Origin of the sequence: Pantoea eucrina (assembly GCF_002095385.1) — a bacterium.
Taxonomy (GTDB): domain Bacteria; phylum Pseudomonadota; class Gammaproteobacteria; order Enterobacterales; family Enterobacteriaceae; genus Pantoea; species Pantoea eucrina.
On record NZ_MIPP01000003.1, the window covers coordinates 115,344 to 173,014 of the forward strand.

Annotated in this window: 51 protein-coding genes and 4 pseudogenes (1 of these 55 only partly in view); 25 read left to right on the forward strand and 30 right to left on the reverse strand. The window is 54.6% G+C overall.

Annotation, left to right across the window (positions count from 1 at the left end):
- From HA43_RS03000 to pdeR, 4 genes and pseudogenes are all read left to right on the forward strand, one after another.
- A protein-coding gene (locus tag HA43_RS03000; protein ID WP_094110938.1) for an exoribonuclease II crosses the window boundary here: on the forward strand, window positions 1-1,045 show its 3' portion. Its footprint begins 890 nt before the window's first position; the window shows 1,045 of its 1,935 coding nt (coding positions 891-1,935); the start codon falls outside the window, past its left edge; its stop codon occupies window positions 1,043-1,045.
- A gap of 180 nt (window positions 1,046-1,225) precedes the next feature.
- On the forward strand, window positions 1,226-3,292 hold the full coding sequence (locus HA43_RS03005; protein WP_094110939.1) for a carbon starvation CstA family protein: 2,067 nt from the start codon (window positions 1,226-1,228) through the stop codon (window positions 3,290-3,292).
- Window positions 3,285-3,581, forward strand: coding sequence for a YbdD/YjiX family protein (locus HA43_RS03010; RefSeq protein ID WP_039384547.1), 297 nt, complete (start codon window positions 3,285-3,287; stop codon window positions 3,579-3,581). The genes HA43_RS03005 and HA43_RS03010 overlap by 8 nt, the downstream gene beginning before the upstream one ends.
- A 153-nt stretch (window positions 3,582-3,734) precedes the next feature.
- Window positions 3,735-5,716 (forward strand): annotated as a pseudogene (pdeR, locus tag HA43_RS03015) (cyclic di-GMP phosphodiesterase).
- A gap of 15 nt (window positions 5,717-5,731) precedes the next feature.
- Here the strand turns inward: pdeR and HA43_RS03020 are convergent.
- Window positions 5,732-6,598: a crotonase/enoyl-CoA hydratase family protein gene (locus HA43_RS03020; RefSeq protein WP_039384553.1), complete on the reverse strand. Its 867-nt coding sequence runs from the start codon at window positions 6,596-6,598 to the stop codon at window positions 5,732-5,734.
- A 313-nt stretch (window positions 6,599-6,911) separates the two neighbouring features.
- On the reverse strand, window positions 6,912-7,607 hold the full coding sequence (gene araD / locus HA43_RS03025) for an L-ribulose-5-phosphate 4-epimerase (RefSeq protein WP_094110959.1): 696 nt from the start codon (window positions 7,605-7,607) through the stop codon (window positions 6,912-6,914).
- A gap of 316 nt (window positions 7,608-7,923) precedes the next feature.
- On the opposite strand from araD, the gene osmB reads away from it, so the two are divergent.
- The gene (osmB, locus tag HA43_RS03030; protein WP_039384556.1) at window positions 7,924-8,142 is read left to right on the forward strand and encodes an osmotically-inducible lipoprotein OsmB; all 219 of its coding nucleotides are present in this window, start codon (window positions 7,924-7,926) and stop codon (window positions 8,140-8,142) included.
- Window positions 8,143-8,204: 62 nt separating this feature from the next.
- On the opposite strand, the gene yciH is transcribed toward osmB, so the two are convergent.
- The 5 genes and pseudogenes from yciH to pgpB all read right to left on the reverse strand — a co-directional run bounded on the left by yciH (window position 8,205) and on the right by pgpB (window position 11,792).
- A complete protein-coding gene (gene yciH, locus HA43_RS03035; protein ID WP_094110940.1) occupies window positions 8,205-8,528 on the reverse strand; it encodes a stress response translation initiation inhibitor YciH in 324 nt (107 codons plus the stop codon).
- On the reverse strand, window positions 8,528-9,235 hold the full coding sequence (pyrF, locus tag HA43_RS03040; protein WP_039384561.1) for an orotidine-5'-phosphate decarboxylase: 708 nt from the start codon (window positions 9,233-9,235) through the stop codon (window positions 8,528-8,530). Before pyrF ends, yciH begins: the two co-directional genes overlap by 1 nt.
- A gap of 187 nt (window positions 9,236-9,422) precedes the next feature.
- Window positions 9,423-10,591, reverse strand: a pseudogene (gene lapB, locus HA43_RS03045) (lipopolysaccharide assembly protein LapB).
- Between the two features lie 6 nt (window positions 10,592-10,597).
- Complete coding sequence (locus tag HA43_RS03050; protein WP_039384565.1) at window positions 10,598-10,903, reverse strand: LapA family protein; 306 nt, start codon at window positions 10,901-10,903, stop codon at window positions 10,598-10,600.
- Between the two features lie 124 nt (window positions 10,904-11,027).
- Window positions 11,028-11,792, reverse strand: coding sequence for a phosphatidylglycerophosphatase B (gene pgpB, locus HA43_RS03055; RefSeq protein WP_094110941.1), 765 nt, complete (start codon window positions 11,790-11,792; stop codon window positions 11,028-11,030).
- A gap of 225 nt (window positions 11,793-12,017) precedes the next feature.
- Between pgpB and ribA the strand changes: the two genes are divergently transcribed.
- A complete protein-coding gene (gene ribA / locus HA43_RS03060) occupies window positions 12,018-12,611 on the forward strand; it encodes a GTP cyclohydrolase II (RefSeq protein ID WP_039384570.1) in 594 nt (197 codons plus the stop codon).
- Between the two features lie 32 nt (window positions 12,612-12,643).
- Here the strand turns inward: ribA and acnA are convergent, their stop codons facing one another.
- The 6 genes from acnA to sohB form a co-directional block, all read right to left on the reverse strand.
- The gene (acnA, locus tag HA43_RS03065; RefSeq protein ID WP_094110942.1) at window positions 12,644-15,325 is read right to left on the reverse strand and encodes an aconitate hydratase AcnA; all 2,682 of its coding nucleotides are present in this window, start codon (window positions 15,323-15,325) and stop codon (window positions 12,644-12,646) included.
- A gap of 423 nt (window positions 15,326-15,748) precedes the next feature.
- The gene (locus HA43_RS03070; protein ID WP_039384574.1) at window positions 15,749-15,928 is read right to left on the reverse strand and encodes a hypothetical protein; all 180 of its coding nucleotides are present in this window, start codon (window positions 15,926-15,928) and stop codon (window positions 15,749-15,751) included.
- Between the two features lie 3 nt (window positions 15,929-15,931).
- Window positions 15,932-16,090 (reverse strand): YmiA family putative membrane protein, encoded by a 159-nt coding sequence (locus HA43_RS03075; protein ID WP_071668859.1) that lies wholly within the window; start codon window positions 16,088-16,090, stop codon window positions 15,932-15,934.
- A gap of 492 nt (window positions 16,091-16,582) precedes the next feature.
- Window positions 16,583-17,557, reverse strand: coding sequence for an HTH-type transcriptional regulator CysB (gene cysB / locus HA43_RS03080; RefSeq protein WP_094110943.1), 975 nt, complete (start codon window positions 17,555-17,557; stop codon window positions 16,583-16,585).
- Window positions 17,558-17,741: 184 nt separating this feature from the next.
- A complete protein-coding gene (gene topA / locus HA43_RS03085; RefSeq protein WP_094110944.1) occupies window positions 17,742-20,339 on the reverse strand; it encodes a type I DNA topoisomerase in 2,598 nt (865 codons plus the stop codon).
- Window positions 20,340-20,802: 463 nt separating this feature from the next.
- Window positions 20,803-21,849 carry a protease SohB gene (gene sohB, locus HA43_RS03090; protein WP_039384581.1) on the reverse strand — a complete coding sequence of 349 codons (1,047 nt, stop codon included), beginning with the start codon at window positions 21,847-21,849 and terminating at the stop codon, window positions 20,803-20,805.
- A 175-nt stretch (window positions 21,850-22,024) separates the two neighbouring features.
- On the opposite strand from sohB, the gene HA43_RS03095 reads away from it, so the two are divergent.
- Window positions 22,025-22,789 carry a YciK family oxidoreductase gene (locus HA43_RS03095; protein WP_094110945.1) on the forward strand — a complete coding sequence of 255 codons (765 nt, stop codon included), beginning with the start codon at window positions 22,025-22,027 and terminating at the stop codon, window positions 22,787-22,789.
- Entirely contained in the window at window positions 22,786-23,373 is a 588-nt protein-coding gene (cobO, locus tag HA43_RS03100) for a cob(I)yrinic acid a,c-diamide adenosyltransferase (RefSeq protein ID WP_094110946.1), read from the forward strand. Before HA43_RS03095 ends, cobO begins: the two co-directional genes overlap by 4 nt.
- Window positions 23,374-23,401: 28 nt before the next feature.
- On the opposite strand, the gene rluB is transcribed toward cobO, so the two are convergent.
- Window positions 23,402-24,277: a 23S rRNA pseudouridine(2605) synthase RluB gene (gene rluB / locus HA43_RS03105; protein ID WP_071668861.1), complete on the reverse strand. Its 876-nt coding sequence runs from the start codon at window positions 24,275-24,277 to the stop codon at window positions 23,402-23,404.
- A 777-nt stretch (window positions 24,278-25,054) separates the two neighbouring features.
- Here rluB and HA43_RS03110 point away from each other — a divergent pair.
- Window positions 25,055-25,696: a hypothetical protein gene (locus HA43_RS03110; RefSeq protein WP_039384588.1), complete on the forward strand. Its 642-nt coding sequence runs from the start codon at window positions 25,055-25,057 to the stop codon at window positions 25,694-25,696.
- 23 nt (window positions 25,697-25,719) lie between these two features.
- Here the strand turns inward: HA43_RS03110 and HA43_RS03115 are convergent, their stop codons facing one another.
- Together HA43_RS03115 and rnm are read right to left on the reverse strand one after the other, a co-directional pair.
- A complete protein-coding gene (locus HA43_RS03115) occupies window positions 25,720-26,340 on the reverse strand; it encodes an L-threonylcarbamoyladenylate synthase (RefSeq protein WP_039384591.1) in 621 nt (206 codons plus the stop codon).
- A gap of 21 nt (window positions 26,341-26,361) precedes the next feature.
- Window positions 26,362-27,237 carry an RNase RNM gene (gene rnm / locus HA43_RS03120; RefSeq protein ID WP_039384594.1) on the reverse strand — a complete coding sequence of 292 codons (876 nt, stop codon included), beginning with the start codon at window positions 27,235-27,237 and terminating at the stop codon, window positions 26,362-26,364.
- Window positions 27,238-27,517: 280 nt separating this feature from the next.
- Here rnm and HA43_RS03125 point away from each other — a divergent pair, with 280 nt between their 5' ends.
- From HA43_RS03125 to HA43_RS03155, 6 genes and pseudogenes are all read left to right on the forward strand, one after another.
- The gene (locus HA43_RS03125) at window positions 27,518-29,080 is read left to right on the forward strand and encodes an anthranilate synthase component 1 (RefSeq protein ID WP_094110947.1); all 1,563 of its coding nucleotides are present in this window, start codon (window positions 27,518-27,520) and stop codon (window positions 29,078-29,080) included.
- Window positions 29,080-30,673: pseudogene (gene trpD / locus HA43_RS19125) on the forward strand (bifunctional anthranilate synthase glutamate amidotransferase component TrpG/anthranilate phosphoribosyltransferase TrpD). Before HA43_RS03125 ends, trpD begins: the two are co-directional and overlap by 1 nt.
- 7 nt (window positions 30,674-30,680) lie before the next feature.
- Window positions 30,681-32,042, forward strand: a complete 1,362-nt coding sequence (gene trpCF / locus HA43_RS03140; protein WP_211279572.1) for a bifunctional indole-3-glycerol-phosphate synthase TrpC/phosphoribosylanthranilate isomerase TrpF — start codon at window positions 30,681-30,683, stop codon at window positions 32,040-32,042.
- 43 nt (window positions 32,043-32,085) lie between these two features.
- Window positions 32,086-33,279: a tryptophan synthase subunit beta gene (trpB, locus tag HA43_RS03145; RefSeq protein ID WP_094110949.1), complete on the forward strand. Its 1,194-nt coding sequence runs from the start codon at window positions 32,086-32,088 to the stop codon at window positions 33,277-33,279.
- On the forward strand, window positions 33,279-34,082 hold the full coding sequence (trpA, locus tag HA43_RS03150) for a tryptophan synthase subunit alpha (RefSeq protein ID WP_039384612.1): 804 nt from the start codon (window positions 33,279-33,281) through the stop codon (window positions 34,080-34,082). Before trpB ends, trpA begins: the two co-directional genes overlap by 1 nt.
- A 186-nt stretch (window positions 34,083-34,268) precedes the next feature.
- Window positions 34,269-34,583 carry a BON domain-containing protein gene (locus HA43_RS03155; RefSeq protein ID WP_039384615.1) on the forward strand — a complete coding sequence of 105 codons (315 nt, stop codon included), beginning with the start codon at window positions 34,269-34,271 and terminating at the stop codon, window positions 34,581-34,583.
- Between the two features lie 38 nt (window positions 34,584-34,621).
- Here the strand turns inward: HA43_RS03155 and ompW are convergent, their stop codons facing one another.
- A complete protein-coding gene (gene ompW / locus HA43_RS03160; protein ID WP_094110950.1) occupies window positions 34,622-35,254 on the reverse strand; it encodes an outer membrane protein OmpW in 633 nt (210 codons plus the stop codon).
- A 232-nt stretch (window positions 35,255-35,486) separates the two neighbouring features.
- On the opposite strand from ompW, the gene HA43_RS03165 reads away from it, so the two are divergent.
- The 4 genes from HA43_RS03165 to yciA are packed head-to-tail and all read left to right on the forward strand — an operon-like array spanning window position 35,487 to window position 37,736.
- Complete coding sequence (locus HA43_RS03165; RefSeq protein WP_094110951.1) at window positions 35,487-35,882, forward strand: YkgJ family cysteine cluster protein; 396 nt, start codon at window positions 35,487-35,489, stop codon at window positions 35,880-35,882.
- Window positions 35,883-35,931: 49 nt separating this feature from the next.
- Window positions 35,932-36,666, forward strand: coding sequence for a YciC family protein (locus tag HA43_RS03170; protein WP_094110952.1), 735 nt, complete (start codon window positions 35,932-35,934; stop codon window positions 36,664-36,666).
- Window positions 36,667-36,725: 59 nt separating this feature from the next.
- Window positions 36,726-37,265 carry a septation protein A gene (locus tag HA43_RS03175; protein ID WP_039384629.1) on the forward strand — a complete coding sequence of 180 codons (540 nt, stop codon included), beginning with the start codon at window positions 36,726-36,728 and terminating at the stop codon, window positions 37,263-37,265.
- Window positions 37,266-37,319: 54 nt separating this feature from the next.
- The gene (gene yciA, locus HA43_RS03180; RefSeq protein WP_039384631.1) at window positions 37,320-37,736 is read left to right on the forward strand and encodes an acyl-CoA thioester hydrolase YciA; all 417 of its coding nucleotides are present in this window, start codon (window positions 37,320-37,322) and stop codon (window positions 37,734-37,736) included.
- 45 nt (window positions 37,737-37,781) lie between these two features.
- On the opposite strand, the gene HA43_RS03185 is transcribed toward yciA, so the two are convergent.
- Window positions 37,782-38,519, reverse strand: coding sequence for an energy transducer TonB (locus HA43_RS03185; protein ID WP_128083771.1), 738 nt, complete (start codon window positions 38,517-38,519; stop codon window positions 37,782-37,784).
- A gap of 204 nt (window positions 38,520-38,723) precedes the next feature.
- On the opposite strand from HA43_RS03185, the gene HA43_RS03190 reads away from it, so the two are divergent.
- On the forward strand, window positions 38,724-39,020 hold the full coding sequence (locus HA43_RS03190) for a YciI family protein (RefSeq protein WP_039384635.1): 297 nt from the start codon (window positions 38,724-38,726) through the stop codon (window positions 39,018-39,020).
- A 3-nt stretch (window positions 39,021-39,023) separates the two neighbouring features.
- A complete protein-coding gene (locus tag HA43_RS18810) occupies window positions 39,024-39,194 on the forward strand; it encodes a hypothetical protein (protein ID WP_158086426.1) in 171 nt (56 codons plus the stop codon).
- A 20-nt stretch (window positions 39,195-39,214) separates the two neighbouring features.
- Here the strand turns inward: HA43_RS18810 and HA43_RS18620 are convergent, their stop codons facing one another.
- Window positions 39,215-39,388, reverse strand: a complete 174-nt coding sequence (locus HA43_RS18620; RefSeq protein WP_128083772.1) for a YciY family protein — start codon at window positions 39,386-39,388, stop codon at window positions 39,215-39,217.
- Between the two features lie 163 nt (window positions 39,389-39,551).
- Here HA43_RS18620 and cls point away from each other — a divergent pair, with 163 nt between their 5' ends.
- Window positions 39,552-41,012 (forward strand): cardiolipin synthase, encoded by a 1,461-nt coding sequence (gene cls, locus HA43_RS03195; protein ID WP_039384637.1) that lies wholly within the window; start codon window positions 39,552-39,554, stop codon window positions 41,010-41,012.
- Between the two features lie 35 nt (window positions 41,013-41,047).
- A complete protein-coding gene (locus HA43_RS03200; RefSeq protein WP_199181676.1) occupies window positions 41,048-41,377 on the forward strand; it encodes an HI1450 family dsDNA-mimic protein in 330 nt (109 codons plus the stop codon).
- A 63-nt stretch (window positions 41,378-41,440) separates the two neighbouring features.
- Here the strand turns inward: HA43_RS03200 and oppF are convergent, their stop codons facing one another.
- From oppF to HA43_RS03230, 6 genes are all read right to left on the reverse strand, one after another.
- Window positions 41,441-42,445 carry a murein tripeptide/oligopeptide ABC transporter ATP binding protein OppF gene (gene oppF / locus HA43_RS03205; RefSeq protein WP_039384638.1) on the reverse strand — a complete coding sequence of 335 codons (1,005 nt, stop codon included), beginning with the start codon at window positions 42,443-42,445 and terminating at the stop codon, window positions 41,441-41,443.
- A complete protein-coding gene (oppD, locus tag HA43_RS03210; protein WP_039384639.1) occupies window positions 42,442-43,458 on the reverse strand; it encodes an ABC transporter ATP-binding protein in 1,017 nt (338 codons plus the stop codon). Before oppD ends, oppF begins: the two co-directional genes overlap by 4 nt.
- 11 nt (window positions 43,459-43,469) lie before the next feature.
- Entirely contained in the window at window positions 43,470-44,378 is a 909-nt protein-coding gene (gene oppC, locus HA43_RS03215) for an oligopeptide ABC transporter permease OppC (RefSeq protein ID WP_039384641.1), read from the reverse strand.
- Window positions 44,379-44,393: 15 nt separating this feature from the next.
- The gene (gene oppB / locus HA43_RS03220; RefSeq protein WP_039384644.1) at window positions 44,394-45,314 is read right to left on the reverse strand and encodes an oligopeptide ABC transporter permease OppB; all 921 of its coding nucleotides are present in this window, start codon (window positions 45,312-45,314) and stop codon (window positions 44,394-44,396) included.
- 81 nt (window positions 45,315-45,395) lie between these two features.
- Window positions 45,396-47,036, reverse strand: coding sequence for an oligopeptide ABC transporter substrate-binding protein OppA (gene oppA / locus HA43_RS03225; RefSeq protein ID WP_039384646.1), 1,641 nt, complete (start codon window positions 47,034-47,036; stop codon window positions 45,396-45,398).
- A gap of 772 nt (window positions 47,037-47,808) precedes the next feature.
- On the reverse strand, window positions 47,809-48,456 hold the full coding sequence (locus HA43_RS03230; protein WP_039384649.1) for a YchE family NAAT transporter: 648 nt from the start codon (window positions 48,454-48,456) through the stop codon (window positions 47,809-47,811).
- 386 nt (window positions 48,457-48,842) lie between these two features.
- On the opposite strand from HA43_RS03230, the gene adhE reads away from it, so the two are divergent.
- A complete protein-coding gene (adhE, locus tag HA43_RS03235; protein ID WP_039384652.1) occupies window positions 48,843-51,521 on the forward strand; it encodes a bifunctional acetaldehyde-CoA/alcohol dehydrogenase in 2,679 nt (892 codons plus the stop codon).
- A gap of 51 nt (window positions 51,522-51,572) precedes the next feature.
- On the opposite strand, the gene tdk is transcribed toward adhE, so the two are convergent.
- Window positions 51,573-52,193: a thymidine kinase gene (tdk, locus tag HA43_RS03240; protein WP_039384655.1), complete on the reverse strand. Its 621-nt coding sequence runs from the start codon at window positions 52,191-52,193 to the stop codon at window positions 51,573-51,575.
- 373 nt (window positions 52,194-52,566) lie between these two features.
- Here tdk and hns point away from each other — a divergent pair, with 373 nt between their 5' ends.
- Entirely contained in the window at window positions 52,567-52,974 is a 408-nt protein-coding gene (gene hns / locus HA43_RS03245) for a histone-like nucleoid-structuring protein H-NS (RefSeq protein ID WP_039384658.1), read from the forward strand.
- Window positions 52,975-53,069: 95 nt separating this feature from the next.
- Here the strand turns inward: hns and HA43_RS03250 are convergent, their stop codons facing one another.
- From HA43_RS03250 to rssB, 4 genes and pseudogenes are all read right to left on the reverse strand, one after another.
- The gene (locus HA43_RS03250; RefSeq protein WP_094110954.1) at window positions 53,070-54,077 is read right to left on the reverse strand and encodes an NAD-dependent epimerase; all 1,008 of its coding nucleotides are present in this window, start codon (window positions 54,075-54,077) and stop codon (window positions 53,070-53,072) included.
- Window positions 54,078-54,091: 14 nt separating this feature from the next.
- The gene (locus tag HA43_RS03255) at window positions 54,092-55,432 is read right to left on the reverse strand and encodes a UDP-glucose dehydrogenase family protein (RefSeq protein WP_039384663.1); all 1,341 of its coding nucleotides are present in this window, start codon (window positions 55,430-55,432) and stop codon (window positions 54,092-54,094) included.
- A gap of 23 nt (window positions 55,433-55,455) precedes the next feature.
- Window positions 55,456-56,364, reverse strand: coding sequence for a UTP--glucose-1-phosphate uridylyltransferase GalU (gene galU, locus HA43_RS03260; protein ID WP_039384664.1), 909 nt, complete (start codon window positions 56,362-56,364; stop codon window positions 55,456-55,458).
- 193 nt (window positions 56,365-56,557) lie between these two features.
- Window positions 56,558-57,573: pseudogene (gene rssB, locus HA43_RS03265) on the reverse strand (two-component system response regulator RssB).
- Between the last annotated feature and the right edge of the window lie 98 nt (window positions 57,574-57,671).

A 57,671-nucleotide genomic window follows, 5' to 3' on the forward strand; every position in this document is an offset into this window, starting at 1 on the left:
CGTGCATTTCTTTGCAGCCTGGATTGAATCCAAAGCCAAACTGGTTTACGACAACGTCTCAGACTGGCTGGAAAACAGCGGCAGCTGGCAGCCGGAAAATGAGGCGATTGCTGAGCAGATCCGTCTGCTGCATCGTCTCTGCCTGGCGCGCAGTGAATGGCGTCAGACCCATGCGCTGGTATTCAAAGATCGCCCCGATTTCCGCTTCCTTCTGGGAGAGAAAGGCGAAGTGCTGGATATTATCGCTGAACATCGTCGTATCGCTAACCGCATGGTTGAAGAGGCGATGATTCTGGCCAACATCTGCGCGGCGAACGTGCTGCAGAAAAAACTGGGTTTTGGCATCTACAACCTGCACACCGGCTTCGATCTGGCCAACGCTGAACAGGTAGCCGGCGTGCTGGCTGGTCACGGCATTACCGTCGATCCGCAGGCCATTACGACACTGGAAGGGTTCCGTCAGATGCGTCGCGAACTCGACGCGCAGCCGACTCAGTATCTCGACAGCCGCATTCGCCGTTTCCAGAGCTTTGCTGAGATTGGCACCGAACCCGGCCCGCACTTTGGTCTGGGTCTGGATGCCTATGCGACGTGGACCTCACCGATCCGTAAATTTGGCGATATGATCAACCATCGCCTGCTGAAAGCTATTGTGCGCGGTGAGAGCATTGCCCGTCCGCAGAGTGACGTTACGGTTATCATGGGTGAGCGTCGCCGCCTTAACCGGATGGCTGAGCGCGATGTGGGTGACTGGCTTTATGCGCGTTTCCTGACGCCTTTCGCCGGCAGCGAGCGCAAATTCAGCGCCGAGATCATTGATGTATCGCGCGGCGGTATGCGCGTACGCCTGCAGGAGAACGGTGCGGTGGCCTTTATTCCGGCGCCGTTTATTCATGCGGTACGCGATGAGCTGGTCTGCTCGCAGGAGAGCGGCACGGTGCAGGTTAAAGGTGAAGTGGTGTATCGCGTCACCGATATTATTGATGTCACCATCGCCGAAGTGCGCATGGAGACCCGCAGCGTGGTTGCCCGCCCGGCAGCCTGACGGCGCTCATAGTGCGGGATAACAGATGTTATCCCGCCTCTTCTTTTCTGCTCTGCTTTAAAATTTGTATCGCGCTTCACACTTCTGCTTTTACTACCTTTCGTTAACATTTTTTTACCTTACTTTTAACTCGTTGTATTTCGCTTGCCTGTTTTTCCGGCCTCTACAAGGAGTTAACTCATGAACAACGTCAAAACCGGCATCGTCTGGTTAGCAGTGGCGTTAATCGGTGCTGGCGCATTTGCCATGCTTGCGCTCAGCCGCGGCGAACATGTCAATGCGGTCTGGCTGGTTATTGCATCGGTCGCCTGCTACAGCATCGCTTACCGTTTCTATAGCCTGTTTATCGCCCGCCGCATCTTCGAACTTGACGACCGCCGCCGTACGCCGGCAGAGCGCCTCAGCGATGGTCTGGATTATGTTCCGACCAACAAATGGGTGCTGTTTGGTCATCACTTTGCCGCCATTGCCGGTGCAGGACCGCTGGTCGGACCGATTCTGGCCGCACAGATGGGCTTTCTGCCGGGCACTATCTGGATCCTGGTAGGGGTGATGCTCGCCGGCGCGGTGCAGGACTTCCTGATCCTGTTTATCTCTACCCGCCGTGACGGGCGCTCGCTGGGTGAAATGGCGCGCCAGGAGCTGGGCTCTTTTGCCGGCGTGGTGACGATGCTCGGTGCGCTGGGCGTGATGATCATTATTCTCTCTGCGCTGGCGCTGGTGGTGGTTAAAGCACTCGCTAACAGCCCGTGGGGACTCTTCACCATCGCAGCTACCATTCCCATTGCGCTGTTTATGGGCGTCTATATGCGCTTTCTGCGTCCGGGAAAAATTGCTGAGGTTTCCCTTATCGGTTTTGTACTGATGATGGCAGCGATTATCTATGGAGGCGATGTGGCCGCCGATCCTTACTGGGGCCCCTTCTTTACCCTTAAAGGCACAGAGCTGACGTGGGTGCTGGTGATCTACGGTTTCGTCGCCTCTTCGCTGCCGGTCTGGCTGCTGCTGGCACCGCGCGACTACCTCTCCACCTTCCTGAAGATTGGCGTTATTGTCGGGCTGGCAATAGGAATTCTGTTTGCTATGCCGGAGCTGAAAATGCCGGCGGTCACAAAATTCATTGATGGCACCGGCCCGGTGTTCTCCGGTGCGCTCTTCCCGTTTTTGTTTATCACTATTGCCTGCGGGGCTATCTCCGGGTTTCATGCGCTGGTCTCCAGCGGCACCACGCCTAAACTGGTAGAGCGCGAAAGCCATATCCGGTTTATCGGTTACGGCGCCATGCTGATGGAGTCGTTCGTGGCTATTATGGCGCTGATCTGCGCCTCGGTACTGGACCCGGGCGTCTACTTCGCCATGAACTCCCCGGCTGCGCTGATTGGAACCACCGTCGAGAACGCGTCGCAGGTGATTAATGGCTGGGGCTTTGTTGTCACGCCGGAGATGCTGAGCGGCATTGCACGTGACGTCGGTGAAAGTACGGTGCTCTCACGCGCCGGTGGCGCACCCACCTTCGCCGTGGGTATGGCACACATCATCACCGAGGTATTCAACAGTCGCGCGATGATGGCGTTCTGGTATCACTTTGCCATTCTGTTTGAGGCCTTATTTATCCTGACCGCCGTGGATGCCGGCACCCGCGCCTGCCGTTTTATGGTGCAGGACTTAGTGGGTACCGTGGTTCCGGCAATGGGCAGCAACCGCTCCTGGCTGGGGAATATGGCCGGCACCACCGTTGCCGTTGCCGGCTGGGGCTTTTTTGTCTATCAGGGGGTGGTCGATCCGCTGGGCGGGATCAATACGCTGTGGCCGCTGTTCGGCATTGGTAACCAGATGCTCGCCTCAATGGCGCTGATCCTCGGGACAGTGGTGCTGTTTAAGATGAAAAAACAGCGCTACGCGTGGGTCACTATTCTCCCTACCGCATGGTTATTTATCACCTCGATGACCGCGGGCTGGCAGAAGATTTTTCATGAAAAACCCGCCATCGGCTTTCTGGCTCAGGCGCGCAAATTTCAGCAGGGCATCGACAATGGCATCGTGATCGCCCCGGCCAAAAGCGTGGCGGATATGCAGACCATTATCTTCAGCAATCAGATCAACGCGGCGCTGTGCGGCTTCTTTATGCTGGTTGCAGTCACCATGCTGGTTGCCGCCTTCTTTGTTATTCGTCGTGCGCTCCGCAGCACGTCACCGACCGTGCGCGAAGCAGAGGTTTCACTGCGTAAGGAGGTACGCCATGTCTGAGTCCATCTATCGCTGGACGCCTCCCGGCGCAGGCTGGCAGATAAAGCGTTGCTTACTGATAGTGAGTGCCGCTGATACCCCGCCGCTCTCCCGCTGGCAGCAAATCTGGCGCGGATTGCAGCAGAGCTTTCGTTTAATGGTTGGCGTGCACGATTATCAAACTTATCTGAAGCATATGCGCCTCCATCATCCTGAAACGCCGCCCATGGATGAGCGCACTTTTCACCGGCACTGTCTCAATGCCCGCTTTCCGAGCCAGGCTGGAAACCCCGGCAGATGTCCCTGCTGATGATTATAAGCCCCGTTTTCGGGGCTTTTTCGTGCCATTCTTTAATAAAAACAAAAATATATTCGGTTTGCATCTTGTGCTTACGCAGGAGGTTGAATACTGTTGCTAAAATAATGAGATAGAGTCTTAGAGACATGGCCGGAGGAAGTTTAAATGACCGATGAACAGGGGCAAACCTTGCTGTATGCCTTGTTTGGCACCACCAGCCCCCATTGGCGGTTAACCTCTGACAGTGACGCACTGCATTTTGCCGAAGATGAAAATGCCAATACCAATCTGGCCGTTTCGCTTACTCCGGCGCAGGCCAGTCTGTTACGGGCGATGACGGTGATCACCTCCAGCATTAATCTTACTCTGCCGCTGCACGGAACCCCGGTGCCAATGCACTTTGTCGGACGTAAAGTGAACCAGTCTACCTGGGCCGGCACCGCCTCTGCATGGGGTGATACGTCGTCGGTTGCCCGCGATCTCACCCAGGGACTCTCTTTCGCCGAACAGGTGGTATCTGAAGCTAACTCGGTTATCGTTATCCTCGACCAGCGCGGTAACATTCAGCGCTTTAATCGTTTGAGTGAAGAGTATACCGGCCTGAAAGAGCAGGAAGTTATCGGTCGTAACGTCTTTCAGCTATTTATGACCCGGCAGGAGGCGCAGGCTTCACGCCGTAATATCACCGGTTTTTTCCGCGACGGAAATTCGTATGAAGTTGAGCGCTGGGTCAAAACCAAAAAGGGTCAGCGACTGTTTCTGTTCCGTAATAAGTTCGTTCACAGCGGCAGCGGGAAAAATGAAATTTTCCTCATCTGTTCCGGTACGGATATCACCGAAGAGCGACGGGCACAGGAGCGGCTTCGGGTGCTGGCAAATACCGATACGGTCACGGGTTTGCCTAATCGTAACGCTATTCACCAGCAAATTAGCCTGGCACTGGAGCTGGCGAACGGTTCTCAGACCGGCGTGGTCTACCTCGATCTCGACAATTTTAAAAAGGTAAATGACGCTTACGGTCATATGTTCGGCGATCAGCTGCTGCAGGCGGTATCGCTGGCTATCCTCAGCTGCCTGGGCAAAGATCAGACGCTGGCACGTCTTGGCGGCGATGAATTTGTGGTGCTGGCTGAGCATACCAGTCAGGCGGCGCTGGAGGCGATGTCGTCGCGTATCCTTGAGCGGCTGCGGCAGCCCTTTCGCATCGGGCTTATTGAGGTTTACAGCGGCTGTTCTATCGGAATCTCACTGGCTCCCCTGCATGGCGAAGATCGTGAAAGCCTGATCCGCAATGCGGATACGGCCATGTATCATGCCAAAGAGAATGGCCGCGGCAAGTTCTGCATCTTCACCAGCGAAATGAACAAGCGGGTCTTTGAATACCTCTGGCTCGATACCAATCTGCGTAAAGCGCTGGAGCAGGATCACCTGGTGGTCTATTACCAGCCTAAGGTCGATCGCGACGGCGAGGTGCGCAGCGCCGAAGCGCTGGTACGCTGGAACTCTCCGGAACGCGGCATGGTCTCGCCCGGCGACTTTATCCCCTATGCCGAAGAGTCCGGTCTGATTGTCCCGCTGGGCCGCTGGGTCATGCTTAATGTGCTGCAGCAGATTATAAAGTGGCGCAGTGAAGGCATTTTTCTGCGCGTTGCCGTCAACGTCTCCGCGAAACAGCTTATCGATCAGAGCATCTACAGCGATCTGAAAAATGCGCTGGGCGAAGCGGGGCTGACGGAATCCCCGATCGATATTGAATTAACTGAAAGCTGCCTGATTGAGAATGAAGCGGGTGCGCTTAAGCTCATGAAACAGTTTCAGGAGCTTGGGGCGCAGGTACATCTTGATGACTTCGGCACCGGCTACTCTTCCCTTTCTCAGCTGGCACGGGTACCCATTGATGCCATTAAGCTGGATCAGAGTTTTGTCCGGGATATCAACAAACAACCGGTTTCGCAATCTTTAGTGCGCGCGATTGTGGCGGTTGCCAAAGCCCTTGAGCTGCAGGTGATTGCAGAGGGTATTGAAACCAAAGCGGAAGAGAAATTTGTTCTCACTAACGGTGTGGATGGGCGCCAGGCTATTTTTACGCCAAACCAATGCCCGCAGAACAGCTCGGGCATTGGCTGAAGCATCCTGCCCGTGTTTAACGCTGCGCGGAAGTGTTATCCGGCTTTACGTAATGAAGCACTGTGGCGATTTTGTAACTGCACCAGGCGCTCCATATAGGCGATATCCTTGGGTTCAAGCGTAAAGGCATAATCTACCCAGTCCTCCGTAATATCCATCAGTTCAGCACGTGACAGCTGCAGTACGCGCTGGCGCGCTTTCAGCATGGCACGCACGCCATTCAGCTTCGGCCGTAAGGTATCGATAAAGGTGCGCGTCGCGCGGTACGCTTCACCCGGCTGGAACACTTTATCGACCAGGCCGCGCGTCTCATACCACTCCGCACTGTGCGACTCCCCTTCACAGATCAGCTCTTCTGCCAGCTTCATACCGGAACGACGCGCGACCAGCGAATAGCCACCCATTCCCGGGAACAGATTAAACGCAATCTCCGGGAAACCGAGACGCGCGCTGTTCTGTGCCAGAATGAAATGGTGCGCCAGCGCGGCCTCAAAGCCTCCGCCCAGAGCGCTGCCTTCAATCATCGCCAGCGTTACCGCGCCAGTATCAAACCCGCGAGCCGCCGAGTGAATGCAGTCGACGCAGGCCCGGGCATAGGCACGCAGCGCTTCGCGACGGTTGTTGCGAATGCACTCAACAAAAAAGCGCAGATCGCCACCGGCGTTGAACATCTGTGGGACTAAAGAGCCGGTTACCCAGAAATCGATCGGCAGTCCGGAGCGCTGAGCCGTATAGCTCAGGTTCATGATCTCCTCGATTAATTCATGGTTGAAGCTTGGGCGTGGCTGAGCCCGCAACATCATCCACATGGTGCGACGCCCTTCCTCGTAGTAAGCAACAAGTTGGGTGGTCTGTCCCGCTTCGGTAAACAGGCGGCAGGTTGGTTGGTTAATAACGGTCATAGTCTCATCCTCTAATATTTATGTGATGCGTTTAACGCCACATCAGCGTAATGCAGAGTGAGGCCAGACCAAATGAGAGATTGATTTATAAAGCAAAATCCAGAAGTATCCCTGAACAGGGGGGTGAAAAATCATTAGCGCCATTTCAGGATAGAGCAGAGCGAAAGCCAGAGTACATGAGATCGCCTAACGCGTTGTGAATAAAGACGATTTAGCACACTGCACGCGCGTGAATCACGCATCGTTAGCCAGGAATTTACTGATGCAGCGATAAAAAAAGCGCCCGCAGGCGCCTGAGGCTGTAAGAACAGCCTTATTGTCCATACCACGCATTTTTACCGTGTTTGCGCAGGTAGTGCAGATCCAGCAGATTTTGCGAGATAGGCGGGAGTTCAGCTCGCAGCTGTTCGGTATGCAGCGCCATATAGGCGACCTCCTCCAGGACCACCGCACTGTGTACTGCCGCCGCCGCATCGCTGCCCCATGCGAAAGGCCCGTGAGAGTTAACCAGCGCTGCGGGAATTGCGGTGGGCTGAATATTACGATGGGCAAAAGTTTCGATGATGACCTGTCCGGTATTCCACTCATACTCCTGCTCGATCTCCATGCGCAGCATGGCGCGGGTGCAGGGGATCGTGCCGTAGAAATCATCCGCGTGGGTCGTGCCCCAGGCGGGTATGTCGCGTCCTGCCTGTGCCCAGATGGTTGCATGCCGCGAGTGCGTATGAACAATACCGCCAATATCGGGCCACGCCTGATAAAGCGCACGATGCGTGGCCGTGTCCGATGAGGGTCGTAGCGCGCCTTCGATCACCGCACCACTCTCCAGATCTACCACTACCATGTCATCCCGCTGCATCTTTTCATATCGCACCCCTGAAGGCTTGATCACCAGTACACCCTGCTCTCTGTCAATGGCGCTGACGTTGCCCCAGGTGAACGTGACCAGGTTGTAGCGCGGTAAATCGAGATTCGCTTCCAGTACCTGCTGCTTTAGCGCTTCCAGCATCATTGTTCTCCACCAGTCTGTGATAGAGAGATTGTGCGCAGAGAGGGGATCGGATGTTATGGAAAGAATGGCTGAATGCTCAGTGGAAAGTCGCTGTCTCGTCATAAATGCGGCGCAGATTCAGCGTTTTCTGTCTGCCGACTGCGCCGCAGCGTTTAAAATTAAACAGGACCATTCGGTTTCAGGATATTTACGCTGGCAGACAGCATAAACCCGGCGGCCTGGCCCAACTTTTCCATCCGGGAATAAAGAACTTTGCCGTCGGGCATCTATACTTATTGCTGTTGCCTCTGAGCCAATCATCAAGGAGATATCTATGACTACAACAGTGAAACGTGTATCCGTTGCCGTGCTGGCAGCAACATTAGTTGTTGCGCTGAGCGGCTGTTCAAACTGGTCTAAACGCGATCGCAACACGGCAATTGGTGCCGGTGCCGGTGCTATTGGTGGTTCAGTCCTGACCAACGGCAGTGGCCTGGGTACCGTGGGCGGCGCGGCGGTGGGCGGTATTATCGGCCATCAAATCGACCGTTAATTTTTTGCAGGCTACACAGCAGACACCCTTTTGTCCGGGCCACAATGCGTGGCCCGCTTTCATTAACCGCCCGCCAGCTTAACCTTCATGCCTTTGGCTTCGAGCAGCGTTTTGAGCAGATCACGTTTATCCCCCTGAATCTCAATCACGCCCTCTTTTACCGCCCCCCCGCAGCCGCACTTTTTCTTCAGTTCTGCGGCAAGAGTAGCCAGCGCGCTGTCGTCCAGGTTGATACCGGTGATCAGACAGACGCCCTTGCCTTTACGTCCGCTGGTCTGACGCTGAATGCGTACAATACCGTCGCCGCGCGGTCGCTGTAGCTTCTCCTCTGCCGGCACAATACGCCCGCTGTCGGTGGAGTAAACCAGTGGATTGTCCTGCGCCATTACGCCTCCTGTAACGATGTAATAATCTGCTGCAGCGTGGCAGCCGGATCGGCTGACTGCGTAACCGGACGGCCGATAACCATATAATCAACCCCGGCCTGCTTCGCCTGCAGAGGCGTCATAATACGGCGCTGATCGCCAGCGTCGCTGCCTGCCGGTCGGATACCGGGCGTGACCAGCGCAAATTCGCTGCCGAACGCCTGTTTGAATGCAGCCGCTTCATGGGCTGAGCAGACGACACCATCCAGGCCACACTGTTGCGTGAGGCGCGCCAGCCGCTCTGCCTGTTGCGCCGGTGACAGGGTGATGCCCAGTCCGCGCAGATCCTCTTCATCCATGCTGGTCAGCACGGTTACAGCAATCAGCAGCGGTGCATCTTTTCCAAAAGGCAGCAGCGCCTCGCGTGCAGCCTGCATCATGCGTGCTCCCCCGCTGGCGTGCACGTTCACCATCCAGACGCCCAGCTCTGCGGCAGCGGCTACGGCATGTGCGGTGGTGTTGGGGATATCGTGAAATTTCAGATCGAGAAAGAGATCGAATCCGCGTGCCTGCAATGTCCGGACCACTGACGGACCAAACAGCGTGAACATCTCTTTGCCTACTTTGAGGCGACACTGAGCAGGATCAATACGGTCCACAAATCGCAGTGCGTCATCCAGATTACTGTAGTCGAGCGCCACCAGAATGGGTGAAGGGGTTACAGACATAACGTTTCCTCATAAGCAGGCACAGGGGCAACAAACGGCCTGCATTCTACCTGCCATGCTGCGGCAGAACAATCTTACGCCCGGGATACGTGACCTGTTGAGCCATATGCCGGTGTCTGATGCGCGATAATGCGATTATTAAAAATTACGTTGTAACTATTGTGCCTGTTTTTTTTTAAAATAGCTGTTACTGCCCGTCAAGTCCTCTGATCGGTTTTATTGAAGACCATGCCCGGCAGGATGGGCAGTGCCAGTAAAGTGCGTAGGCGGTAAAACCGCATTTATGGCAACGATAGCGCGGTTTGGTGCGGATCTGTTCACCAACCATATCGCGCAGAACCATCAGACTCTCTTTTGCCCGGCCATCTTCCGCTTCATGCAGGTGAAAGTCCATTAGCCGGTGGAAGACGCGCATGGTCGGATGACGCTGCAGCTGGCGATTAATATAGAGCTGTGCCGCTTCCGGCCCCTGCTGCTGCTCCAGAATATCTGACAGATAGAGCTCAGCGGCGGCACCGGTATTCTCTTCGGTACAGCGCTGCAGATAACCGGCCCACACCTCTGGCTGCGCCAGCCGCTGATAGCAGGTTTCCAGCATCGGCAGCGTTTCGCTGACCAGTTCTTTATCCTGATCCAGCACCCGCTGCAGACGCTGTGCTGCTTTCGCATACTCCCCCTGCTCCATCAGGATGCGTCCCATCATGATGGAAACGCGCGCGCTCTGATGATCGGCCGATTCACCTTTTTCAGCAGTGACATTGCGCGATCGAGATCGTCACTGCTCATCGCCTGCAGCGCCAGCTCACAATAGAAGTGCGCAATCTCGCCTTTTTGCTTCTCTTTTCCCAGTCTTACCAGCTTCTCAGCAACGTCGATCGCTTTCTGCCAGTCGCTGGTTGCCTGATGAATCAGCAGCAGCTGCTGCAGAGCGGCAATGCGAAAATCGGTTTCATCCGTTAGCTGACTGAACATATCTTCTGCGCGATCGTAGAGGCCCGCCGCCATATAGTCGCGGCCAAGCTGCTGAATCGCCAGCAGTCGCTGGTCGTAGGTAAGCGAGGCGCTTTCCATCAGCGACTGGTGAATACGTATAGCGCGATCTACCTCGCCGCGTGAGCGAAACAGATTACCGAGCGTCAGGTGCGCCTCAACCGTACCACTATCTTCTTTCAGCATGTCGAGGAATAGATCGACGGCTTTATCCTGCTGATTTGAAAGCAGAAAGTTTACCCCGGCCACATACTCTCGTGACAGGCGGTTCGCTTCCTGTTGCTTATTCTGGTACGCGCTGCGTCGTCCCATATACCAGCCGTAGGCCGCTGCGACCGGGAGAAGCAGAAACAGCAATTCATGCATTGAACATTAATCCCGACGACCTGTAGTCGATACGGTGGTGGCTGCCGAAGCGTGTTCGTTTTGCGCCTGCATACGCTTCAGTTTACGCTGAGCATGTGCCAGTGAAACGCGGATGCGTAACCAGAATAGTCCGCAGATTGCCCAGCCCAGTAAAAAACCGGCGCCAAACAGCACCGCAAGCAGCGTGGAGATACGAAATTCACCCTGCGCCAGCAGATAGTTGAAGGTCACCACCTGATCATTGTGAGCACCCAGCGTCACTGAAATGATAAAAATGACCAGTACCACCAGAAAAATCAGCAAATATTTCACAATGCGTCCTGTCGTAGAGTTTCCAATAGAGTATGCCAAAAAAGCGCGTACCATGCTGCTTTCACGTTATCAGTTAGCTGGCTTTGCGCAAGCGTAATCAGCTATATGGGGGCAGTTCGGCTGATTACAATCCGTCGTCGCGCGCTTTGACTTCGCGCTGCTCATCAGGCGGAAGCGTAAGCGGACCGCAAAAGCGCTGCGCCAGCCAGGTCGCGACGGTCACCAGCAGCCAGGAGATAAGGGTTGCGACAATCAGGTCGCGCGGCCAGTGCATACCCAGCACCAGCCGGCTGCCCATCACCATAATGGCCCAGCTGAACAGCACCACCAGCGTCACCACCCGGCGACGCGGCCAGAGCAGGCCCATTGCCAGCAGCGCCCAGCTGGCAGCAAACATAGTATGGCCGGAAGGAAAAGCAAATCCTGTTTCAAATGCCCAGTGCTGCTTTAACCAGCGGGGAATTTGCGTATCGCTGGCCAGCAGCGCATTAACCATCTCGCCCCGCTGTTGCCGTTTCAGCTGATAAAATTCATCGTTGCTGATGCCATGCTGCTGCTCCAGCCAGACCACATAGGGTCGCGGCTCCTGCACCTGCTCTTTAATCCATGACTTCGTGTACTGCCCGGCGAGAATCGCGCCATTCATGATAATCAGCAGCAGGATAGCAGGCTTAAGGCGGAAGCGCAGACACCAAAGCATCCAGGCGCTCAGCACGCTGCTGGTGATAATCCCCCACGGGCTGGTGACGGTTTCCGTCATCCAGAACAAAAAGCGCAGCACTCCCCCGCTTTCACCCGGCTGCCATTGCCAGCCCGACAGCCAGACGCAGAGTGGCATCGCAATTAATAAGAAGGCACCCAGAGTCGTGCGCTGCACTATTTTCAACATACTTTGGCTTTTCCTGCGGGTTATAATGCGTTTGCTGAATAACTTTAGCTGAAAAAAGAATAACATACCTAAAGCGGCTTGGATAATCGTGCTTTATCACTACAATCTTTCTGACTGATTAGCGGGCCTGCTTGTGGATATGGCACAATAGACACAATTTTCGGGTCAGTCGGCCCGTGCGTTATCAAGATGATAGCGCATCCTCTGAAGGTTCTGGAGAATCACATGCAGCTTAAACGGGTAGCAGAAGCTAAACTGCCCACGCCATGGGGAGATTTCCTGATGGTAGGTTTTGAAGAACTGGCAACCGGCCACGATCATGTGGCGCTGGTTTACGGTGATATCAGCGATCATACGCCGGTGCTGGCGCGTGTCCACTCTGAGTGTCTGACCGGTGATGCGCTGTTCAGTCTGCGCTGCGACTGCGGCTTTCAGCTTGAAGCGGCGTTAACAGCGATTGCTGAAGAGGGGCGCGGGGTGCTGCTGTATCACCGTCAGGAAGGCCGTAATATCGGTTTACTGAACAAAATCCGCGCCTATGCGCTGCAGGATAAAGGCTATGACACCGTCGAGGCGAACCATCAGTTGGGCTTTGCCGCTGATGAGCGTGATTTCACCCTGTGCGCTGATATGTTCAAATTACTGGGTATCGATGAAGTGCGCCTGCTGACAAATAATCCGCGCAAGGTTGAGATCCTCAGCGAAGCGGGCATTAATATTGTTGAGCGCGTGCCGCTGATCGTCGGGCGCAATCCAAAAAATGCCCACTATCTCGATACCAAAGCGGAAAAGATGGGGCATCTGCTGCCGAAATCCTGAGAGAAAAGAAGCCGGGCAAGCCCGGCTTTTTTTTAGTTCAGCATATTGCGGATAACATAGTGCAGTATGCCGTCATTGCGGTAGTAAGTCAGTTCCGTTGCCGTATCGATACGGCAGCGTGCGGCCACCTGCTCCTCACTGCCGTCTGCGCGGGTCAGAGTAACATTGACCGTGCAGCCCGGCGTCAGCTGCGCCAGGTCAGCAATATCTATCCGCTCCTCACCGGTTAACTGCAGCGTCTTACGGGTAACGCCCGCCGGGAACTCCAGCGGCAGGATCCCCATACCAATCAGGTTTGAACGGTGAATACGCTCAAAAGACTCAGCGATCACGACGCGTACTCCCTGCAGGCGCGGTCCTTTAGCAGCCCAGTCGCGGCTGGAACCTGAACCGTACTCTTTCCCGGCCACCACGGCGAGCGGCACGCCCTCTTCTTTATATTTCATTGCGGCATCATAAATAGCCAGCGTTTCATTACCCGGAAAATGCCGGGTGTAGCCGCCTTCCGTACCGGGCACCATTTCATTGCGGATACGAATATTGGCAAAGGTACCGCGCATCATTACTTCATGGTTACCACGGCGCGACCCGTAGGAGTTAAAGTCGTTACGCTCTATGCCTTTCGCCAGCAGATAGCGTCCCGCCGGACTCTCAGCCTTAATACTCCCCGCAGGCGAAATGTGGTCAGTGGTGACTGAGTCACCCAGCATCGCCAGAATACGGGCGCCGCGAATATCCTCAAGCGGCTTTGGCGTTTTCTCCATGTCATCAAAGAAAGGTGAAAGGCGGATATAGGTCGATCCTTCATCCCAGTCGTAGGTTGCCGCTTCACTCACGGAGATTTGCTGCCAGTCCGGCGTCCCGTCAAACACTTCCGCATACTCTTTGCGGAACATGCTGCTGTTAACCAGCTGCACCGAGGCGGCGATCTCTTCCGGTGATGGCCAGATATCTTTGAGATAAACATCCTTGCCGGTCTGATCCTGACCGATAGGCTCGCTCTGCAGATTGATGTTCATATTGCCGGCCAGCGCATAGGCCACCACCAGCGGGGGTGAAGCCAGCCAGTTAGTTTTAATCAGCGGATGTATACGGCCTTCAAAATTACGGTTCCCGGAGAGCACGGCGCCAACGGTCAGATCGCCCTCTTTTATAACGCTTTCGATCTCATCCGGCAGTGGCCCTGAGTTACCAATACAGGTTGTACAGCCATACCCCACCAGGTTGAAACCGAGTTTGTCCAGGTAAGGCGTGAGACGGGCTGTGGCCAGATAGTCAGATACCACTTTTGATCCGGGGGCCAGGGAAGCTTTTACCCACGGCTGGCGCTTCAGCCCGCGCTCAACCGCTTTTTTTGCCAGCAGGCCGGCGGCCATCAGCACGCTGGGGTTTGACGTATTGGTACAGGAAGTAATCGCGGCAATAACTACCGCACCATCATCAAGCTGATGCGACTGGCGGGTTTCACTGTCGCGATAACTGACCGCTTTATGCGGCTTTTGTGCGTGGTTGATCTCCAGCTCATTACTGGCGGCAAACGCGGCGGGCACATCGCCCAGCGCCACCCGATCCTGCGGGCGCTTAGGTCCTGCGATACTCGATTCGACGTCAGCCATATCCAGCGCCAGCGTGCTGGTAAAGATCGGCTCGTCGCCCGCATTTCGCCACAGGCCCTGCTGCTTCGCATACGCTTCCGTCAATTTAACCTGCTGCTCATCGCGCCCGGTCAGCGTCATATAGCTCAGGGTGACGTCATCAATCGGGAAGAAACCGCAGGTGGCACCATATTCGGGTGCCATGTTAGCGATCGTTGCGCGATCGGCCAGCGGCAGATCGGCCAGCCCGTCACCGTAGAATTCGACAAACTTGCCGACAACGCCATGCTTACGCAGCATCTGGGTAACGGTCAGCACCAGATCGGTCGCGGTAATGCCCGGACGCAGTTTGCCAGTCAGCTTAAAGCCAACCACATCGGGAATAAGCATTGAAACCGGCTGACCCAGCATAGCCGCTTCCGCTTCGATGCCGCCAACGCCCCAGCCCAGCACGCCCAGCGCATTGATCATCGTGGTATGCGAGTCGGTACCCACCAGCGTATCAGGCCAGGCAACGTTTTTGCCCTCCAGCTCTTCATGCCAGACGGATTTACCCAGATATTCCAGATTAACCTGATGACAGATGCCGGTACCCGGCGGCACCACGCGGAACCGGTTGAACGCTTTCTGTCCCCAGCGCAGGAAAACGTAGCGCTCGTGATTACGTTCCATCTCCAGCCTGACGTTTTCGCCAAAGGCGTCATCGTTACCGAAGCGATCGACGGTTACGGAGTGGTCAATAACCAGATCCACCGGGGACAAAGGGTTAACTTTTGCCACATCTCCGCCCAGTCGTGCGACTGCTTCGCGCATAGCGGCAAGATCGACCACGGCGGGTACGCCGGTAAAATCCTGCATCAGCACGCGTGCCGGACGATATGCAATCTCCCGGTCAGCGTGGGCGGTTTGCTGCCAGTCTGCCAGCGCCTGAATATCTTCAAGGGTAACGGACTCGCCATCCTGCCAGCGCAGCAGGTTTTCCAGCAGCACTTTCATCGATTTCGGTAAGCGATCAATATTGCCGGTATGCTGTGCAGCTTTAGCCAGACTGTAATAATGATAGGTGTGTGCCCCGACCGCCAGCGTATCCTGACTTTGCTCGCGTAATGTTAACGACATGTCTCCTCCTTTAATTCCTTAGGCTAAACCTCAGAGAGTGCAAGGTTTAGCTTAAAGATAGACCACATTTTCGTTAACGTTTTGATAACAACCCGAAAGGGCACTGGGTGCTACAAACAAAAATGCCCCGACCTGAGTCGGGGCATTTCCATAAATTCGGTGATAAGAAGCGTCGGTTACATAAGAGCCCAGGCTGCCGCTGCCCAGAAGGCAAATGAGAAAGCATAAACGCTAAGCCATGAAAAAGTGGTTGTATTCATTCGTCACTCCTTCCCGGTTCTCGGGCTAAATTTTCTTTAATCTTCAGTAATCTACTGTCGACGCTTATTTGCAGTGTAAGGTCATGGGCTTTTTGCTGGCCCGCCGGAATAACCGGAAAAAAATCAAAGCAACATCAGATGCTAAAAATAAGTGCAACAACAATTATTTGAGTTTTGGATCCATAAAAGATTCGATAAAGCTGCGCTGCTTGTCACTCAGATCCCAGGAAGCAGGAATCGCTACAGACTGCTCAGCAGCAGGAGCTTCTTTTGCTTTGCACGCAGGTGTATTTGGCTGCCGTGCAGTGACCGGATATTTACGACTGAGTGAGTTTGCCCACATGGCTTAGCCCCATAAACGCCAAATCATTAATGCCACCACTACCCAGAACAGCGCTGAAGCAGCGAAGACAGCCAACCAGGCTTTGCGACGGGTGTTACCGGTACGCTGAACCTTGGTGCTCTTAGCCCGGAAGTCGGGTTGTACAGTTATTCTCGTAGCCATAGTTTTTGATAATCACTCTCAACAAAACGATTGATAACAACGATTAAGATTTAGGATGAATCCTAAACTTCTTAAGTCCAAAAATCCAGTTATTTTTATTGAGCACAACGATTAACGCTATTAATCAAAGCTTCGAAAACTGATTAGCCTTATTGAAACACAGACCTCAGAACTATTAAAAAAACGGCGACCGCAATTTGGGTTAAACAACAATTAGTACCACTTTAAATTTGAGTTAAATAAGAAACCTCAGCAATAAAGCCCTTCTTCATCAGGTGTTAACTGGAGTATGGGAATAATCCTGGCAGTGTGCAAAGAAGCGAACCGAAAAATGTGTACTGTTTCTCAATTAATTAATAACAATGAAAAAACCTGTGATGCATGTTTTATTTACAGAAAAATGTCAGCTTTTGTTGAACTACTGATGGCGCTAAGCGAGGGGAAACCTGAAGGTGCCCACTGGACACCCCGGTAAATTCATGATTTGGCGAATTATTTGAAAGGGAGTTTGATATCGCGGAACATCGCTTCAATGTCGTCATTGGAGCGCAGAGCAACAGCGGTGTCTACCACATCACGCGTGAGATGCGGTGCAAATCGCTGAATAAAATCATACATATAGCTGCGCAGGAAGGTGCTGCGGCGGAAGCCTATTTTGGTCGTACTATTGGTGAAAATCGCTGAAGCTTCAATGCGAACCAGATCCGGATCGGCTACCGGGTCAACCGCCATACTGGCAATCACACCCACACCTAAGCCAAGCCGTACATAAGTTTTAATTACATCTGCGTCAGTTGCGGTAAACACGATACGCGGGGTCAGACCTGCACGATTAAACGCTGTATCGAGCTCGGAGCGGCCGGTAAAACCAAAGGTGTAGGTTACCAGTGGGAAATCGGCCAGCTCCTCTATAGTCACGTTGTCTTTGCCTGCCAGCGGATGGTCGGGCGTTACCACAATCGCACGATTCCAGTGGTAACAGGGCAGCATGATGAGATCGTCGTAGAGGTGCAGGGCTTCAGTAGCAATGGCAAAGTCAGCGTTGCCCTTGGATACCGCTTCAGCAATCTGCGTAGGGGAGCCCTGATGCATATGCAGTGAAACGCGAGGGTAGCGCTCGATAAATCCTTTGATTACGCCCGGCAGCGCATAGCGCGCCTGCGTATGCGTGGTGGCGACATAAAGCGATCCCTTGTCAGGCCAGGTGTGTTCGCCCGCTACGGATTTAATCGCATCAACTTTTGATAATACTTCACGTGCTATGCGGATAATCTCTTCACCGGCTGGCGTAACCTGCGTCAGATGTTTGCCGCTGCGGGCAAATATCTGCACCCCCAGCTCATCTTCAAGCATACGTACCTGTTTGCTGATGCCAGGCTGTGAGGTATAGAGACCTTCAGCGGTCGATGAGACGTTGAGATTGTGATTGACCACTTCCACGATATAGCGCAACTGCTGCAGTTTCATAGTTATATCTTCCCGTTAGCGACTAACGTGCATGCCGGCAGCCGCCCATGATGCAGATGTGAGGAACAGAGCGAATTGAGAATAGAAAAACTATAACAACTATATCAGTTTTTAACCGAATAAAGAACGTTAGGTTATAAGGCGGGGAAAGTAAACGGGGCTGGCAGATGCCAGCCCCGGAGAGTTATTTTTTCGCTTCCTGCCATTTACCGTCAATATAGAACATTGACCAGCCAGTTGCTTTACCCTCTTTTTCAGACGAAACGTACTGCTGTTTTGTCTTGCGGCTAAAACGCACCAGGGTTTTATTTCCTTCCGGATCGGCTGCCGGTGCCTCTGCCAGATATTTAAGCTTTTCCGGCAGACGGTCAGCGAAGCGCTTCAGCTCTTCCACCAGCGGCGCGCGGGTCTCGCGCGATTTCGGGAACGTATTAGCCGCAAGGAAGACGCCGGCTGCTCCGTCACGCAGCACAAAATAGGCATCTGACTTCTCGCACGGCAGCTCAGGCAGCGGTACCGGATCCTCTTTCGGCGGCGCGACTTCGCCATTGCGCAGGATTTTACGGGTGTTTTTACACTCTTCGTTGGTACACGCCATATACTTGCCAAAGCGTCCCATTTTAAGGTGCATTTCCGACCCGCATTTCTCGCACTCGACTATAGGGCCATCATAGCCCTTGATGCGAAACTCGCCCTGCTCAATTTCATAGCCATCGCACTCTGGATTGTTACCACAGACGTGCAGCTTGCGGCTGTTATCGATCAGATAGCTGTCCATCGCGGTGCCGCACTTAACGCAGCGGCGGCGGGCACGTAACGCGTTGGTTTCCGCGTCGTCACCCTCCAGCACGTTCAGCACTTCGTTTTCCGGGATCAGATTGATGGTCTGCTTGCAGCGCTCTTTTGGCGGCAGGGCGTAGCCCGAACAGCCGAGGAATACGCCGGTGCTGGCCGTACGAATGCCCATTTTGCGACCGCATGTCGGGCAGTCGATTGAGGTCAGCACCATCTGATTCGGCTGCATGCCGCCCTCTTCCGGATCTTTTTCAGCCTGCTCCAGCTGCTGGCTGAAGTCACTGAAGAAGGAGTCGAGAACGCCTTTCCACTGCGCCTGATTGTTGGCTACCTGATCGAGGCTGTTTTCCATATGAGCGGTGAAATCGTAATTCATCAGCTCGCGGAAATTTTCTTCCAGCCGGTCGGTGACGATCTCACCCATCTTCTCAGCATAAAAACGACGGTTCTCAACGCGTACATAACCACGATCCTGGATAGTGGAAATAATAGACGCGTAGGTTGAGGGACGGCCAATACCGCGCTTCTCCAGCTCGCGCACCAGCGACGCCTCGCTGAATCGCGCCGGAGGCTTGGTAAAATGCTGGCTCGGCTGCAGCGCAGTCAGATCCAGTATTTCCCCTACCGCTACTGGCGGCAGCGTCCTGTCTTCATCGTTTTTACGCAGCGCCGGCATAACGCGCGTCCAGCCATCAAAACGCAGCGTGCGGCCTTTTGCCTTGAGCCTGAATTCGGCTGCGCCTACGGTCAGCGTGGTGGAGTCATATTTAGCCGGGACCATCTGACACGCCACAAACTGGCGCCAGATAAGCTGGTAAAGTTTTTGCGCATCCGCTTCCATATCTTTCAGCTGCTCAGCGCTTACGTTGACATCTGACGGGCGAATCGCTTCGTGCGCTTCCTGCGAATTATCTTTGCTGGTATAGGTCACCGGCGCTTCCGGCAGGTATTTTTTGCCGAACTCGCTGGCGACATAGTCGCGCGCCATGGCCACTGCATCCTGGCTCAGGTTCGTGGAGTCAGTACGCATGTAGGTGATGTGACCCGCTTCATAAAGCCGCTGCGCCATCATCATGGTTTTCTTCACGCCAAAGCCGAGACGTGTGCTCGCAGCCTGCTGCAGCGTTGAGGTAATAAAAGGTGCAGAAGGTTTGCTGCTGGTCGGTTTATCTTCACGATCCAGCACTTCATAACGCGCTTTTTCCAGTATCGCGACCGCCGCGAGCGTCTGCTCGCGGTTAACCGGACGAAACGCTTTGTCGCCCTGATGCGTCACCTGCATCGCCAGCGCATCGCCTTTTGGCGTAGCAAAATCTGCGTCGATCTCCCAGTACTCTTCTGGCACAAACGCTTTGATTTCGCGCTCGCGCTCAACCACCAGACGTACCGCTACCGACTGAACGCGTCCGGCAGAGAGACCGCGGGCGATCTTTTTCCACAGCAGAGGCGAAACCATATACCCCACAACGCGATCCATAAAACGGCGCGCCTGCTGGGCATTAACCCGCTCGATATTCAGTTCACCCGGCTTTTCAAACGCCTGGCGAATCGCATTTTTGGTGATTTCATTAAACACCACCCGGCTGAAACGCTTGTCGTCGCCACCAATGACTTCACGCAGGTGCCAGGCAATGGCTTCTCCTTCGCGGTCAAGGTCGGTTGCGAGATAGATATGATCGGCGTCAGCGGCCAGGCTCTTAAGTTCAGACACAACCTTCTCTTTGCCTGGCAGGATCTGATAATCAGCTTCCCAGCCATGCCACGGATCAACACCCATTCGGTTGACCAGCGCCGCCTTTTCATCTTTTTTAACTTTTTTCCCGGTTTTTACCTTCTCACCGTCAGTACTTTTACGGGTCGTTGAACCACTGGTCGGCAAATCGCGGATATGACCGACGCTGGATTTCACCACGTAGTCATTACCGAGGTATTTATTGATTGTTTTGGCCTTTGCCGGGGACTCAACGATAACGAGTGCTTTACCCATATGTACCTTTACCTGATTGAAACGTCCTGATAAACGGGAGAGGATTAATGCCCCAAAACCCAGTGGGTTTAATATTGCTGCCAGCAATCTGATTTTCAAGCTGGCGGGGACTGCCACTATTCAGTTTAAAACGGTGTGCGCAACCTTATGATTAACTACACTTTTTCCGCCTGACATCATCACACATCCTGGTGTGAACTCCCTGAAAGCTGAATCGCCCACACTCTACCTGATAAAATCTGATACGCAACTTAAATAGCACTCTGTTTAATTTTGCGCCAGCTGCAGGCGTGAACACGGATAAGTGGCAACAGAATGGCAGGTAATATAGAAGGAGAAAATGCGCTGTCAAAAAAAGTCGGATAATTCGGGACAAAAATGGAATTCATTTCACAACCCGGCCGAAGTAAATGGGACTCACCCGTTGCTAAGCATAAAAAACCCGGCCGGAGCCGGGTTTCTGTTACAGCAGAGGCTTTTCGCCACGCTGCCAGATTTTTAGCAACAGCCGTTCTGCCGCCTGGCTGGCGCTGCCGGTAAAACGATCCATCATCTTTTTCTTACGCGCATACTGTACGCCCAGCACGGTGAAGCGCTCCATATGCCGGATAATCAGGGCATCACTGGTGCCGATTTCATCAATCAGACCCAGTTCAAGCGCCTGCTGCCCATACCAGTGTTCGCCGGTCGCTACCCGGTTCATATCCAGCGACGGACGCATTTGCTGCACAAAGCCCTTAAACAGCTGATGCGTTTCATCCAGATCGTGCTGGAACTTCTCACGCCCCTCTTCGGTATTTTCACCAAACAGCGTCAGGGTACGTTTGTACTGGCCTGCAGTATGCAGCTCCACGTCAATATCATTGCGCTTCAGCAGCCGGTTGAAGTTGGGGATCTGCGCCACAACGCCGATTGAACCGATAATGGAGAACGGCGCGGCGACAATGCGATCTGCCACACAGGCCATCATATATCCGCCGCTGGCGGCCACTTTATCTACGGCGGCGGTCAGGCGCAGACCCGCGTCGCGCAGGCGCTGCAGCTGCGACGCTGCCAGACCGTAGCCATGCACCACCCCGCCCGGGCTTTCAAGCCGCAGCAGGACTTCATCACCCGGTTGCGCTACGGCCAGTACAGCGGATACTTCTTCACGCAGGGAGGCGACTTCACCCGCGTCCATGCTGCCTTTAAAGCCAAGCACATAGAGTACCGGCTTCGCGGTTTCAGTGACGCCGTTTTTTGCGTTGCGCTTCTCTGTTTTCGCTTTCAGCTTCTCTTCTTTTTTATGCTGTTTCAGCCAGACTTTTTGTACCTGCGGCTTCATTTTAGCCAGCTGCAGATCCTCTTTTATCTGACGATACTCATCATCCAGATGCGTCACCTGCAGCTGACCGGCGTGATGACGTTTGCGCAGCGCAGCATTCAGTATGATAAATACTACGGCCGCAATGGCGATCACTACCGTGACAGCCTTGGCCAGGAAGAGCCCATAGCTGGAGAAAAAATCCATTCTGCCGCCTTATTAAACAGTGAATTACAATTAACAGCTGAGTGTAACTGCTTTAACCCGGTTCGTCGCCTGAAAAGCCCGCAGGCGGCACAGAATGCTCCTCTGTTGCATTGCACCGGCTGGCGAATTCAGGCATAAAGCCATAAACCTCTACCACTGACTGAAGGAGATTGCTGTGCACTATCAGCCTAAAGGCGATCTACTCGAAAACCGCATTATTCTGGTTACCGGCGCATCAGACGGCATTGGCCGGGAAGCGGCGCTGACCTATGCCCGCTACGGCGCCCGCGTTATCCTGCTCGGACGTAACGCCGTTACCCTGCAGCAGACAGAAGCGGCGATTAACCAGCTTAATAAGCAGCCCGCCAGCTCATACCTGCTGGATCTCGCGACCGCCACGCCTGAATCATGTCAGCAGCTGGCCGCGCAGATTGCTGAGCGCGTGCCGCGTCTGGACGGCGTGCTGCATAACGCCGGTATTCTGGGTGAAATTGTTCCGCTGGCCGATCTTGAGCCGGCCCTCTGGCGCGAGGTGATGCAGATCAACCTGGATGCCACCTTTTATCTGACGCAGGCTCTGCTGCCGCTGTTGCTGAACTCAGAGGCGGGATCGCTGGTATTCACTACCTCCAGCGTAGGCCGCACCGGGCGCGCCGGCTGGGGCGCTTACGCCGTCTCTAAATTTGCCACTGAAGGCATGATGCAGGTGCTCGCCGATGAGTATAAAAACCACGCCCTGCGCGTAAACTGTATCAATCCCGGCGGCACGCGTACGAAGATGCGCGCCAGCGCGTTTCCGGAGGAGGATGCAAACCTGCTGAAAACTCCGGCCGATTTAATGCCGCTTTATCTCTACCTGATGGGCGATGATAGCCGGCGTAAAACGGGCATGAGCTTCGATGCTCAGCCCGGACGTAAAGCGGGTCCGGCCAGCGCATGAGCGATCGCCATCAGCAACGTCAGCAGCGCCTGAAAGAGCAGGTTGACGCGCGCATCGCTGCGGCGACAGAACATCGCGGTATCGTTATGGTATTTACCGGTAACGGTAAGGGAAAAACCACGGCGGCTTTCGGTACGGCGCTGCGCGCCTGCGGCCACGGAAAAAAGGTGGCAGTGGTACAGTTCATTAAGGGGGAGTGGCCCAACGGCGAGCGTAATCTGCTGGCGCAGCACGGGGTTGAGTTTCAGGTAATGGCCACCGGATTTACCTGGGAGACCCAGAGCCGCAGCACGGATACGATCGCCTGCCAGCAGGTCTGGGAGCAGGCACAACGCATGCTGGCTGATAGCGATGTTGACCTGGTGATCCTTGATGAAATCACCTATATGGTGAGCATGGATTATCTGGATCTGGAGGCGCTGATGCTTGCTCTGCAACAGCGTCCGTCTGCGCAAAGCGTGATTATTACCGGACGCGGCTGTCACCGGCGCCTGCTGGAGCTGGCAGATACCGTGACTGAGATGCGCCCGGTAAAACATGCCTTTGATGCCGGCATCCAGGCGCAACAGGGAATTGACTGGTAGCCGCTGCCGGGGCAGCGGCACACAGCCATCAGGCGCCGCGTTTGCTGCTGCGGCGCTGAGTGGTATTGCCGGCGCTGCTGTGACGCTTCACTGCGCGGCGGATCTGATTCGCTTTGGTGCGACGGCGATCTTTCTCAACGGCAACTTTGGTAACGGTCTCTTCCGGCATGCCCACCAGCTTACGCAGGTAGTTTACCGCCGGCAGCTCCATCTCCATCCAGCCGCCGCGCGGCAGGCCTTTTGGCAGCTGAATATCACCATAACGCACGCGCATCAGGCGGCTAACCTGAACGCCTACCGCTTCCCATAAACGACGCACTTCGCGGTTGCGTCCTTCGGTAAGGGTAACGTTGTACCACTGATTGATCCCTTCACCGCCAGCAAACTTAATGGTTTTAAAGGCAGCCGGGCCATCTTCCAGCTGAACGCCCTTGCTCAGCAGACGCACTTTATCGTCACCCACTTCGCCAAAAACACGCACCGCATATTCGCGTTCAACTTCGCGACTTGGATGCATCAGACGGTTAGCCAGTTCCCCATCGGTAGTGAACAGCAGCAGACCGCAGGTGTTAACGTCCAGACGACCCACTGCCACCCAGCGCGATCCACGCAGGCGCGGCAGGCGGTCAAACACGGTTGGGCGCCCTTCCGGATCGTTACGGGTACAAAGCTCCCCTTCCGGCTTGTAATAAGCCAGCACGCGGCACACTTCCGTAGTGGACTCGGCAATAGAGACCAGGTGACCATCAATACGAATTTTCAGGCTTTTGTCATTTTCAATGCGATCGCCCAGCGTGGCCAGTTTGCCATCTACGCTGACGCGTCCGGCGGAAATCATGGTTTCGATTTCGCGGCGCGAGCCGTGACCGGCGCGCGCTAATACTTTCTGTAATTTTTCGCTCATGGAGCTGCCTCGTTGTCGCCTTCCCAGGCGTCGTGGTAAGAATGGGTAAGACAGCGGGATTACCACGTCCTCTGTCAGAAACTGTTAACGTTGCGCATCAATCTGACCGGATGCAAACGGCCTGCGATTTTACACCAGCTAAGGTTGCGTTAACACCTTTAACTTTGCTGCCGATAATAGCCGGCCGGCGTTTTCCCGCCTCTGCCGGTTTTGCCGTTCATGACGACAGGCGTTTTTATCCCTGACACTCTCCTGTTTACAGCCTGGTCAATGACCTGGCGATAGAGAAGCTCGTATTATATTGATGCCTGATGAGCCCGACCGGGGAAATCGCTTTAAAGCAATGAACCCGCTAAAACCGTTCAGGCCCCGGCTGCACGTCAAAATAGTGCTATCGCTTACGAAAACCACACAATCATCTACCCAATCAGCTTAAAACAAAATTTCACCTCGCCCTGAGTGGGTTGTGCGTATGATCCGCGCTACAGGTTGGTTTAAGGCTCTATATTCTGTTTTATTGCCATCTATTAGCGCGCTGAATTTGTGCATAAATAAAAGCGGTGTAAAATAAAGCAGCAGGCCAGATGTAGATTCGAAGAAATATTATTTTATTAAGCCTAAAGCTATTTATAACAAATTATTAACGTCACTCTGCATGACGGCTGTTTTAACGGAAAATATCCCGTCTATATGCCCGTACAGGCTGACATAATTAATTAGCGTGTCTGCTCTCCTCACCAGGGATGTTACTGACGCGCCTTAAAGAAGATCGTAATAATGAAAATAACCGTACTTTGCCCGGCGCTGTTCGCGCTGGCGCTGACCGGTTGTTCCGTTGGACAGACTGAATACAGCAAAGCGGCGCTTGAACATGTTGATATGAGCGTAACAGGCGTGCCGACAGTGCTGGGTTTGGGTGTTCTCGGTACAACTATTCCCCTTACGCCGGAGTACAGCCTGACAGCGGCGCACGTTGCTAAAACGTCTGTGCAGCGCGTTAAGGCCTATCATCCTTATTGCGACGTTGCGATTATTTATCATAAAAATAGTCCTGATACGCTGGCCAGGTTTCGTACCAGCGCGCCCGGAGAAGCGATTAAAATGTATGGCTACAGTTTTATTTCTGCCATGCCGGTTGAATCGAGCGGCGTTAATTTGGCGCGCACGGCTATTACTAATCGCTGGAATAAAAAACCCTGTATGGCAATGGCATCTAATGCGGGTGTGACTCAGGGAATGTCAGGCGGCGCGGTCTATAACAGTGATGAAACCATTGCCGGAGTGATTGTGGGATACAGTCATGAAATTGCGAACAGACGTAGCAGAAAAGTGATCCTTAAAGATGTGTCACTCTATATTCCCTATGGCGATTTTAAGCGCTGGCTTGAGCGCAATCTCAGCCAGGCGCCTGTTACGTAGCGACACCTGGCCTGGCCGGGCGATTAGCTAAATGGCCGCGTATCTCCGGCACCTGCGCGCACCACGACCGGCGTGTCTTCCGTCAGGTCGACAACCGTCGTCGGCTGTTGCCCCAGCGTGCCGCCATCGAGGATCAGATCGACCAGTTTTCCGATGCTGTGCTGGATCTCTTCCGGATCGGATTCCGTAAAGTCATTACCGGGCAGCATCAGTGATGTCGACATCATCGGCTCATTCAGTCGCTCAAGCAGCGCCAGCGCAACCGGATGCGAAGGCACGCGCAGCCCGATGGTTTTGCGTTTGTCATTCATCAGGCGGCGCGGCACCTCTTTCGTCGCCTTGAGAATAAAAGTGTAATTACCTGGGGTGTTGTTTTTCAGGATACGAAAGGCTGAGTTGTCGACCTGAGAGTAAACCGAAAGCTCTGAGAGGTCGCGACACATCAGCGTAAAGTTGTGGTTACCATCCAGCTGACGGATACGGCAGATACGTTCCATCGCGTTTTTTTCTTCCAGCCGGCACCCCAGCGCATAGCCGGAGTCGGTGGGATAGACAATGACGCTGCCTTTATTGAGATAATCCACCGCCTGATTAATCAGGCGCGGCTGCGGGTTATCAGGATGAATGTGAAAACGTTGACTCATAAAAACCTCTTGTCATCTGTCTCAGGCAGTTGAAGCGGGGGCCAGAGCGGGAAAGCGTTCCCAGACGGGTTCAACGCCACCCGGCAGCCAGAGTTTACGCCCCAGCTCAATCCAGGGACAGGGTTGGTGAAAGTCGGACCCCTGCGATGCTGCCAGTTGATTATCGCGCGCATAGCCTGCCAGCTGGGTGCGTTCGTTAGGCGGCTGCTGACACTGCGCCACCTCGATCGCGTCGCCTCCCGCTTGTGCGAAAAAGGCAATCAGCCGCTTCAGCCATTTTGCCGACAGGCCGTAGCGTCCCGGATGCGCCAGCACCGCGACGCCGCCGGAATGATGAATAGCTTCAATAGCTTGTTCAATTGTACACCATTGTGGTGGCACATAGCCGGTTTTGCCACGCGCCAGATAGTGTTTGAACACCTGGGCCATATTCTCAGCTTTACCCTGTTCAATCAGATAACGGGCAAAATGACCGCGCGTAATCACCCCACCCTGTGCCAGCCGCTGTGCGCCCGCCAGTGCGTCGGGGATGCGGGCCCGCTCCAGCCGTTCAGCAATCTGCAGCGCCCGCTCATAACGACACTGGTGCTGCGCTGCCAGAAAGGCCTTAAGTGCCGGATGATCGCAATCGATATTCAGGCCTGCGATATGAATTTCGTGATTTTCCCACAGCGTGGACGCTTCCAGACCGGCCAGCACTTTTATCGGCAGTTTCTGCTCCTGTGCAAACGCCTGCGCCTCAGCAACGCCCGCGACCGTATCGTGATCGGTAATGGCCAGCACGCCAACTTGCTTATCAACCGCGCGCTGAACCAGGGCCGCTGGGGTCAGCAATCCATCGGAGGCGCGGGTATGGCTGTGAAGATCGTAAAGCGGGAAACGGCTGATATCTGACAAAGTAACTCCGGAGCACGGCTAAAAATCAGCGGGCATGATAGCGATTTTGTTGTTAACTGAGAAAGGGTATTGACATTTTTCACACGAACCAGTTAACTAGTACACAAGTTCACACACAGTGGGTATCTGCCATGAGTCAGGTAGCAATGCGGTTAACAGATAGCTGGCGTACGTCTTCCTGTAACGGGTGGCGTTATTGTGCACAAGCCTGATTGCTGTGCAGATACCTGAGCCCGCCACCATGCGGGCTTTTTTTTGAGCGAATTTCAGAGAAATTATCATGGCAAATGCGAAACCTACATTGAAGTTGATTACCGGAAACGCACCCTATCGCGAAGATCCGGCCGCGGTGTTTCATCAACTGTGCGGCGCACGTCCGGCCACTCTGCTGCTTGAGTCTGCGGACATCGACAGCAAAAAAAATCTGAAAAGCCTGCTGATTGTTGATAGCGCACTGCGCATCAGCGCCCTTGGTCAGACCGTGTCTTTACAGGCGCTCTCTGAAAATGGCCGTGCCCTGCTGCCGTTGCTGGATGCCGCTCTGCCTGAGAGCGTAAAAATCGACGTTCGTCCGGATGGTCGTGAGCTGCATTTTGCTACGGCGAATGATGTACAGGATGAAGATTCGCGGCTAAAAGCCTTCTCGGTGTTTGATGCGCTGCGTCTGATTCCGCAACTGGTTAATACACCTGCCGATGAGCGTGAAGCGATGCTGCTGGGCGGACTGTTTGCTTACGACCTGGTCGCCGGCTTTGAAGCGCTGCCGGCGCTGCGCAACGACCAGCGCTGTCCCGACTACTGCTTCTATCTGGCGGAAACGCTGCTGATTATCGACCACCAGCAGGGTGCAGCCCGCCTGCAGGCGAGCCTGTTTACGCCGTCAACCAGTGAGTTTCAGCGTCTGCAGAGCCGTATTGAGCAGCTGCACGGCCAGATGACACAGCCGGCGCCCGCCCTGCCGGTGCAGCGCGTGGAACAGATGACGCTCAGCACCAGCCAGAGCGATGATGCTTACTGCGAGGTGGTGGCGTCGCTGCAGCAGGCTATCCGCATCGGTGAAATTTTCCAGGTCGTGCCGTCGCGCCGCTTCTCGCTACCCTGCCCGTCACCGCTTGCCGCTTATGAAACGCTGAAGAACAGCAATCCCAGCCCCTATATGTTCTTTATGCAGGATCGGGAATTCGCCCTGTTTGGTGCCTCACCGGAAAGCTCGCTGAAGTATGACGCGCAGTCGCGCCAGATTGAGATCTACCCCATTGCCGGCACCCGCCCGCGCGGCCGCCATGCCGACGGCTCGCTGGATCGCGATCTCGACAGCCGTATCGAGCTGGAGATGCGTACCGATCATAAAGAGCTGGCCGAACATCTGATGCTGGTGGATCTGGCGCGTAACGACCTTGCCCGTATCTGCAAACCCGGCAGTCGTTACGTTGCCGATCTGACCAAAGTTGACCGCTACTCTTTTGTTATGCATCTGGTCTCCCGCGTGGTCGGCACGCTGCGTGACGATCTGGATGTCCTGCACGCCTACCGCGCCTGTATGAATATGGGCACGCTGAGCGGCGCGCCTAAAGTACGCGCCATGCAGCTGATTGCTGAAAAAGAGGGCACGCGGCGCGGCAGTTACGGCGGTGCCGTGGGCTACTTCACGGCGACCGGCGATCTCGATACCTGCATCGTGATCCGTTCCGCCTGGGTCGAAGAAGGTGTGGCTACCGTGCAGGCGGGTGCCGGCGTGGTGCTGGATTCTGTCCCGCAGGCTGAAGCGGATGAAAGCCGCAACAAAGCACGCGCAGTTCTGCGCGCTATCGCAACCGCGCACCACTGCAAGGAGATGTTCTGATGGCTGATATCCTGCTGCTCGATAATATCGACTCGTTTACCTATAACCTGGTGGATCAGCTGCGCAGCTTTGGTCACAACGTAGTGATCTACCGCAACAGCGTGCCGGCTGAGACGCTGATTGCGCGGCTGCAGCAGATGGAAAATCCGGTGCTGATGCTGTCACCCGGTCCTGGCGCGCCAGCTGATGCGGGCTGTATGCCAGCCCTGCTGCAGGCGCTGCGCGGCCAGCTGCCCATTATCGGTATCTGTCTGGGTCATCAGGCTATCGTTGAAGCGTATGGCGGCCACGTGGGCCAGGCGGGTGAAATTCTGCATGGTAAGGCGTCTGCGGTAGAGCATGACGGCAGCGCGATGTTCAGCGGCCTGAGTAATCCGCTGCCGGTGGCACGTTATCACTCGCTGGTGGGGAGTAATACGCCCGCTGAGCTGACGGTTAACGCCAGCTACAACGGCATGGTCATGGCCGTGCGGCATGATGCCGATCGCGTCTGCGGCTTTCAGTTCCATCCTGAATCGATTCTCACCACCCAGGGCGCACGCCTGCTTGAGCAGACGCTGGCCTGGGCGCTGGCGCAGTAACAGGGAGATAAAGATGCAAACTATTCTGGAAAAACTGTATCAGGCGCAAACGCTGAGCCAGGCGGAGAGCCACCAGCTGTTCAGCGCCATTATTACCGGTCAGCTGGAGCCCACTCAGCTGGCCGCAGCGCTGATTGCCATGAAAGTGCGCGGCGAGCAGCCACAGGAGATAGCCGGCGCCGCATCGGCGCTGCTGGCTGATGCCAAACCTTTCCCGCGTCCTGACTATGCGTTTGCTGATATCGTCGGCACCGGAGGCGACGGCAGTAACAGCATTAATATCTCGACCGCCAGCGCGTTTGTGGCCGCAACCTGCGGCCTTAAAGTGGCCAAACATGGTAATCGCAGCGTCTCCAGCAAATCCGGCTCCTCCGATCTGCTGGCAGCGTTTGGTATTAATCTGGACATGCCCGCGCAGCAGGCGCGCCAGGCGCTGGACGATCTTAATGTCTGTTTCCTGTTTGCGCCGCAGTACCATACCGGCTTTCGTCACGCGATGCCGGTGCGTCAGCAGCTGAAATCGCGCACGCTGTTCAACGTGCTCGGCCCGCTGATCAATCCGGCCCGACCGCCGCTGGCGGTGATTGGCGTGTACAGCCCGGAGCTGGTGCTGCCCATCGCGCAAACGCTGAAGGTGCTCGGCTATCAGCGGGCCGCTGTGGTCCACGGCGGCGGAATGGATGAGGTCGCTCTGCACAGCGCCACGCAGGTGGCTGAGCTGCGCGAAGGGGAAATTACCTGCTATCAGCTGACGCCGGATGACTTTGGTTTTGGCATGCATGACAAAGAGGCGCTGGCGGGCGGGACGCCGGAAGAAAACCGTGACATTCTGACCCGTTTACTTCAGGGTAAAGGAGAGCCCGCGCATGAGCAGGCGGTCGCCGTTAACGTGGCGATGCTGCTGAAAGTGTTTGGTCATGAAGACCTGCGCGACAACGCGGAGCGGGCCATTGCCGCGATTCGCAGCGGACAGGCTTATGAGCGCGTGGTTGCACTGGCAGCGAGAGGATGAGATGAGTATTAAAGGCACCGTATTAGAGAAAATTGTGCAGGATAAGGCGATCTGGATAGCAGAGCGTCAGCAGCAGCAGCCGCTGGAGACATTCCACCCGGAACTGCAGCCGGCAACGCGCTCTTTTTATGACGCCCTGCGCGGCACCCGCACCGTTTTTATCCTTGAGTGTAAAAAAGCGTCACCGTCAAAAGGGATGATCCGCGAGGATTTCGATCCTGCCGCCATCGCCGCCGTCTATCGTCATCACGCGTCTGCCATTTCGGTTCTGACGGATGAGAAATATTTTCAGGGTGACTTCGCTTTTCTGCCGATTGTCAGCGCGGCGGTGACCCAGCCCGTGCTGTGCAAAGATTTTATCATCGACCCCTATCAGATCTACCTGGCGCGCCACTACCAGGCGGACGCCATCCTGCTGATGCTCTCCGTACTGGATGATGAACAGTACCGGCAGCTCGCCGCAGTGGCTCACAGCCTGAACATGGGCATCCTGACCGAAGTCAGCAATGAGGCGGAGCTGGAACGGGCGATTGCCCTCGACGCTCAGGTGGTGGGCATCAACAACCGCGACCTGCGCGATCTTTCGATCGATCTTAACCGCACCCGCGAGCTGGCACCGCGCCTCAGTCACGGCGTCACGGTCATCAGTGAATCCGGTATTCATAATTATGCGCAGGTGCGTGAGCTGAGCCGCTTTGCTAACGGTTTTCTCATCGGCTCGGCGCTGATGGAAGAGGCTGACCTGGCAGCTGCGGTACGTCGCGTGCTGCTGGGTGATAATAAAGTGTGCGGCCTGACGCAGCCGGAAGCGGCGCGCGCCGCCAGTGAAGCGGGAGCCCTGTATGGCGGTCTGATTTTTGCTGAAGGCTCACCGCGCAAAATCGATACTGTCCAGGCACACCGCGTGATGGCCGCAGCGCCGCTGCGCTATGTGGGCGTGTTTCGTAATGCGCCGGTTGGTGACGTTGTCACGCTGGCGGTAGAGCTGAATCTGGCAGCAGTGCAGTTGCATGGCGCCGAAGATCGCGACTATGTTGCCACGCTGCGTCAGGCGCTACCGGCCCGGATACAAATCTGGAAAGCGCTGAGTGTCAAAGAGAGCCTGCCGGCGCGCGACTGGCCGCACGTTGATCGCTACGTGTTTGATAATGGCCAGGGCGGCAGCGGGCAGCAGTTTGACTGGTCGCTGCTGCAGGGAGAGTCGCTGGACAACGTGCTGCTGGCTGGCGGTCTCGCCGCTGATAACTGCGTGACGGCAGCCCAGCTGGGCTGCGCTGGTCTTGATTTTAACTCCGGCGTGGAGTCCGCCCCTGGCATAAAAGATGCCGGCAAAATTGCTGCGGTATTTACCACATTACGCGCTTACTAATGTTGCTGGCCCGCCAGTGCGGGCCGTTGAGGAAAGATCAATTATGTCGACGTTATTGAATCCCTATTTTGGTGAATTTGGCGGCCAGTACGTTCCGCAAATCCTGATGCCGGCTCTGCGCCAGCTGGAAGCTGCTTTTGTTGAAGCGCAGCGCGATCCTGAGTTTCAGCAGGAGTTTACCGATCTGCTGAAAAATTACGCTGGTCGTCCGACGGCGCTGACCCTGTGCCGTAATCTGACTCAGGGGACGAAAACCCGCCTCTATCTGAAGCGCGAAGATCTGCTGCATGGCGGCGCGCATAAAACCAATCAGGTACTGGGTCAGGCGCTGCTGGCAAAGCGAATGGGGAAAAATGAGATCATTGCGGAAACCGGCGCCGGCCAGCATGGTGTCGCCTCCGCGCTCGCCTGCGCGCTGCTCGGCATGAAGTGCCGTATTTATATGGGGGCGAAAGATGTTGAGCGTCAGTCTCCCAATGTGTTCCGGATGCGGTTGATGGGCGCGGAAGTGATCCCGGTTCACAGCGGCTCAGCTACGCTGAAAGATGCCTGTAACGAGGCGCTGCGCGACTGGTCAGGCAGCTATGAGACCGCACACTATATGCTGGGAACCGCAGCAGGTCCGCACCCCTTCCCGACCATCGTGCGCGAATTCCAGCGTATGATCGGCGAAGAGACCAAAGCGCAGATCCTCGAAGCGGAAGGCCGCCTGCCCGATGCCGTGCTGGCGTGCGTAGGCGGCGGCTCCAATGCGATTGGCATGTTTGCTGATTTCATTGAAGAGAGCAGCGTGGGCCTGATTGGTATTGAACCCGCTGGCCACGGTATTGAAAGCGGCGAGCACGGCGCGCCACTGAAGCACGGCCGGGTTGGTATCTATTTTGGTATGAAAGCGCCAATGATGCAGACCGAAGAGGGCCAGATTGAAGAGTCTTATTCTATCTCCGCCGGCCTCGACTTTCCGTCAGTTGGTCCGCAGCACGCGCATCTGAACAGCATCGGGCGCGCAGAGTATGTCTCCATTACCGATGATGAAGCGCTCGACGCGTTTAAAGCGCTGTGCCGCGCAGAAGGGATTATTCCGGCCCTGGAATCGTCACATGCGCTGGCCCATGCGCTGAAAATGATGCGGGCAAATCCGGAAAAAGAGCAGCTGCTGGTGGTTAACCTTTCCGGTCGCGGCGATAAAGATATTTTCACGGTTCACGATCTGCTTAAAGCGAAAGGAGAGATTTGATGGAGCGTTATAATCAGCTGTTTTCACGCCTGTCAGCGCGTCAGGAAGGCGCGTTTGTCCCTTTTGTTACGCTGGGCGATCCCTCTCCGGAGCTCTCACTGCAGATTATTGATACGCTGGTTGAAGGCGGCGCTGATGCGCTGGAGCTGGGGATCCCTTTCTCCGATCCGCTGGCAGATGGACCCACCATTCAGAGCGCCACGCTGCGGGCTTTTGCGGCCGGCACCACGGTGGCGCAATGCTTTGAAATGCTGCAGGTAGTGCGGCAGAAATACCCCGATCTGCCCATTGGTTTACTGATGTACGCTAATCTGGTGTTCAGCCGCGGCATCGATACGTTCTATGCGCAGTGTGCCGCCGCGGGCGTCGACTCGGTACTGGTCGCTGATGTGCCAGTTGAAGAGTCAGCCCCCTTCCGCCAGGCTGCGCTGCGTCACAACATTGCGCCGATTTTTATCTGCCCGCCTAATGCCAGCGATGACCTGCTGCGTGAACTGGCTCAGCATGGCCGCGGTTACACTTATCTGCTGTCGCGCGCAGGGGTGACCGGTGCTGAAAACCGCGCCAGTCAGCCGCTTCACCATCTGATTGATAAACTGCGTGAGTTTCAGGCGCCGCCTGCCCTGCAGGGGTTCGGCATCTCCGAGCCGGAGCAGGTACGTGAAGCGATTGCTGCAGGCGCAGCGGGAGCGATCTCCGGTTCCGCCATTGTACGCATCATTGAGAAAAATCAGCGCGACCCGGCAACGCTGCTGCGTGAGCTGAAAGCCTTTGTCAGCGGCCTGAAAGCGGCCACCCGCTAATCGCTGTGGCTCCGTCACTCCGACGGGGCCACACTCTTTTTTCCGCCATCCCCATCCTTTCTGCCTGAGCGCCAGCTTTTTTCACTTTTTCTCTGCCAGCAGGTTGCCGATTATTCAGGGCCGACCCACACTTAAATGCGCCGTTGCGTTACGGTGTGAATCCATCTATGACAGGGAGATAACCAAATGAAATTGTTCAAGGTCGTTGCGGGAATTTTTATGGCTGCATTTGTGGCACTGACACTGAGCGCCTGTGCGCCAACGCCAACCAAAGAAGGCACCGGCGGTTATATTGATGACACCGTCATCACCACGAAAGTAAAAGCGCAGCTGCTGAATGATGAAGCGCTGAAATCTACAGAAATCAATGTTGAAACGTTCAAAGGTAAGGTTCAGCTGAGCGGGTTTGTCAGCTCGCCACAGATGGCTAACCGCGCCGTTTCCGTTACGCGCAGCGTGGCAGGCGTGAAGTCTGTTGTTAATAATATGCAGATCAAGTAATACCAAAAGGGCGGCCGGCAGGTCGCCCTTCTTCTGCCTCAGAAGCGATAGCCTGCACCAAAGAAAAAGACAAACGGATCGATACGCGTATTAATATTCTGCTGTACGCCCTGATGTCTGAATTTCACTTCAGTATCAATATCCATGTACCACAGCGAAGCATTCAGCATCCAGTCACGGTTAATCTGATAATCGAGCCCCACCTGACCCGCAATGCCCCAGGAGTCTTTAACGCTCAGATCGCTGAGCTGTGCATCCCTGGCGGTCTGATTCAGCTTTGCGTCAAAAAAGGTGGTGTAATTGATGCCAACGCCCGCATAAGGACGTACCGCGCTGTTACTGTCGAGGAAATAGTATTGCGCCATCAGCGTGGGCGGCAGCTGACGCACCGTGGCCAGGTTACCGGTCGGACCAAGACCGACTTTATGACGAAACGGTGTGGCAGCCAGCAGCTCAATTCCGATATGGTCGGTTGCCATCCAGGTGAATGTCAGCCCCAGCTGCGTATCATTATCGACGCGGAATTCACCCATGTTCAGCACATTATCTGACCCCTCTGTCGGACGGACCGTTGCCGTACCGGCGCGCATAAAAAAGTCACCCGCCTGATGAGCCAGCGCCAGCTGTGGTATCGCCATCGCCAGGAACAGTGCGCATTTTGCCAGTTTCATCATCACTCCTTTGCCTGAATTAAAATTTTTCGCGGCACAGATGTAACGGTTTTCAGCGCAGATTTCATTAACTGGCTGGCAGAACAAATGCTTAGTTAACAATGAATTGACACAGATAAAATTTGCCAGCGCGAAAAAAGATCAAAAACAGGTTGATGAAGTTTCATGACGTGATTACTTTGCTGATCCCGAGTGATTTTGGTTCGATGCCTCAGGAGTGGCGGGCGATCAGATGAGCGATATAACTAACCCTTGTATGACCTGTGGCGCCTGCTGCGCCTATTTTCGCGTTTCCTTTTACTGGGCTGAAGCCGATGATGCCGGTGGCGCAGTGCCAGCCGAACTCACCGAGCCGCTAAACCTGCTGATGCGCAATATGCGCGGCACCAGCGATCGCACGCCGCGCTGCGTTGCTCTGCAGGGCGAGCCCGGTAGCTGCGTCTCCTGCGGTATCTATGAGCAGCGCCCCTCTCCCTGCCGTGAATTTGCGATGTCCGGGGAAAATGGCGTCGTTAACGAAGCCTGCGACCGTGCCCGCGCCCGCCATGGATTACCTGCCCTTTTTCACCCTTCTTTACCTGACATGACAGAAAGTTATGGTATTCCGGGTGCCAGCCTGACCGCTTAGCATGTACAATCGCCGGGTTAATTAACCCGGTTTTTTTCAAGGAGTGTACATGTCTATCACGGCAAGCTCGTTATACCGTGACACAGGAAATTTTTTGCGCCATCAGCTGGTCACTATAATGCTGATGGCGCTGCTGACCTCATTCATTACCGTGATTATCGGGCATGCGTTAACGCCTGATGATGAGCAGCTGTCGCTGCTGAGTCAGAGTGACAGCAGCGCATCCTCCCTGTTTGAACTGGTACAGAATATGTCTCCGGATCAGCAGCGTATACTTCTGCGCGCTTCCGCAGCAGGAACCCTGGCGGCGCTGATTGGTAATACGCTGCTGCTCGGCGGCATGCTTTGCCTGATCCCGCTGGTCTCCAGCGGTCAGCGCGTCAGTGCCCTGCGCGCTATCGGTACCGCTGCACCGCTGCTGCCTAAGCTGCTGCTGCAGACCTTTTTGATCACGCTGCTGGTGCAGCTTGGCTTTATGGTGCTGATAGTGCCTGGCATCGTGCTCGCTATCTTGCTCTCTCTGGCGCCGGTGATGCTGGTCAGTGAAAAAATGGGCGTAATCGGTGCCATGCGCGCCAGCCTGCGCCTGGCGTGGAAAAATATTCGCCTGATTGCACCCGCTATTCTGCTGTGGCTGCTGGCAAAAATTATTCTGATGTTCTTTTTCTCTTCGCTGACGGTATTGCCCGCCAATATTGCCTCCGTGGTGCTTAACGCGCTGGGCAATCTGGTTTCTGCCGTTTTGATTATTTATTTGTATCGGCTCTATATGCTGTTACGTTAAGGGTTACGGCGCTCCGCTGAGCGCTATAACCACAGGCTACTGTCCGGACTGGAAACGTTATGAAGCAGTTACTCGACTTTCTCCCCCTGGTCGTTTTCTTTGTTTTTTACAAACTCTACGACATCTACGTTGCATCGGGCGCGCTGGTGGTGGCTACCGGCCTGGCGCTGGTAGTGAGCTGGGTGCTCTATCGCAAGCTGGAAAAGATGACCCTGTTTACCTTTGTCCTGGTGGCGGTGTTCGGCACCCTGACGCTGGTGTTTCATAATGATGAATTCATCAAGTGGAAGGTCACCGTAATCTATTCGCTGTTTGCGCTCGCACTGCTCTACAGCCAGTGGTTCATGCAGCAGCCCCTGATCCAGACCATGCTGGGAAAAGAGCTGCAGCTGCCTGCCACGGTCTGGCGCCGGCTCAACATCGCCTGGGCGCTGTTCTTTCTGCTGTGCGGCCTTGCCAACATCTATGTTGCGTTCTGGTTGCCACAGCCGGTATGGGTGAACTTTAAAGTGTTTGGCCTGACAGGGCTGACGCTGCTGTTTACCCTGCTGAGCGGGCTCTACATCTGGCGGCAGATGCCCCAGCAGGAATCAAAATAGTCTTTCCATCGCCCGGCCAGCCGGGCTTTTTTTCACCTGCAGAAGAACTGAGCAATGAACGAGAAGCATAAGCAGCCCACGGGCGAAATGGTTTTGCGTACGCTGGCTATGCCAGCCGACACCAATGCCAACGGCGATATTTTTGGCGGCTGGCTGATGTCGCAGATGGACATGGGCGGTGCAATTCTGGCAAAAGAGATCGCTGAAGGTCGCGTGGTCACGGTTCGGGTCGACGGCATGAGTTTTCTGAAGCCGGTCGCGGTAGGCGATGTGGTCAGCTGCCATGCGCACTGCCTGCGCACCGGAAACAGCTCAATGACTATCAACGTTGAGGTGTGGATTAAAAAGGTTTCATCTGAGCCGATAGGCCAGACCTACTGCGCCACCGAAGCGGTGTTCGTTTACGTCGCAGTAGACAACAGCGGCAAGTCGCGTCCGCTGCCGGCAGATCGCGCTAACCGCAGCCACTGAGTGATGAAAAGCAGAGCGGCTTTTTCGGCCGCTCTGCTCTGCGCCCTACTCGATCTTCGCGCCGCCGTTAATACGGAAAACAATATTCATGGTGATGCCCTGGCCCGGCTGGCCCGGCTGGTAGCGCCACTTTTTAACCTGATCCCTGACGCTGCGCTCGAACATATTGCGCGGCTGTGCCGAAAGAATAGTGACATTGCCAACCCGGCCGTCACTGTCGACATCAAATTTCACCCGTACATTACCCTCAATACGCAGCGCGGCCGCGCGTGCCGGATAGGCTGGTTTGCTGATGCTGAGCGCTTTCGGTCCGCTCGCTTTAACCGGTGCCGGAGCAGTGGCCGCTTTTGGTGCAGTGGCGGGCCGGGGCTGAGCTGCTGCGGTCTCCTGCCTGAACGGATCGGCCCGGTCCGGTGCCGGCTGACGGGGGGCTGGCGCCGGTTTTTTTTCTGCTTTTGGTTTTGGCTTCGGCTTAGGTTTCGGCTTCGGCTTTGGCTCCGGTTTTGCAATAGGAACCGGCTCCGTTTTTGGCGGCTCCGGGGCGGCCTGCGGCTCGGGTTCAGGCTCAGGTTGCGGTGCCGGTGCTACCACAGCCGGCGCAGGTTCCGGCTGCACCTCAGGCGCGATCATGGTGATGGCGATAGGCTGAGACGCGGCAGGCAGCTCACGGGACTGATGCCACGAGGCATAGAGAATGCCGGCAATAACGGACCCGTGCAGTACCACGGAGAGGATCAGTGAAACAGGCGTACGGGTCGGAAAAGGCGTTGTCAATGTCGTCATAGCAGCTGTGGTCATTGAGTGAGAAGATGATTTTAAATGCAAATAGCAATCAGTTTCAATAAGCAGCGTAAAAGTGCCCCGTTTCCTCTTTTTTTTAACCCCGCTTGCGCTGGCGCCGATTGCCCTGAGGTTTCGTTTGCACTCTGCCGGGCGATCCCTTAACGTGTCTCGCAATTTCGGCCAGTTTAACGGGAGTATCCCATCGTGCTTTACCTCATCTACGCGGAAGATACCGCAGATTCACTGGAAAAACGCAACAGCGTGCGCCCAGCGCACCTTGCTCGTCTGCAGCTGCTGCAGGATGAGGGACGACTGATTGTTGCCGGCCCGCTACCGGTGGTCGACAGCAACGATCCAGGCCCCGCTGGCTTTAGCGGCTCGGCAATTGTCGCAGAGTTTGATTCGCTGGAGGCGGCGCAATCCTGGGCTCAGGACGATCCCTATATCGCCGCTGGCGTTTACGAAAAAGTTACCGTTAAGCCGTTTAAGCGGGTATTTTAATTCGTGATGTTATCACTGCTGCTGCTACTGGTGGCACTGCTGCTTACCGGTCGTGCGCTCTGGATCTGGCGCCGTCAGGGCTGGCTTCAGGCGCGCCAGCAGATTGTCATGCTGATAGTCCTGGCGGCGGCGGCGCAGATCGTCAACATTACGCTGATGCTGCGCGGCCATTAACGAACCCAGCCGCGCCGGTCTCACATATTCTGCGTAATAAACAGAATTGAACGGCGCTGCTGCTGCGCAACCTGGTGACGAATGGCATGGATGCGCTTATAGCGACGCGACTGGCCTTCCAGCCAGCGGGCACGACGGCGATGCACCTGGCGTAACATTCTCCAGCGGGCCACTTCATTTCTGCTTCGTCTCATGACACTCTCTCAGTCCGGCATATTTCGGCACGCATTATAGTGATCTGCACAGAAATGCCAATTCGAAACCTTTATCGATAAATCTCAGGGCAGATTAAGGTTTCGCTACAGCGCATCAGCACGTAAACTTTGCCTATAAATGCGCGAACAGGATGTCCACTCAATGACCACCTTTTATACCCTGATCAGTTGGTTACTGCTGTTTGGCTACTGGCTGCTGATTGCGGGTGTAACGCTGCGTATTCTGATGAAACGTCGCGCAGTGACCTCAGCTATGGCCTGGCTGCTGATCATCTATATTCTGCCGCTGGTAGGGATTATCGCCTATCTCTCGTTCGGGGAGCTGCATCTTGGCAAGCGCCGGGCCGAGCGCGCCCGCACCATGTGGCCCTCTACGGCTAAGTGGCTCACCGACCTCAGGCAGTGCCGGCATATCTTTGCCACCGAGCACAGCGACGTTGCACGCTCGCTTTTTGATCTCTGCCGGCACCGGCAGGGGATCGCTGGCGTCAAAGGCAATCAGCTGCAGCTGCTGACCAGCAGCGATGAGGTGATGCAGGCGCTAATCCGTGATATTCAGCTGGCGCGTCATAATATCGAGATGGTGTTCTATATCTGGCAGCCAGGCGGCCTGGCTGACGATGTGGCGGAGTCGCTGATGGCAGCCTCACGCCGGGGCGTGCACTGTCGTCTGATGCTCGATTCTGCCGGCAGCGTCGCCTTTTTCCGTAGCCCATGGGCAAATATGATGCGCAACGCCGGGATCGATGTGGTTGAGGCGCTGCAGGTCAGCCTGCTGCGTGTCTTCCTGCGGCGTATGGATCTGCGGCAGCACCGCAAAGTCGTGCTCATCGACAACTACATCGCCTACACCGGCAGCATGAACCTGGTCGATCCGCGTTTCTTTAAGCAGGATGCCGGTGTCGGGCAGTGGATCGATCTGATGGCGCGGATGGAGGGGCCTGTTGCCACCACAATGGGGATCGTTTACGCCTGCGACTGGGAGATTGAGACCGGTAAGCGTATTCTGCCTCCGGCACCAGACGGCAACATCATGCCGTTTGAACAGGAGAGCGGCCACACTATTCAGGTTATCGCTTCCGGGCCGGGTTTCCCCGAGGATATGATCCATCAGGCGCTGCTGACCGCGGTTTACTCCGCGCGCGAGCAGCTGATCATGACTACCCCCTATTTTGTTCCCAGCGACGATCTGCTGCACGCTATCTGCACGGCTGCGCTGCGCGGCGTAGAGGTCAGTATTATTGTCCCGCGTCACAACGATTCACTGCTGGTTGGCTGGGCCAGCCGGGCATTCTTTACGGAACTGCTGGAAGCGGGCGTAAAAATCTATCAGTTTGAAGATGGCCTGCTGCATACCAAAAGTGTGCTGGTTGACGGGCAGCTCAGCCTGGTGGGCACGGTGAACCTTGATATGCGCAGCCTGTGGCTCAATTTTGAGATCACCCTGGTGGTAGATGATGATGGTTTTGGCAGCGATCTCGCTACCGTGCAGGATGACTATATTGCCCGTTCGCGCCTGCTGGACAACGCCCGTTGGGCGAAACGTGCCTGGTGGCAGCGCATCGTTGAACGACTGTTTTACTTCTTTAGTCCATTACTGTAAAACGAGCGGAAAGATTACCGCCGCAGGATAAGCACATGACCATGGATTTAGACAACCGCCTGACCGATGATGAAACGCTGGAGCAGGCCTACGATATTTTTCTGGAGCTGGCGGGCGATAACCTCGATCCGGCTGATATTATTCTGTTTAACCTGCAGTTTGAAGAGCGTGGCGGCGCAGAGCTGTTTGACCCGTCGGAAGACTGGCAGGAACATGTTGATTTTGACTTAAATCCCGACTTTTTCTCAGAGGTTGTGATTGGTCTGGGTGAAGCCGATGGCGAACCTATCACGGATGTATTTGCCCGCGTGCTGCTCTGCCGTGAGAAGGATCATAAGCTCTGCCATATTCTCTGGCGCGAATAAGTCAGCCATAAAAACGCCGGGCCTTTGCCCGGCGTTTTGCTGTCTGGCGCCTGCTGACTGGCGTCAGAGCGGATCCACTTTCAGGCAGGATACCGCATGGCGGAAACTGCCCTCCAGCAGCGGGCGGGTTTTGGCACATTCCGGCCCGGCAATCGGACAGCGGGTACGAAACACGCAGCCTGAAGGCGGATTGATGGGCGAAGGCAGCTCCCCGTCCAGCAGCTGGATCTGCTTGTTCTTCTCCAGGTCAGGATCGGGGATCGGCACCGCCGACATCAGCGCCCGGGTATAGGGATGCTGCGGATCGTTGTACACCGCATCATAAGTACCCAGCTCAACGGCATGGCCCAGATACATCACCAGCACGCGATCGGAGATATGTTTCACCACCGCCAGATCGTGCGCAATAAATATCAGCGACAGCCCCATCTCGCGCTGCAGTTTCTGCAGCAGATTCACCACCTGCGCCTGGATAGAGACATCCAGTGCTGAGACTGGCTCATCACAAATAATCAGCTTCGGCTCCAGGATCAGCGCGCGCGCAATACCGATACGCTGACACTGGCCGCCAGAGAACTCGTGCGGATAGCGGTTGATAAGATTCGGCAGCAGGCCGACTTTCATCATCATCGCTTTGACCTTGTCTCTGACTTCCTGACGCGGCATTTTTGGATAATAGGTGCGCAGCGGTTCAGCAATAATGTCGCCAATGGTCATACGCGGGTTCAGTGACGCCAGCGGGTCCTGAAAAATCATCTGAATATCGCTGCGGGCCTGACGCCACTCTTCCGCGCTCTGCCCCAGCAGATCGCGTCCCAGCCAGGCGACACGCCCTTCGGTCGCTTTCACCAGCCCGATGATAGCGCGCGCCAGCGTCGATTTACCGCAGCCCGATTCGCCTACCACACCCAGCGTCTCGCCCTCATACAGCCGCAGGCTGACACCATCCACCGCTTTCAGCGTCTTCGGCGGCTGCCAGAACCACTGTTTGCCATCTTTGATCTCAAAATGCACTTTAAGATCGGCTATCTCCAGCAGTACTTTTTTCTCTTCCACAACGGTGCTCATACTAACTCCTCCACCGGTTTGAAGCAGGCGCGCAGGCGTCCGTCGGCAAACGGCTCCAGCGGCGGCGAAGCGGCACATATCTCCATTGCATAAGCGCAGCGTGGCTGGAACGGACAGCCCTGCGGCAACCGCAGCAGGTTTGGCGGATTGCCGGGAATGGTCGTCAGAGACTCACCCTCTGCATCGAGTCGCGGTACCGCATTCAGCAGCCCGATAGAGTATGGATGCGCCGGCTGATAAAACACATCGCGGGCACGGCCATACTCCATGGTGCGCCCGGCATACATCACCAGTACTTTGTCGCAGATCCCGGCTACGACGCCAAGATCGTGCGTGATCATAATGATGGCGGTGTTAAATTCGCGTTTCAGCTCATTAAGCAGCGTCATGATCTGCGCCTGAACCGTTACATCCAGTGCAGTGGTGGGCTCATCGGCAATCAGCAGCTTAGGACGACACAGCAGCGCCATGGCAATCATCACGCGCTGGCGCATCCCGCCCGAAAATTCATGCGGATACATCTTCATCCGCTTCCGCGCTTCCGGCATCTTTACCGCATCCAGCATGCGTACCGACTCTTCAAAAGCCTGCGCGCTGTTCATGCCTTTGTGCAGCTGCAGAACTTCCATCAGCTGCTCCCCTACCCGCATATAGGGATTGAGCGAGGTCATGGGGTCCTGAAATATCATGGCAATCTGCTCCGCACGCAGCTTGTTCAGCTTGCCTTCGGGCAGGTTCAGGATCTCCTGCCCGTTAAAACGTGCCGATCCGTCAATGCGGCCGTTCTTTGCCAGCAGCCCCATCAGCGCAAACGCCGTCTGCGATTTGCCGGAGCCTGACTCACCTACAATGCCAAGGGTTTCCCCGGCACGCAGTGAAAAATTGAGATCGTTGACGGCGGTAACGTCGCCGTCGTGCGTGGTAAAGGTTACGCGCAGATCCTGCACATTCAGCAGCAGCTCCGGGCTTCCCGCCGGCACAGCACGCGCTGGCGTTGTGGTTTCAAAACTCATCGGGAAACTCCTTAGCGATCTTTCGGGTCGAGGGCATCACGCAGACCATCGCCGATAAAGTTAAAGCAGAATAGCGTGACCACCAGAAAGCCGGCCGGGAACATCAGGAGCCACGGAGAAACCTCCATCGAGTTCGCTCCGTCACTCAGCAGCGCGCCCCAGCTACTGAGCGGCTCCTGCGTGCCCAGACCCAGGAAGCTCAGGAAAGATTCAAACAGAATCATGCTGGGCACCAGCAGCGAGGCGTAGACCACTACGACGCCCAGTACGTTAGGCACAATGTGGCGCAGCACGATACTGGCCGTGGAGACGCCCCCTACCTGAGCCGCTTCGATAAACTCTTTGCGTTTTAGTCCCAGCGTCTGACCGCGCACAATACGCGCCATATCGAGCCAGGAGACCATGCCGATGGCGACAAAGATCAGCAGAATATTGCGGCCGAAAAAGGTCACCAGCAGGATCACAAAAAACATAAACGGAAAGGAGTTAAGGATCTCCAGAATACGCATCATCACCGAGTCGATTTTGCCACCGAGATAGCCCGCCAGCGAGCCATAGAGCGTTCCCACCAGCACCGCAATCAGTGCAGAGGCGATGCCCACCATCAGTGAGATACGTCCGCCAATCGCCACCCGCACCAGCAGATCGCGCCCGGAGGAGTCCGTTCCAAACCAGTGGCCTGAAACCGTATCCGGCGGCGACGACATCATCGCCCAGTCAGTATCATCATAGTTAAACTGCGCCAGCATCGGCGCAAACACCACAAACAGGGCAATCAGCAGCAGCACCAGCAGGCTGATCAGCGCCGCACGGTTGTGAATAAAGCGGCGGCGTGCATCCTGCCACAGGCTGCGCCCCTCCACCTCGAGCTTTTCGCTGAAGGCATCCACCACGTCACTGTTTTTTTTGCTTAACATCATGAGCGTGCTCCACCCTTAATAGCGAATCTTGGGATCAATAACGGCGTAAAGCACATCAACGATCGCATTAAACAGAATAGTCAGCACGCCGACCAGAATCGTCAGGCTCATTACCAGCGAATAGTCACGGTTTAGCGCACCGTTAACAAACAGCTGGCCGATACCGGGCAGGCCATAGATCGACTCAATTACCATCGAACCGGTAATGATGCCGACAAAAGCAGGCCCCAGATAGGAGAGCACCGGCAAAAGCGCAGGCTTGAGCGCATGGCGCAGCACGATACGGCGCAGCGGCAACCCTTTTGCCCGAGCCGTACGAATGAAGTTTGAGTGCATGACCTCAATCATGGAACCGCGCGTAATACGGGCGATGCTGGCGATATAAGCCAGCGAGAGCGCCACCATCGGCAGCAGCATGTAGTTCCACTGCCCGCCGTTCCAGCCGCCGCCCGGCAGCCAGCGCAGCGTAATGGCAAAAATTAATACCAGCAGCGGCGCCACAACAAAGCTCGGGATAACAATGCCGGTCATCGCCACCCCCATGACGGCGTAGTCCCACAGGCTGTTCTGCTTCAGCGCCGCGATAACGCCAGCGGTTACGCCCAGGATCACCGCCAGGAAAAAGGCCGCCAGTCCCAGCTTCGCGGAGACCGGGAAGGCGTGCCCTACCAGATAGTTAACCGAATAGTCCTTATATTTGAACGAAGGACCAAAATCGCCGTGCGCCAGCTGACCCAGATAACTCAGGTACTGTTTGCCAATCGGATCGTTGAGATGGTATTTGGCTTCAATATTGGCCATCACCTCAGGGGAGAGCGTGCGCTCGCCGGTAAACGGGCTGCCCGGCGCTAAACGCATCATAAAAAACGAGATGGTGATCAGAATAAAGAGCGTCGGAATCGCTTCCAGAAGCCGACGCAGAATAAATTTTAACATTGCCGTACCTGCCAGGCTGTTGCTTCACAAAATCAAAAAAGCGGTGCCGCAGCACCGCCACTGTCGATAGCCTGTGTGCTATTAGTGCTTAATGATGTACAGGTTCTTATCCAGCGTTTTATCCAGCGGATCGTTACCGGTATAGCCGCCGACGTAAGGCTTAACCAGACGGGCGTTGACGTAGTAATAGACCGGCACGATGGCACTGTCTTTATCCAGAATCTGCTCTGCCTGCTGGTAGTCAGCCACGCGCGCTTTTTCATCGGCAGCTTTCACAGCATCATGGATCACTTTGTCAAAATCAGCGCTCTTGTAGTGCGCTGTATTACTGCTGCTGTCGGACAGCATGGTGTTCAGGAAGGAGGTCGGTTCGTTATAGTCCGCGCACCAGGCCGCACGTGAAACGTCGTAGTTGCCCTGATGACGGGTATCCAGGAACGTTTTCCACTCCTGATTCTCCAGCTTGATATTAACGCCGAGGTTCTTTTTCCAGATAGAGGACGCCGCGATTGCCAGCTTTTTGTGCAGATCTGAGGTGTTATACAGCAGGTTAAACGTCAGTGGCTTATCTGCGGTATAGCCTGCTTCAGCCAGCAGTTTTTTCGCTTCTGCGTTACGCTTGTTCTGATCCCATTTAAACCAGTCCGGCGGCAGCAGTTCCATGCCATCGGTTGCCGGCGGTGTATAGCTGTAGGCGGGCAGCTGACCCTGCGCCAGTACCTTATTCACCATGATGTCGCGATCCAGACCCAGCTTCAGCGCGGTGCGCACGCGGGCATCAGTGAAAGGCGCTTTCTGGTTATTGATCTCGTAGTAGTAGGTGCAGAGATACGGTTTTACCATCAGCTCTTTGCCATTATCGCGCTGCAGCTTTTTGAACAGCTCAATCGGCATATTGTTATAGGTGATGTCGCTGCCATTTTCAGAGAAGTAGCGGTTCACATCGCTCACTTCTGAGTTGATGGGCAGGAAGGTGACTTTGTTCAGTACCGTATGTTCGTTATCCCAGTATTGCGGGTTGCGTACCAGCGTGACGCGCTCGTTGATAACGTGCGCTTCCAGTTTAAACGCGCCGTTTCCTACCCAGTTCTGCGGCTGCGTCCACTGATCGCCCGATTTTTCGATTGCAGGCTTATAGACCGGTGACATCACGGCATTGATCAGCAGCTTATAAAAGTAAGGTACCGGCTGGCTTAGCGTAACTTCCAGCGTATGATCGTCCAGCGCTTTTACGCCCAGTTCAGAGGTCGGCTTTTTACCGGCAATAATTTCATCAACGTTAGCGATATGGCCATACTGCGGATAGCTGGCATAAGGTGACGCCGTTTTCGGGTCAACCAGACGCTGCCAGCTGTAGACGAAATCCTGTGCGGTAACCGGCTCGCCATTAGACCATTTGGCATTTTTACGCAGATGGAAAGTCCAGACTTTAAAATCTTTGTTTTCCCAGCTCTCTGCAACGCCCGGAACCGGTTTGCCGCTGGCATCGCTGACGATAAGCCCTTCATAGAGATCGCGGGCAATATTATCTTCCGGTACGCCCTCAATTTTATGCGGATCGAGCGACTGAACTTCGTCACCGTTACCGCGCACCAGCTCCTGTTTGGCGGCCAGCTCAACGCCAGCCGGTACCGTTGCAGCCAGCGCAGCGTTCCCTGTCAGAGAGGCAATTGCGGCCAGAACGCCGGCCGCAATCAGACTTTTTTTCGTGATGTTGTTCATTGTTATGCTCCAGTTTTATTATTGTCGTCGGTGCGCTATCGCGCCTGACGTATCCCGTTTACCGGGCGATCTTCGTCTCGTTCGAGCAAAGATCCCTGTCCCCTTCCGGGTGACTTCAGCAAGCCGCCAGCGGGTAATGATATTTGCTGACGACTCACTCACTGTTCTTTTGATAAAGAAAGCGTTCAGCTGCCGGTTTCTGATACGCGTTGCCGGTATAACTACGCCCGCGTGCTAATAAGCAAAAATCGTACACATCTGCTGAGAGAGCGATAAAAATCCTGAGAGTGCCAGAAATTATCAGAAGCTATCCCGTTGCGCCAAAGCCAATGCAGAAAAATGTTAGCTATTTCTCTTTTATCATGTCCGGGATAACGTTGAAAGCGTTAATTATTTCCGCTAAATATCAGTTAAAGCATTGATAAATATTATTATTTAAGCAATTCTGGCGATTATGCGCGCACTTATTTTATGCAAAACTCATTCTGCGCAAATCTATTGAGTTTTTACTTCAAAGCGGAATATTCAGCGACTACTTTACAAGAGAGGCACAGCTAATCACTTTCAGCGCGGATTTAGCAGCAGGTAAATCTGTGACAATAATCACATTAATAAGCGGATATTAAGCAGGGATGGCTGACTGAGTAGTAAAAGTGATAAAAGCGAGCCTGAAAGTAGCCCGATAACTAATTTCACCAAAAAGGTGCATCTGTACGTCGCGATGCACCCTTTTGGTTCATGAAGATGTTTTTCAGCAAAAAACAGGTCAGGTCTAATTCAGTAATCCTGGAAAGATTGCTTTTATGCCGGTGACGACAAATTCAATCCCTAACGCCATTAATAACAACCCCATAATACGGGTAATGACGTTAATTCCGGTCTGACCCAATATCCGTACCATTAACGGCGCCGCTCTGAACAGTAACCAGCAGCAAAAGGCGAAAACCGCAATCGCCAGCGTAAAACCCAGCAAATTAAGCCAGCTGTGATAGCGCGAACTCCAGACGATAGTGGAACTGATAGCCCCCGGCCCTGCCATGAGCGGCAGCGCCAGCGGGACAACACCGATGCTTTCACGAATAGCCGTTTCTGATTTTTCCTGCTTGTTTTGCTTATCCTCACCCAGCTTGCCGCTAATCATCGACATCGCAATGGTCACAACCAGTATGCCGCCTGCGATTCGGAAAGAGTCGATTGAGATACCAAACAGATGCAGGATCCCATCGCCAAGAAACAGCGAGGTCCAGAGAATAATCGCGACCGCAAGGTTGGCTGTAAGATTGGTTTTGTTGCGTTCAGCCACCGCCTGATAGCGGGTCATGCTGATAAAAACCGGAATGATGCCTACCGGATTCACCAGCGCAAACAGGCCGACAAAAAATTTTATATAGCCGGAAAGATCGAGTAGCACGGGGGTCACAACAGGCTCCTGAAAAAGTCAAAAAAACGCGCTTAATGTAGTGCATATGTCTGCTGAAAAACAGCGTATATGGCAGAAATATCTGCTATATGTCCGCCACAGAGATGGCATAAAAATCTGGCTGTTTTCATGTATGCCTGCAGAACAGCAGCGTCTAAAAAAAGGCGCCTTTAGTCGTAAACGATCTGGCTGACCGCTCACCGCTGCAGCCTCTCTTGATCTGCATCATGATTACGTCTCTCCACCAGCGCTACGCTGGGTGCAGTAAATCATTCACGTCAGACCTTTTTACTAAACAGACGGGCCTGCCCTGTCAAACCTTAGCTGATTTCTTTCTCTGCGCTGGCCTGTTTATTAAAAAAGTTTAACTTCCTCAGGAGAGTATTATGGCCGTAACCAATGTTGCCGAACTCAATGCACTGGTTGAACGTGTAAAACGCGCGCAGCGCGAGTTTGCCAGTTTTAGCCAGGAGCAGGTTGATGCAATTTTTCGCGCCGCGGCGCTGGCGGCAGCTGACGCCCGCATTCCGCTGGCTAAGATGGCGGTAGCGGAATCGGGCATGGGTATTGTTGAAGATAAAGTGATCAAAAATCATTTCGCTTCAGAATATATCTACAACGCGTACAAAGATGAAAAAACCTGTGGCGTGCTGGCAAGCGATGATACCTTTGGCACCATTACCATTGCCGAACCCATTGGCCTCATCTGCGGTATCGTCCCTACCACCAACCCTACCTCCACGGCTATTTTCAAGGCGCTTATCAGCCTGAAAACCCGCAACGGCATTATTTTTTCTCCTCATCCGCGCGCAAAAAATGCCACCAATAAAGCAGCCGATATCGTGCTGCAGGCGGCTATTGCTGCGGGCGCTCCCAAAGATATCATCGGCTGGATCGATGCGCCTTCGGTCGAGCTTTCCAGTCAGCTCATGCATCATCCGGATATCAACCTGATTCTGGCGACCGGCGGCCCGGGCATGGTTAAAGCGGCCTATAGCTCAGGTAAACCGGCGATTGGCGTTGGCGCGGGCAATACGCCGGTGGTGATTGATGAAACGGCTGACATCAAACGCGCGGTCGCTTCCATTTTAATGTCTAAAACGTTCGATAACGGCGTGATCTGTGCCTCTGAGCAATCGGTCATTATCGTTGATGCCGTCTATGACGCGGTCCGCGAACGGTTTGCCAGCCACGGCGGCTATCTGCTGCAGGGCCATGAGCTGAGCGCGGTTCAGAATATCCTGCTGAAAAACGGCGCACTGAACGCGGCAATTGTGGGCCAGCCCGCCTGCAATATTGCTGCGCTTGCCGGCATTAGTGTCCCGCCGGGCACCAAAATTTTAATTGGCGAGGTGTCAGCCGTTGATGAATCGGAGCCTTTTGCACATGAAAAGCTCTCGCCGACGCTGGCGATGTATCGGGCAAAAGATTATGCGGACGCGGTAGCAAAAGCAGAGAAGCTGGTCGCGATGGGCGGCATTGGTCACACATCCTGTCTCTACACCGATCAGGATAACGAGGCCGGGCGGATCCACTATTTTGGCGACAAAATGAAAACGGCCCGCATCCTGATCAACACCCCGGCTTCACAGGGCGGCATTGGCGATCTTTACAACTTCAAACTTGCCCCTTCCCTGACGCTGGGCTGCGGCTCCTGGGGGGGCAACTCTATCTCTGAAAACGTGGGCCCTAAACACTTGATCAATAAGAAAACTGTGGCTAAGCGAGCAGAAAATATGTTGTGGCATAAGTTACCGAAGTCTATCTACTTCCGCCGCGGCTCTCTTCCGATTGCGCTGGAAGAGGTTGCTGCTGAGGGAGCGAAACGCGCGTTTATCGTTACCGATCGCTTTCTGTTTAATAACGGCTATGCCGAGCGCGTTACGCGGGTGCTGAAATCACAGGGTATTGAAACCGAAATATTCTTTGAAGTGGAAGCCGATCCGACCCTGAGTATTGTGCGTAAGGGTGCAGAGCAGATGCACAGTTTCCGGCCCGACGTGATTATCGCCCTGGGCGGTGGTTCACCGATGGACGCAGCGAAAATCATGTGGGTCATGTATGAGCATCCGGAAACGCATTTTGAAGAGCTGGCGCTGCGCTTTATGGATATCCGTAAACGTATCTACAAATTCCCGAAAATGGGCGTGAAAGCGCGCATGGTCGCGATCGCTACCACGTCAGGCACCGGCTCAGAAGTCACCCCCTTTGCCGTTGTCACCGATGACGCCACCGGGCAAAAATATCCGCTGGCGGACTACGCCCTAACGCCGGATATGGCGATTGTCGATGCCGACCTGGTGATGGATATGCCGCGCTCGCTCTGCGCCTTTGGCGGTCTTGATGCGGTGACGCATGCGCTGGAGGCGTACGTTTCGGTGCTTGCCAGTGAGTACTCAGACGGACAGGCACTGCAGGCGCTGAAGCTGCTTAAAGAGAACCTGCCCGCCAGCTATCGCGATGGCGCGAAAAATCCGGTTGCACGTGAACGCGTACACAACGCGGCGACAATCGCCGGCATTGCCTTTGCCAACGCTTTCCTCGGGGTGTGCCACTCTATGGCCCATAAACTTGGCTCAGAGTTTCATATCCCGCACGGGCTGGCAAACGCGCTGCTTATCGGTAACGTCATCCGCTATAACGCCAATGATAACCCGACGAAACAGACGGCGTTCAGCCAGTATGACCGGCCGCAGGCACGGCGCCGCTATGGGGAAATTGCTGACCATCTCGGCCTGACTCAGCCCGGGGATCGCACGGCGCAGAAAATCGAAAAACTGCTGGCGTGGCTGGATGAAATAAAAACGCAGCTCGGTATTCCCGCTTCTATTCGGGAAGCAGGCGTGCAGGAGGCGGATTTCCTGGCGAAAGTAGATAAGCTGGCTGAAGACGCTTTTGACGATCAGTGTACCGGCGCCAATCCGCGCTATCCATTAATTGCTGAGCTGAAACAGATTATGCTGGATACGTTCTACGGACGTGATTATTCAGAAACGGACATACCCTCTGCAGAAATCTGCGAGCTGCAGTCCGCTGCCCGTGAAAAAAAAGTAAAGAAAGCGTAGTCCGCTGAAAATAAAAAACCCGCCGCGGCGGGTTTTTTTATGGCTGGCTGATTAAACCGGTGGCGGATTAGCGCCATATATGGCCTCACGCGTACCCAGATTAATCGCCTGCTTGTAATGTTTCCGGCATACGGATATATAGCGCTCATTACCGCCAATTACGACCTGCTCACCTTCGCTGAACGGTCTGCCCTCCCCGTCAAGGCGCAGCACCATGCTCGCCTTACGGCCGCAGTGGCAAATTGTTTTAAGCTCGACCAGTTTATCGGCCCAGGCAAGAAGATACTGGCTGCCGGTGAACAGCTCACCGCGGAAGTCAGTACGCAGACCGTAGCAGAGAACCGGAATATCAAGATTGTCCGCCACGTCAGAGAGCGCATAAACTTGCTCACGCGTCAGAAACTGACTTTCGTCAACCAGCACGCAGTGTACGGGCTGGCGCGCATGTTCTTCCGCAATGGCTTCGGCCAGTTCTGTTTTATCATTATACAGACAGGCAGGCGAAGAGAGCCCGATTCGTGAGCTGACCACGCCGGCACCAAATCTATCGTCTATCTCTGCGGTATAGACCAGGGTGCGCATGCCGCGCTCCTGATAGTTATAGGAAGATTGCAGCAGCGCGGTGGATTTACCCGCATTCATCGCCGAGTAATAGAAATAGAGTTGAGCCACTTACCAGTCTCTCCGGGGATACTAAATTCAGAAGGCGGCAGTTTAACACAAATGTATTGCCGCATAGCACCTCACAAACGACAGGTTTACCGCAGCAGAAAGCCACGCTGCTGGATGCTGAAAATCAATGCCGGCACGCTGCGGTTAAATCACTAATAGCGGTTAATTTAATCTCAGCCAAATGGAATAGCCGGCACGCAACGAGACATATCGCGGATAATTTATGCAGTACAGCGATTGATAATTAACTCTGCTGACATAACTAAAAAAATAAATAAATGTCCTCACTCAGGTTTCACTATTGCAGTTATATATTCCCGCCACTATTATGGAACAGCTTAACCACTCCTTTTTATATTCTGAGATAAGAACAATGAGCGAAGCACTTAAAATCCTTAATAATATCCGTACATTGCGTGCTCAGGCTCGCGAATGCTCTCTGGAAACCCTGGAAGAGATGCTTGAAAAACTTGACGTAGTGGTTAATGAGCGTCGTGAAGAAGAGAGTCATGCTCAGGCTGAAAATGCTGAACGCAGCCGCAAACTGGAGCAGTATCGCGAAATGCTGCTGGCTGACGGCATCGATCCTAATGAACTGCTGAACGCATTATCAGAAAACAAAACGGTGACCAAAGCGCGTCGCGCTGCCCGTCCCGCCAAGTACAGCTATGTAGATGAAAACGGTGAAAGCCGCACCTGGACCGGTCAGGGCCGCACGCCTGCCGTAATTAAAAAAGCGATTGAAGAAGATGGTAAACAGCTGGACGATTTCCTGCTGTAATCCGCGCGCTTCGTTTTAACTGTCTGCACTTTTACTGCAATATTCGTTTCGCCAGGTAAAAAAAAGGAAGCCCGCGGCTTCCTTTTTTTATGCGCTTATTTCTGATAAAAGTCGCGATACCAGTCGACAAACTGCTGTACGCCCTGCTCAACGCTGGTCTGCGGCCGGAAATTGATGGCGTCATAGAGAGGCTGCGTATCTGCGCTGGTGCCCAGTACATCGCCGGGCTGCATCGGCAGCATGTTCTTCACTGCCTCAATGCCCAAAGCTTTCTCCAGCGACTCTATATAGGCCATCAGGCGCGTTGGCTGACTGTTACCAATGTTATATACCCGATAAGGCGCAGAGCTGCTGGCGGGGGAGCCGTGCTCCACGCTCCATGCGCTGTCAGGTTGTGGTACCACCGCCTGCAGGCGAACAATCGCCTCAGCGATATCATCGATATAGGTAAAGTCGCGCGTCATCTCACCGCGGTTATAAACGTCGATCGCCTCGCCTGCCAGCATTGCACGGGTAAATTTAAACAGCGCCATATCGGGCCGGCCCCATGGGCCATACACGGTAAAGAAACGCAGTCCGGTTGTCGGCAGCTGATAAAGGTGCGAATAAGTATGCGACATCAGTTCGTTGGCTTTTTTCGTCGCCGCATAGAGGGAAACCGGGTGATCAACGCTGTCATCGGTGGAGAACGGCATTTTGCGGTTCAGCCCATAAACTGAGCTTGAAGATGCATAAAGAAGGTGGCCAATCTTATGGTGACGGCAGCCTTCCAGAATATTCAGATGGCCGGTGAGGTTAGCATCTGCATAAGCGTGCGGGTTATCGATTGAGTAACGCACACCCGCCTGCGCGGCGAGATGGATAACGCGCTCAAACGCGTGCTGTTCAAACAGAGAGGAAATGGCCTGGCGATCGGCCAGGTCCATTTTAATAAAAGTAAATGCGGGATGCGGTGAAATCTGATCGAGGCGAGCCTGTTTCAGGCTGACATCATAATAGTCATTCAGGTTGTCGATACCAACAACCTGGTGACCGGCAGCGAGCAAACGCTGGCTTACGTGAAAACCGATAAATCCTGCTGCGCCGGTAACCAGAAAATTCATACATCCCTCATTTATTACGCAATTTGAATAGACGCTCCGCGGCCGATTGCATAATAAACGAAACCGCGTTTGCTGATACGCTCTGGATCATACAGGTTACGACCATCAAAAATCACGGGTTGTTTTAACGCATTTTTAATTACGTCAAAATCAGGCGCCCGGAAATTCTGCCATTCGGTACAGATAACCAGACCATCAGCGCCCTGCAGTGCCGCTTCTTTAGTCCCTGTGAGTTTCAGATCGTCACGGTGACCATAGATGCGCTGCGCTTCTTCCATCGCTTCCGGATCGTAAGCCTGAACCGTAGCACCCGCTTCCCATAACGCTTCCATCAGCACACGGCTGGAGGCTTCACGCATATCGTCGGTGTTGGGTTTAAACGCCAGGCCCCACAGCGCAAACGTCTTGCCGCGCAGATCGTCACCAAAATGGCGCTTGATAAAGGCAGGCAGTTTGTTTTTCTGCGCGTCATTGACCTCTTCCACCGCCTGCAGCAGGCGCGGTTTATAGCCAATAGACTCTGCTGTACGGATCAGCGCCTGCACATCTTTCGGGAAGCAGGAACCGCCGTAGCCGCAGCCCGGATAGATGAAGTGATAGCCGATACGGGGATCAGAACCGATACCCTGACGGACTTTCTCCACGTCAGCGCCCAGCAGCTCAGCGAGATTAGAGATCTCGTTCATAAAGCTGATTTTGGTCGCCAGCATGCAGTTTGCCGCATATTTTGTCAGCTCTGCACTGCGGATATCCATCAGGATCATGCGATCGTGGTTACGGTTGAACGGCTCATAGAGCTCGCGCAGCAGTTCCACCACATCATCATTGTCAGTACCGACAACGATACGCTCTGGTCGCATGCAGTCGTTAACGGCCGCACCCTCTTTGAGGAATTCCGGGTTGGAAACCACATCGAAAGAAACGCTGGCGCCACGCTGTTTCAGCGTCTCCTGCATCACATTGCGTACGCGGTCGGCTGTGCCGACTGGCACAGTTGATTTATCGATAACGACTTTGTGATCGTTCATATGTTCTGCAATCGTGCGCGCAACCGCGGTCACATATTTCAGATCGGCAGAACCATCTTCGTCAGGCGGTGTGCCAACAGCAATAAACTGCATCACCCCGTGATTAACGCCCTCTTTGGCGTCAGTACTGAATTTCAGGCGGCCCGATTCATAATTGGACATCACCAACGGCGTCAGACCCGGTTCAAAAATCGGGATAACACCCTTTTTCAGGTTTTCGACTTTGTTCGCGTCGACATCAATGCAGAGAACGTCATGTCCGACTTCGGCCAACACCGCAGCCTGAACCAGACCGACATAGCCGATACCAAATACAGTGACTTTCATTAAATTATCCTGTGCTTAATGAATTACTTTTTATTGCCTACCGCGTTGTCCAGCCACTGTGCAAAATCTTTGCCCAGCACCGGGTGACGTACGCCGTACTCAACAAAAGCCTGCATGTAACCCAGCTTGTTACCACAGTCGTGGCTGACGCCAGTCAGGTGATAAGCTTCTACAGTCTCTTTTTCCATCAGCATAGCGATAGAGTCGGTCAGCTGAACTTCGCCGCCTGCACCCGGAGGGGTTTTAGCCAGCAGAGGCCAGATATCAGCAGAAAGAACATAACGACCTACTACCGCGAGGTTTGAAGGCGCTTCATTCGCTTTTGGCTTCTCAACAACGCCCACCATCGGTGCACTCTGGCCCGCGCTCAGCTCGGCGCCTTTGCAGTCAACCACACCGTATGCGGTTACGTCTGCTACTGGCTCAACCATGATCTGGCTGTGACCGGTTTCTTCAAAACGCGCCAGCATCTCTGCCAGGTTGTCTTTGGTCGGGTTTGACTCATATTCGTCGATGATAACGTCTGGCAGAATGACTGCTACCGGCTCATCGCCTACCAGCGGATGTGCACACATGACCGCATGGCCCAGACCTTTAGCGATACCCTGACGCACCTGCATAATGGTGACGTGTGGCGGACAGATAGACTGGATTTCATCCAGCAGCTGACGCTTAACACGCTTCTCCAGCATGGCTTCCAGTTCGAAGCTGGTATCAAAGTGGTTTTCGATTGAGTTTTTAGAAGAGTGCGTAACCAGCACAATTTCGTTAATGCCCGCAGCAATACACTCATTTACGACATACTGGATCAACGGCTTATCGACCAGCGGTAACATCTCTTTTGGAATAGCTTTGGTCGCTGGCAGCATACGCGTACCTAAACCTGCAACCGGGATTACCGCTTTTTTTACTTTTGACTTATAGGCAGACATCAAATACCTCTCTTAATAGGCCGCTCAAGTTAATACTTGATATGTCGGTTTAAAAAACGAAATGAGTATATCAGTTAGTATCAGGCGGAATTATCCTGGATAAAGTTAATCCATGGAATTTAAGACTTTTACCCAAGTGTAAAGGATAGGTCTGGCGCTGTCGCTTAACTGATTTAACCCGCTGTTTAACTGCTTATTCTTCACCCGATAACATCAGACGGAGCCTGCCGCCGGCACCCCAGACGTGGCACTGCCAGGCACCGGTATGCTGAGAAATCTGATTAAGATGGGTCCCCCCATCGTACCCAGCGGTACACCGCTGTTTAACTGCAGCTGCTGCGTTTCCAGGTGCAGCGTGGCATTAAGCCCTGCTGAAACCAGAATTAATTTACGCAGTTCGCGATGATAATATCCCACCAGAAGCGGGAACTGCCCGGTAAGGTTTGCCTGGCGCAGCAGCATATTCACCTGACGCAGCAGACCGTTGAGTTCCGGCAGCCGATGATGCTGTCCGGACAGCTGCTCCTGCAGTAAACCGTTGAATAGCGCCCGCAGCAGCAGCGCGGCCAGCACGCCGTTGTCGCCCGCCCGGGTAACATCGAGACAGTAAAAGGCGAGATCTTTATCGGAGAGCGCAGCGATATCCAGAACCAGCCCTGGCTGTTCCGCCATGGTGAGCTGTCGGTAGTTGATGCGGCAGTGCGCAATGGTTTGCTGCACCGGCGGCTGCAGCTGCTTCAGCAGCTTTGCCGCGGCGATCGGATCGCGGGCCAGCGCATCCCAGTCCTGAAACAGCTGCTCATCCTCCTCCACTTTGGAGGTGAACATCGAGGGATAAAGACACTCAAAAACAGCCTCGCGGAAGCGTTCGATATTTTTCAGGGGTTTCAGTAATACATCCTGCACGCCAAGCCGCAGCACGTGCGCGATATCAGCCATATTCTGGGTAGCAGATATGACCAGTACAGGCACCGTATTCCCCTGACTGCGCAGATGCTCAACAAACGCAATACCGCCCATCCGGGGCATTTCCAGATCGCAAATCACCAGATCGGCGCTGTGCGACGACAGAATGTCGAGGCCTTCCAGCCCATCGCCGGCCTGCAGGGCTGTTGCCCCCAGACTGGTCAGTACATTTTCCAGCAATGAACGGAAAACGACCTCATCTTCGACAATGAGTATCTTTTTGCCGAGTAGTGGTTTTTCCATTCTCTCCCCCTGCGTACCAGATATTGCAATAGTGGTTCATAAAATGCAGTTGCGCCTTTAATTATTGTCATCAGCGACAACCCCCCTGAATGAACAAC

Coding starts and splice junctions, on each gene's coding strand:
- HA43_RS03005 (WP_094110939.1), top strand. CDS start 1,226: ATGAACAACGTCAAAACCGGCATCGTCTGGTTAGCAGTGGCGTTAATC.
- HA43_RS03010 (WP_039384547.1), top strand. CDS start 3,285: ATGTCTGAGTCCATCTATCGCTGGACGCCTCCCGGCGCAGGCTGGCAG.
- HA43_RS03020 (WP_039384553.1), bottom strand. CDS start 6,598: ATGACCGTTATTAACCAACCAACCTGCCGCCTGTTTACCGAAGCGGGA.
- araD (WP_094110959.1), bottom strand. CDS start 7,607: ATGCTGGAAGCGCTAAAGCAGCAGGTACTGGAAGCGAATCTCGATTTA.
- osmB (WP_039384556.1), top strand. CDS start 7,924: ATGACTACAACAGTGAAACGTGTATCCGTTGCCGTGCTGGCAGCAACA.
- yciH (WP_094110940.1), bottom strand. CDS start 8,528: ATGGCGCAGGACAATCCACTGGTTTACTCCACCGACAGCGGGCGTATT.
- pyrF (WP_039384561.1), bottom strand. CDS start 9,235: ATGTCTGTAACCCCTTCACCCATTCTGGTGGCGCTCGACTACAGTAAT.
- pgpB (WP_094110941.1), bottom strand. CDS start 11,792: ATGTTGAAAATAGTGCAGCGCACGACTCTGGGTGCCTTCTTATTAATT.
- ribA (WP_039384570.1), top strand. CDS start 12,018: ATGCAGCTTAAACGGGTAGCAGAAGCTAAACTGCCCACGCCATGGGGA.
- acnA (WP_094110942.1), bottom strand. CDS start 15,325: ATGTCGTTAACATTACGCGAGCAAAGTCAGGATACGCTGGCGGTCGGG.
- HA43_RS03070 (WP_039384574.1), bottom strand. CDS start 15,928: ATGTGGGCAAACTCACTCAGTCGTAAATATCCGGTCACTGCACGGCAG.
- HA43_RS03075 (WP_071668859.1), bottom strand. CDS start 16,090: ATGGCTACGAGAATAACTGTACAACCCGACTTCCGGGCTAAGAGCACC.
- cysB (WP_094110943.1), bottom strand. CDS start 17,557: ATGAAACTGCAGCAGTTGCGCTATATCGTGGAAGTGGTCAATCACAAT.
- topA (WP_094110944.1), bottom strand. CDS start 20,339: ATGGGTAAAGCACTCGTTATCGTTGAGTCCCCGGCAAAGGCCAAAACA.
- sohB (WP_039384581.1), bottom strand. CDS start 21,849: ATGGATTTTTTCTCCAGCTATGGGCTCTTCCTGGCCAAGGCTGTCACG.
- cobO (WP_094110946.1), top strand. CDS start 22,786: ATGAGCGATCGCCATCAGCAACGTCAGCAGCGCCTGAAAGAGCAGGTT.
- rluB (WP_071668861.1), bottom strand. CDS start 24,277: ATGAGCGAAAAATTACAGAAAGTATTAGCGCGCGCCGGTCACGGCTCG.
- HA43_RS03110 (WP_039384588.1), top strand. CDS start 25,055: ATGAAAATAACCGTACTTTGCCCGGCGCTGTTCGCGCTGGCGCTGACC.
- HA43_RS03115 (WP_039384591.1), bottom strand. CDS start 26,340: ATGAGTCAACGTTTTCACATTCATCCTGATAACCCGCAGCCGCGCCTG.
- HA43_RS03125 (WP_094110947.1), top strand. CDS start 27,518: ATGGCAAATGCGAAACCTACATTGAAGTTGATTACCGGAAACGCACCC.
- trpB (WP_094110949.1), top strand. CDS start 32,086: ATGTCGACGTTATTGAATCCCTATTTTGGTGAATTTGGCGGCCAGTAC.
- trpA (WP_039384612.1), top strand. CDS start 33,279: ATGGAGCGTTATAATCAGCTGTTTTCACGCCTGTCAGCGCGTCAGGAA.
- HA43_RS03155 (WP_039384615.1), top strand. CDS start 34,269: ATGAAATTGTTCAAGGTCGTTGCGGGAATTTTTATGGCTGCATTTGTG.
- ompW (WP_094110950.1), bottom strand. CDS start 35,254: ATGAAACTGGCAAAATGCGCACTGTTCCTGGCGATGGCGATACCACAG.
- HA43_RS03165 (WP_094110951.1), top strand. CDS start 35,487: ATGAGCGATATAACTAACCCTTGTATGACCTGTGGCGCCTGCTGCGCC.
- HA43_RS03170 (WP_094110952.1), top strand. CDS start 35,932: ATGTCTATCACGGCAAGCTCGTTATACCGTGACACAGGAAATTTTTTG.
- HA43_RS03175 (WP_039384629.1), top strand. CDS start 36,726: ATGAAGCAGTTACTCGACTTTCTCCCCCTGGTCGTTTTCTTTGTTTTT.
- yciA (WP_039384631.1), top strand. CDS start 37,320: ATGAACGAGAAGCATAAGCAGCCCACGGGCGAAATGGTTTTGCGTACG.
- HA43_RS03185 (WP_128083771.1), bottom strand. CDS start 38,519: ATGACGACATTGACAACGCCTTTTCCGACCCGTACGCCTGTTTCACTG.
- HA43_RS18620 (WP_128083772.1), bottom strand. CDS start 39,388: ATGAGACGAAGCAGAAATGAAGTGGCCCGCTGGAGAATGTTACGCCAG.
- cls (WP_039384637.1), top strand. CDS start 39,552: ATGACCACCTTTTATACCCTGATCAGTTGGTTACTGCTGTTTGGCTAC.
- HA43_RS03200 (WP_199181676.1), top strand. CDS start 41,048: ATGACCATGGATTTAGACAACCGCCTGACCGATGATGAAACGCTGGAG.
- oppF (WP_039384638.1), bottom strand. CDS start 42,445: ATGAGCACCGTTGTGGAAGAGAAAAAAGTACTGCTGGAGATAGCCGAT.
- oppD (WP_039384639.1), bottom strand. CDS start 43,458: ATGAGTTTTGAAACCACAACGCCAGCGCGTGCTGTGCCGGCGGGAAGC.
- oppC (WP_039384641.1), bottom strand. CDS start 44,378: ATGATGTTAAGCAAAAAAAACAGTGACGTGGTGGATGCCTTCAGCGAA.
- oppB (WP_039384644.1), bottom strand. CDS start 45,314: ATGTTAAAATTTATTCTGCGTCGGCTTCTGGAAGCGATTCCGACGCTC.
- oppA (WP_039384646.1), bottom strand. CDS start 47,036: ATGAACAACATCACGAAAAAAAGTCTGATTGCGGCCGGCGTTCTGGCC.
- adhE (WP_039384652.1), top strand. CDS start 48,843: ATGGCCGTAACCAATGTTGCCGAACTCAATGCACTGGTTGAACGTGTA.
- hns (WP_039384658.1), top strand. CDS start 52,567: ATGAGCGAAGCACTTAAAATCCTTAATAATATCCGTACATTGCGTGCT.
- HA43_RS03250 (WP_094110954.1), bottom strand. CDS start 54,077: ATGAATTTTCTGGTTACCGGCGCAGCAGGATTTATCGGTTTTCACGTA.
- HA43_RS03255 (WP_039384663.1), bottom strand. CDS start 55,432: ATGAAAGTCACTGTATTTGGTATCGGCTATGTCGGTCTGGTTCAGGCT.
- galU (WP_039384664.1), bottom strand. CDS start 56,364: ATGTCTGCCTATAAGTCAAAAGTAAAAAAAGCGGTAATCCCGGTTGCA.